General features: G+C 38.2%; 53 protein-coding genes and 2 other annotated features (1 of these 55 only partly in view). Of the genes, 8 read left to right on the top strand and 45 right to left on the bottom strand.

The annotated features are described in order from the left end of the window. The 3 genes from FGQ66_RS07570 to FGQ66_RS07560 all read right to left on the bottom strand — a co-directional run. Positions 1–37, bottom strand: the start of a protein-coding gene (locus tag FGQ66_RS07570; protein ID WP_081134202.1) for a DUF1700 domain-containing protein. The gene continues 578 nt to the left of window position 1, outside the view; 37 of the gene's 615 nt are visible here — the first part of the coding sequence; its start codon is at positions 35–37; the stop codon falls past the left edge of the window. Then, the gene (locus tag FGQ66_RS07565; protein ID WP_005877447.1) at positions 30–347 is read right to left on the bottom strand and encodes a PadR family transcriptional regulator; all 318 of its coding nucleotides are present in this window, start codon (positions 345–347) and stop codon (positions 30–32) included. Before FGQ66_RS07565 ends, FGQ66_RS07570 begins: the two co-directional genes overlap by 8 nt. A gap of 168 nt (positions 348–515) precedes the next feature. Beyond that, the gene (locus tag FGQ66_RS07560; RefSeq protein ID WP_138302100.1) at positions 516–1,244 is read right to left on the bottom strand and encodes a DUF554 domain-containing protein; all 729 of its coding nucleotides are present in this window, start codon (positions 1,242–1,244) and stop codon (positions 516–518) included. Positions 1,245–1,405: 161 nt separating this feature from the next. Here FGQ66_RS07560 and FGQ66_RS07555 point away from each other — a divergent pair, with 161 nt between their 5' ends. Beyond that, entirely contained in the window at positions 1,406–2,296 is an 891-nt protein-coding gene (locus FGQ66_RS07555; RefSeq protein WP_138302099.1) for a LysR family transcriptional regulator, read from the top strand. 472 nt (positions 2,297–2,768) lie between these two features. Here FGQ66_RS07555 and FGQ66_RS07545 read toward each other — a convergent pair whose 3' ends face one another. Further along, positions 2,769–3,797: a HAMP domain-containing sensor histidine kinase gene (locus FGQ66_RS07545; protein ID WP_138302098.1), complete on the bottom strand. Its 1,029-nt coding sequence runs from the start codon at positions 3,795–3,797 to the stop codon at positions 2,769–2,771. Continuing rightward, entirely contained in the window at positions 3,794–4,468 is a 675-nt protein-coding gene (locus FGQ66_RS07540; protein ID WP_138302097.1) for a response regulator transcription factor, read from the bottom strand. Before FGQ66_RS07540 ends, FGQ66_RS07545 begins: the two co-directional genes overlap by 4 nt. A gap of 139 nt (positions 4,469–4,607) precedes the next feature. On the opposite strand from FGQ66_RS07540, the gene FGQ66_RS07535 reads away from it, so the two are divergent. Further along, positions 4,608–6,944, top strand: a complete 2,337-nt coding sequence (locus FGQ66_RS07535) for an ABC transporter ATP-binding protein/permease (RefSeq protein ID WP_138302096.1) — start codon at positions 4,608–4,610, stop codon at positions 6,942–6,944. A 113-nt stretch (positions 6,945–7,057) separates the two neighbouring features. Here FGQ66_RS07535 and FGQ66_RS07530 read toward each other — a convergent pair whose 3' ends face one another. From FGQ66_RS07530 to FGQ66_RS07430, 21 genes are all read right to left on the bottom strand, one after another. Then, entirely contained in the window at positions 7,058–7,912 is an 855-nt protein-coding gene (locus tag FGQ66_RS07530; protein WP_113846449.1) for an aldo/keto reductase, read from the bottom strand. A 12-nt stretch (positions 7,913–7,924) separates the two neighbouring features. Further along, positions 7,925–8,605, bottom strand: a complete 681-nt coding sequence (locus FGQ66_RS07525) for a type 1 glutamine amidotransferase domain-containing protein (protein ID WP_115234776.1) — start codon at positions 8,603–8,605, stop codon at positions 7,925–7,927. A gap of 19 nt (positions 8,606–8,624) precedes the next feature. Next, positions 8,625–9,725, bottom strand: coding sequence for an NADH-dependent flavin oxidoreductase (locus FGQ66_RS07520; RefSeq protein WP_138302095.1), 1,101 nt, complete (start codon positions 9,723–9,725; stop codon positions 8,625–8,627). A gap of 81 nt (positions 9,726–9,806) precedes the next feature. Continuing rightward, positions 9,807–10,241, bottom strand: a complete 435-nt coding sequence (locus FGQ66_RS07515) for a MarR family winged helix-turn-helix transcriptional regulator (protein WP_005880476.1) — start codon at positions 10,239–10,241, stop codon at positions 9,807–9,809. Between the two features lie 598 nt (positions 10,242–10,839). Next, complete coding sequence (locus FGQ66_RS07505; RefSeq protein WP_138302094.1) at positions 10,840–12,468, bottom strand: glycoside hydrolase family 13 protein; 1,629 nt, start codon at positions 12,466–12,468, stop codon at positions 10,840–10,842. Next, positions 12,416–12,610 carry a hypothetical protein gene (locus FGQ66_RS15145; protein WP_171024581.1) on the bottom strand — a complete coding sequence of 65 codons (195 nt, stop codon included), beginning with the start codon at positions 12,608–12,610 and terminating at the stop codon, positions 12,416–12,418. Before FGQ66_RS15145 ends, FGQ66_RS07505 begins: the two co-directional genes overlap by 53 nt. Positions 12,611–12,939: 329 nt before the next feature. Next, positions 12,940–14,250, bottom strand: coding sequence for an NCS2 family permease (locus FGQ66_RS07500; RefSeq protein WP_005880480.1), 1,311 nt, complete (start codon positions 14,248–14,250; stop codon positions 12,940–12,942). A gap of 220 nt (positions 14,251–14,470) precedes the next feature. After that, on the bottom strand, positions 14,471–14,728 hold the full coding sequence (locus FGQ66_RS07495) for a hypothetical protein (protein WP_138302093.1): 258 nt from the start codon (positions 14,726–14,728) through the stop codon (positions 14,471–14,473). Next, positions 14,715–15,101, bottom strand: coding sequence for a VOC family protein (locus tag FGQ66_RS07490; RefSeq protein ID WP_138302092.1), 387 nt, complete (start codon positions 15,099–15,101; stop codon positions 14,715–14,717). Before FGQ66_RS07490 ends, FGQ66_RS07495 begins: the two co-directional genes overlap by 14 nt. 147 nt (positions 15,102–15,248) lie before the next feature. Continuing rightward, complete coding sequence (locus FGQ66_RS07485; RefSeq protein ID WP_138302091.1) at positions 15,249–15,962, bottom strand: B3/B4 domain-containing protein; 714 nt, start codon at positions 15,960–15,962, stop codon at positions 15,249–15,251. After that, entirely contained in the window at positions 15,955–16,494 is a 540-nt protein-coding gene (locus FGQ66_RS07480) for a GNAT family N-acetyltransferase (RefSeq protein ID WP_113846457.1), read from the bottom strand. The genes FGQ66_RS07485 and FGQ66_RS07480 overlap by 8 nt, the downstream gene beginning before the upstream one ends. A 13-nt stretch (positions 16,495–16,507) precedes the next feature. Continuing rightward, positions 16,508–16,960, bottom strand: coding sequence for a MarR family winged helix-turn-helix transcriptional regulator (locus FGQ66_RS07475; RefSeq protein WP_081134191.1), 453 nt, complete (start codon positions 16,958–16,960; stop codon positions 16,508–16,510). A 326-nt stretch (positions 16,961–17,286) separates the two neighbouring features. Further along, positions 17,287–18,039, bottom strand: coding sequence for a tryptophan synthase subunit alpha (gene trpA, locus FGQ66_RS07470; protein ID WP_138302090.1), 753 nt, complete (start codon positions 18,037–18,039; stop codon positions 17,287–17,289). Further along, positions 18,036–19,223, bottom strand: coding sequence for a tryptophan synthase subunit beta (gene trpB, locus FGQ66_RS07465; protein ID WP_081134189.1), 1,188 nt, complete (start codon positions 19,221–19,223; stop codon positions 18,036–18,038). Before trpB ends, trpA begins: the two co-directional genes overlap by 4 nt. Positions 19,224–19,298: 75 nt before the next feature. Continuing rightward, positions 19,299–19,901 carry a phosphoribosylanthranilate isomerase gene (locus FGQ66_RS07460; protein ID WP_138302089.1) on the bottom strand — a complete coding sequence of 201 codons (603 nt, stop codon included), beginning with the start codon at positions 19,899–19,901 and terminating at the stop codon, positions 19,299–19,301. Continuing rightward, positions 19,898–20,656: an indole-3-glycerol phosphate synthase TrpC gene (gene trpC / locus FGQ66_RS07455; protein ID WP_138302088.1), complete on the bottom strand. Its 759-nt coding sequence runs from the start codon at positions 20,654–20,656 to the stop codon at positions 19,898–19,900. Before trpC ends, FGQ66_RS07460 begins: the two co-directional genes overlap by 4 nt. Before the next feature lie 8 nt (positions 20,657–20,664). Further along, the gene (gene trpD, locus FGQ66_RS07450; protein WP_115234786.1) at positions 20,665–21,666 is read right to left on the bottom strand and encodes an anthranilate phosphoribosyltransferase; all 1,002 of its coding nucleotides are present in this window, start codon (positions 21,664–21,666) and stop codon (positions 20,665–20,667) included. Beyond that, positions 21,650–22,192: an anthranilate synthase component II gene (locus FGQ66_RS07445; protein WP_138302087.1), complete on the bottom strand. Its 543-nt coding sequence runs from the start codon at positions 22,190–22,192 to the stop codon at positions 21,650–21,652. Before FGQ66_RS07445 ends, trpD begins: the two co-directional genes overlap by 17 nt. Beyond that, entirely contained in the window at positions 22,189–23,553 is a 1,365-nt protein-coding gene (gene trpE, locus FGQ66_RS07440) for an anthranilate synthase component I (RefSeq protein ID WP_138302086.1), read from the bottom strand. The genes FGQ66_RS07445 and trpE overlap by 4 nt, the downstream gene beginning before the upstream one ends. Before the next feature lie 59 nt (positions 23,554–23,612). Beyond that, positions 23,613–23,843: a binding site (T-box leader), on the bottom strand. Between the two features lie 42 nt (positions 23,844–23,885). Then, positions 23,886–24,113: a binding site (T-box leader), on the bottom strand. Between the two features lie 45 nt (positions 24,114–24,158). Then, on the bottom strand, positions 24,159–24,758 hold the full coding sequence (locus FGQ66_RS07435) for an NUDIX hydrolase (protein ID WP_081134183.1): 600 nt from the start codon (positions 24,756–24,758) through the stop codon (positions 24,159–24,161). A 147-nt stretch (positions 24,759–24,905) separates the two neighbouring features. Beyond that, positions 24,906–25,661: a TIM44-like domain-containing protein gene (locus FGQ66_RS07430; protein WP_138302085.1), complete on the bottom strand. Its 756-nt coding sequence runs from the start codon at positions 25,659–25,661 to the stop codon at positions 24,906–24,908. Positions 25,662–25,810: 149 nt separating this feature from the next. Here FGQ66_RS07430 and FGQ66_RS07425 point away from each other — a divergent pair, with 149 nt between their 5' ends. Continuing rightward, positions 25,811–26,308 carry a cysteine hydrolase family protein gene (locus tag FGQ66_RS07425; protein WP_138302084.1) on the top strand — a complete coding sequence of 166 codons (498 nt, stop codon included), beginning with the start codon at positions 25,811–25,813 and terminating at the stop codon, positions 26,306–26,308. 391 nt (positions 26,309–26,699) lie between these two features. On the opposite strand, the gene FGQ66_RS15810 is transcribed toward FGQ66_RS07425, so the two are convergent. The 8 genes from FGQ66_RS15810 to FGQ66_RS07390 all read right to left on the bottom strand — a co-directional run bounded on the left by FGQ66_RS15810 (position 26,700) and on the right by FGQ66_RS07390 (position 34,405). After that, positions 26,700–26,783 carry a putative holin-like toxin gene (locus FGQ66_RS15810; RefSeq protein WP_227259831.1) on the bottom strand — a complete coding sequence of 28 codons (84 nt, stop codon included), beginning with the start codon at positions 26,781–26,783 and terminating at the stop codon, positions 26,700–26,702. A 280-nt stretch (positions 26,784–27,063) separates the two neighbouring features. Further along, positions 27,064–27,933: a triphosphoribosyl-dephospho-CoA synthase MdcB gene (locus tag FGQ66_RS07420; RefSeq protein WP_138302083.1), complete on the bottom strand. Its 870-nt coding sequence runs from the start codon at positions 27,931–27,933 to the stop codon at positions 27,064–27,066. 21 nt (positions 27,934–27,954) lie between these two features. Then, a complete protein-coding gene (locus FGQ66_RS07415) occupies positions 27,955–29,040 on the bottom strand; it encodes an acyltransferase family protein (protein WP_138302082.1) in 1,086 nt (361 codons plus the stop codon). Positions 29,041–29,063: 23 nt separating this feature from the next. Then, positions 29,064–29,657, bottom strand: coding sequence for a malonate decarboxylase holo-ACP synthase (locus FGQ66_RS07410; RefSeq protein WP_005880527.1), 594 nt, complete (start codon positions 29,655–29,657; stop codon positions 29,064–29,066). 3 nt (positions 29,658–29,660) lie between these two features. Further along, entirely contained in the window at positions 29,661–31,337 is a 1,677-nt protein-coding gene (gene mdcD, locus FGQ66_RS07405) for a biotin-independent malonate decarboxylase subunit beta (RefSeq protein WP_081134177.1), read from the bottom strand. After that, positions 31,327–31,626: a malonate decarboxylase subunit delta gene (locus FGQ66_RS07400; protein WP_005880530.1), complete on the bottom strand. Its 300-nt coding sequence runs from the start codon at positions 31,624–31,626 to the stop codon at positions 31,327–31,329. Before FGQ66_RS07400 ends, mdcD begins: the two co-directional genes overlap by 11 nt. 215 nt (positions 31,627–31,841) lie before the next feature. Continuing rightward, entirely contained in the window at positions 31,842–33,488 is a 1,647-nt protein-coding gene (gene mdcA / locus FGQ66_RS07395; protein WP_081134176.1) for a malonate decarboxylase subunit alpha, read from the bottom strand. A 5-nt stretch (positions 33,489–33,493) separates the two neighbouring features. Continuing rightward, positions 33,494–34,405, bottom strand: a complete 912-nt coding sequence (locus FGQ66_RS07390) for an ACP S-malonyltransferase (protein ID WP_138302081.1) — start codon at positions 34,403–34,405, stop codon at positions 33,494–33,496. A 118-nt stretch (positions 34,406–34,523) separates the two neighbouring features. On the opposite strand from FGQ66_RS07390, the gene FGQ66_RS07385 reads away from it, so the two are divergent. Further along, on the top strand, positions 34,524–35,378 hold the full coding sequence (locus tag FGQ66_RS07385) for a LysR family transcriptional regulator (protein ID WP_081134175.1): 855 nt from the start codon (positions 34,524–34,526) through the stop codon (positions 35,376–35,378). Between the two features lie 84 nt (positions 35,379–35,462). Here FGQ66_RS07385 and FGQ66_RS07380 read toward each other — a convergent pair whose 3' ends face one another. Beyond that, positions 35,463–35,900, bottom strand: coding sequence for a hypothetical protein (locus FGQ66_RS07380; protein WP_138302080.1), 438 nt, complete (start codon positions 35,898–35,900; stop codon positions 35,463–35,465). Between the two features lie 275 nt (positions 35,901–36,175). Between FGQ66_RS07380 and mafR the strand changes: the two genes are divergently transcribed. After that, positions 36,176–37,621: a global transcriptional activator MafR gene (gene mafR / locus FGQ66_RS07375; protein WP_138302079.1), complete on the top strand. Its 1,446-nt coding sequence runs from the start codon at positions 36,176–36,178 to the stop codon at positions 37,619–37,621. 500 nt (positions 37,622–38,121) lie between these two features. On the opposite strand, the gene FGQ66_RS07370 is transcribed toward mafR, so the two are convergent. The 4 genes from FGQ66_RS07370 to tdc form a co-directional block, all read right to left on the bottom strand. Then, positions 38,122–40,650 (bottom strand): HAD-IC family P-type ATPase, encoded by a 2,529-nt coding sequence (locus FGQ66_RS07370; RefSeq protein ID WP_138302078.1) that lies wholly within the window; start codon positions 40,648–40,650, stop codon positions 38,122–38,124. Between the two features lie 158 nt (positions 40,651–40,808). Further along, entirely contained in the window at positions 40,809–42,149 is a 1,341-nt protein-coding gene (locus tag FGQ66_RS07365; protein WP_138302077.1) for an amino acid permease, read from the bottom strand. A gap of 16 nt (positions 42,150–42,165) precedes the next feature. Continuing rightward, positions 42,166–43,596, bottom strand: coding sequence for an amino acid permease (locus FGQ66_RS07360; protein WP_113846474.1), 1,431 nt, complete (start codon positions 43,594–43,596; stop codon positions 42,166–42,168). Positions 43,597–43,828: 232 nt separating this feature from the next. Then, positions 43,829–45,661: a tyrosine decarboxylase gene (gene tdc, locus FGQ66_RS07355; RefSeq protein WP_138302076.1), complete on the bottom strand. Its 1,833-nt coding sequence runs from the start codon at positions 45,659–45,661 to the stop codon at positions 43,829–43,831. Between the two features lie 492 nt (positions 45,662–46,153). Between tdc and FGQ66_RS07350 the strand changes: the two genes are divergently transcribed. After that, complete coding sequence (locus tag FGQ66_RS07350; RefSeq protein WP_138302075.1) at positions 46,154–47,575, top strand: DNA-binding protein; 1,422 nt, start codon at positions 46,154–46,156, stop codon at positions 47,573–47,575. A gap of 331 nt (positions 47,576–47,906) precedes the next feature. Here FGQ66_RS07350 and FGQ66_RS07340 read toward each other — a convergent pair whose 3' ends face one another. The 6 genes from FGQ66_RS07340 to cas9 all read right to left on the bottom strand — a co-directional run bounded on the left by FGQ66_RS07340 (position 47,907) and on the right by cas9 (position 54,974). Continuing rightward, complete coding sequence (locus FGQ66_RS07340) at positions 47,907–48,266, bottom strand: DUF1622 domain-containing protein (RefSeq protein ID WP_081134167.1); 360 nt, start codon at positions 48,264–48,266, stop codon at positions 47,907–47,909. Beyond that, positions 48,256–48,627: a DUF1622 domain-containing protein gene (locus tag FGQ66_RS07335; RefSeq protein ID WP_113846477.1), complete on the bottom strand. Its 372-nt coding sequence runs from the start codon at positions 48,625–48,627 to the stop codon at positions 48,256–48,258. The genes FGQ66_RS07340 and FGQ66_RS07335 overlap by 11 nt, the downstream gene beginning before the upstream one ends. 519 nt (positions 48,628–49,146) lie before the next feature. Beyond that, positions 49,147–49,791, bottom strand: a complete 645-nt coding sequence (csn2, locus tag FGQ66_RS07330; protein ID WP_081134226.1) for a type II-A CRISPR-associated protein Csn2 — start codon at positions 49,789–49,791, stop codon at positions 49,147–49,149. After that, positions 49,781–50,125 carry a CRISPR-associated endonuclease Cas2 gene (cas2, locus tag FGQ66_RS07325; RefSeq protein WP_005877885.1) on the bottom strand — a complete coding sequence of 115 codons (345 nt, stop codon included), beginning with the start codon at positions 50,123–50,125 and terminating at the stop codon, positions 49,781–49,783. The genes csn2 and cas2 overlap by 11 nt, the downstream gene beginning before the upstream one ends. Beyond that, entirely contained in the window at positions 50,122–50,988 is an 867-nt protein-coding gene (gene cas1, locus FGQ66_RS07320; protein WP_005877887.1) for a type II CRISPR-associated endonuclease Cas1, read from the bottom strand. The genes cas2 and cas1 overlap by 4 nt, the downstream gene beginning before the upstream one ends. After that, positions 50,970–54,974 carry a type II CRISPR RNA-guided endonuclease Cas9 gene (gene cas9 / locus FGQ66_RS07315; RefSeq protein WP_138302073.1) on the bottom strand — a complete coding sequence of 1,335 codons (4,005 nt, stop codon included), beginning with the start codon at positions 54,972–54,974 and terminating at the stop codon, positions 50,970–50,972. Before cas9 ends, cas1 begins: the two co-directional genes overlap by 19 nt. Before the next feature lie 673 nt (positions 54,975–55,647). Here cas9 and FGQ66_RS07310 point away from each other — a divergent pair. Continuing rightward, positions 55,648–55,776 (top strand): hypothetical protein, encoded by a 129-nt coding sequence (locus FGQ66_RS07310; RefSeq protein WP_005877894.1) that lies wholly within the window; start codon positions 55,648–55,650, stop codon positions 55,774–55,776. Between the two features lie 54 nt (positions 55,777–55,830). Next, positions 55,831–57,525, top strand: coding sequence for an oleate hydratase (locus tag FGQ66_RS07305; protein WP_005877895.1), 1,695 nt, complete (start codon positions 55,831–55,833; stop codon positions 57,523–57,525). Positions 57,526–57,671: the final 146 nt, after the last annotated feature.

Below are 57,671 nucleotides of genomic sequence, written 5' to 3'. Positions count from 1 at the left end.
GAAGTTCATTAAATACTTCATCTAAATATTCATTCATGCTTATTATCCTCCAATAGTCGATTTAGAGAGTCTCGAAACACGATCCATTCATCAATTATATCCTCTAATTGATTATGCCCTAATGAAGTCAATCGATAATAACGGCGATTTCTTCCTTCAAACGGTTCATCATATGTTTCTAAAAAACCTTCTTTTTTCAATCTGCGTAATACTGGATACATAGTAGATTCACTTACAGATAAACTTTCTTGTACGATTTTGGTCAATGCATAACCATACATGTCTTCTTTGCTTAAAGCAGCTAATACTGTCCCATCAAGCAATATCGTCGGAACTTGGATGTGCATTCCTTCACCTTCTTCTATAGATTACAATAATATCTTCTCTCCAATACTATACCATATATAATATTAGTTGCAACAAAAAAAGTATAAAATATGTAAGCGTACTTACATATTTTATACTTTTTTAACTCAATCGTTCGTTCCATTAACCAAACATTCAAAAGTACCTTCTTATAGCATTGGCATAATCATGTTTGTCCAGAGCCAACTCAACGGCATGATCACGATCATCGCCGGTATCATATCTGCAACTGGGAACATCTTGACATTGATCATTCGGAAACCTGTTGCTACCATCAAGAATCCTCCACATGCTTTAAAATCTAAAATCATATCAGGTGTTGTCAACGGATAAATGAATTTAGCCAATAAGAATAAAATATAGAAAATAATAAATTGCGGAATCGCCACTACCGAAACAACATAACCGAGATTACATGCAAAAATAGCTGCTGTAAAAAAATCCAACACAGATTTTGAGATCAAAATCGTGCTATCCCCAGTCATCCCAGAATCTAAACTACCGTAAATACCTGTTCCACTAGCACAGAACAAAACAATAACTGTTACTAATGTAGTGATAAATTCTTCGTGGGACATCCCTAATCTTTCGCTAGGGAAAATCTTAGAAATTGGTTTTTGCATTAGGGCTGCCCCTTTATTGATTCCATGTCCTAAATGGATGATCAGTCCAATCGCTGTACCGATAACCAAGGCGAAAATAACTGCGGGCATATTTTTCATCGGTGCAATCGAATAGATCCCCATTCCCATTGAACAGACACCGAAAACCATCGTCAACTGTGCTTTGAAATTTTCACTTAACTTATTACCCGCCAGACCTCCGATCAATCCGCCAAATAATACAGAACCTGCATTAATCAACACTCCTGTTGGCATGCTAAAAAACTCCTCTCATCTTCTTGTATGAAATATTTTTTGAAAATTTTTAGTAAAGTATATTTCCCTTTGCAAAAAAGATTTTAACAGAGAGTCGTACTTACACCAATTCAAATTTCATGTTAAAGTATTCTCAATTGGAATAGATAGGGGACATAGTTATGGATATCCGCAAATTTGAAATTTTTCTCGATTTAGTAGAAACAATGAATTTCACTAAAACCGCTGAACGACAATTTACCACTCAAGGAAACATCTCAAAACAAATCCTTTCACTTGAAAAAGAATTAAACGTCAAATTATTTGAGCGTGTCCACCGAAAAATAGAATTAACAGAAGTAGGAAACTTACTGATTCCTTATGTAAAAAATGTAGTTGAACAATACCACGCAATGCAAGAAGTATTGGTAACGTATACGCAAGAAAAAAATCTCGCCCTCCATATCCTGACGATCCCTACAATGATCAACTATGAAGGTTTCTCTGAAATCACCGAATTTCTGAAACTGTATCCAGAATTTACGATCCAGTTGAAAGAAGTAGAAAGTATTGAAATGACCGATGAAGAGTTGAACGAACATAGTGATACCATCCATTTTGTGCGGATTTTTGATGAACCCTCAAAAAATATTGAATGGCTCCCTACTGAAAAAGATTCCTTTGTTGCTGTGTTACCAAGAAGTCATCCATTCGCCAACAGAGAAAAACTTGATTTAAGAGAATTGAAAGATGAAGATTTTCTCGTTCTTGGCCCAAGCACAAATCTTTATCAACCCGTTTTAGACCTTTGCGAAGAAGCAGGATTTGAACCTAAGATCTCCTACAAAGGTTCCCGAATTGATTTGATCATCAATATGGTTGCCAACGATATGGGTATCTCAATCGTCATGGGAAAAACCGTTCAAAACCTCCTGAAAGAAAATACAGTGATCGTCCCCATCACGCCAACTAAAGAAAGTCATCTAGCCTTCACCCGTAAAACCGGCGAGCACACATTAGCTTCAGATAAATTCTGGGAATATGTAAAAGAGGTTGTGAAAAGAGCGCTTTGACCTGAGCAATAAGGAGGAAAAGCTCGAAATAGTTCCTCATATTTTGAGATTTTTTGACTTATTGCCGAAGGTCAGCTCTTTGAACACCGTGAATAGAGGTTGTAAAAAGGCTGGTCTGCATCAAGCAATAAGAACAAACAGAGAAAAACAGCTTCTCATGTTTTTCATCTGGTTGAGCTTATTGTTGAAGATGTAAGCCTTTGAACACCGTGAATAAAGGTTGTGAAAAAGCCGGTCAGCTCCGCTGATAATAAGAATGAATTTTTCGAAACAGCTCTCCATGTTTTGAAAAATCCAGACTTATTTCAAGGAGTTGGCTTTTGAACACCGTGAATAAGGTTGTGAAAAGCCCACTTTGACCTGAGCAATAAGGAAAAAAGCGCTACTCCAAACAAAAAAAAAAAGCCTCAAACAAAAAACACCACCTTGTGTTCCTTGTTTGAAAGCTTATTCTGTGAGATCGATAAATGGTCTATTCTTTTTTCAACTGGATCACTACCGTCGTGCCCACTTCTGGAATACTACTGTAGCGAATCGTTCCATGATGCAATTCCAAGATTTTCTTTACTAGAGATAATCCTAATCCATTACCAGCCATTTGCCGACTTGTATCTCCTTGATAAAATTTTTCAAACATCCGCTTTTGTGTTTCTTCGGTCATTCCAATTCCAGAGTCCGTCACTTCAAAATACACATCTGTCGCATTTTGAGTCAGTTTGATATCAATTTGACCATTGGTTTGATTATATTTGATTGCGTTGTCCATAATATTCAACCAAACTTGATATAAAAACTCTTCATTTCCAAAATAGTGAATGGAATCAAGTTCGATATTCAATCTTAAGTTTTCCCATTTTGGCTGTAAGAATACAATGACTTCTCGTATTTGTTCATCTAGTCGAAATGTTTTTTTCTCTAATTGTATCCGCTGATTTTCTAATTTATTCAACTTCAACACATTTTCAGTAAGCTGCGAGAGCTGATTGATGCTTTCGATGATCCGCTGTAAAAAAACTTGTTTATCTTCTTCTGAAATATTCGTTGCCTGTAACAATTGGACATAGCCTTGGATCGTTGCCAGTGGTGTCTTGAACTCATGGGAAACACTAGAAACAAAATCATTTCTCAAAGTCTCGATACTACTTAATTCTTGAACCATCACATTAAAATCTTTATACAGTTGTTGCACTTCTTCGACTTTCGGCTGTTCGTTCATCTGGATCGAAAAATCGCCAGTAGCGACTTTGCTCATGTTTGTTCGCAGTTCACTGATTGGCATCAAGATCCTTCGTCCAACAAAAATCGAGATCCCTGTACCCACGATCATACTGAATCCAGCAAAGACAACTAACGGATATAACGTCGGGCGTTCAGATGGAGAAATCGATTGATGGGATAACAGAAAAATAAAGCAGAGGAAACAGAGCAAGGTCACCAATATCGATACAAAGACGATGCTAGCAAAATAGATCCATAACTGCGAATAAAGTTTCTTTTTCACCTTCCGATCACCGCCTTATATCCTAGACCACGAACAGTTAGGATCCGAAAATCGTCTACATGATCAAATCGCGATCGTAGACGCTTGATATGTACATCGATCGTCCGTTCTTCTGTGTTTGTATCTAGCCCCCAAATATCATCCATCAATTGTTGGCGGGTAAAAATTTTATTAGGATAAGCCAATAACTTATAAAGAAGCAGAAATTCTTTTTGCGGTAATACTGTTGCTTGTTCTGCTATCCTCACTTCATAGGTCTCTTGATCTAGTGTTGTTTTTCCAATAACGAGTTGACTACTGTGATTGATTTTTGCTCTTCTCAACAGTGCTTCTACGCGTAGGACCATCTCATTGACATCTACAGGTTTCGTCATATAATCATCGGTGCCTAAATGAAAGCCGCGTTTTTTATCTTCAAAGTCAGCTTTCGCAGTAATCATCAAGACTGGCACTTCGATCCTGCTTTCTCTTAGATGTTCTAGTAATTCATACCCATCCATTCCAGGCATCATGATGTCGGTGATGATCAACTCGATCTGGTAATTTTCCAATCGTTGAAGCGCTTCTTCTCCATTTGCTGCCGTAATCACTGAAAATCCAGCTCGTTCTAACACTGAGCGATAAAGCAATTGCAAATTTACATCATCTTCTACTACTAGTATTCGGTTCATATTTTTCCCTCTATTTTGAAAAATTTCTTGTTTTTTTCTGATTGTTCACATTCAGTTAATATTCATTGAGTATACTACGTTCGTTATTCTGATATACTTGTTAGTATACCGAATATTTCAAAAGGAAAGAAGGGCGAATATGCTACAACTAAAAGATATAAAAAAATATTATAAAGTCGGCGAAACAACTACTAAAGCATTAGATGGCGTATCTGTTGCCTTTAGAAAAAAAGAATTTGTTGCTATCTTGGGACCAAGTGGCTCAGGTAAAACGACGATGCTGAATGTCATTGGTGGACTAGATAATTACGATTCAGGTGATATGGTCATCAATGGAAAATCAACAAAAGACTTCAAAGATAGTGACTGGGATGCTTACCGCAATAATTCGATCGGTTTCGTGTTCCAAAGCTATAATTTGATCGGTCACTTAGGGATCATCGAAAATGTCGAACTTGGTATGACTCTTAGTGGTGTATCAAAAGAAGAAAAACGAAAGAAAGCAGAAAATGCATTGCAGCGGGTTGGTTTGAGTGCCCACATGCATAAAAAACCAAACCAACTATCTGGTGGTCAAATGCAACGGGTCGCTATCGCACGCGCACTTGCCAATGATCCAGATATCTTGCTTTGTGATGAACCAACTGGAGCTTTAGATACTGAAACAAGTATCCAGATCATGGAATTGATCGAAGAACTATCGAATGAAAAATTAGTTATCATGGTTACCCATAACCCTGAATTAGCCCATCAATATGCTGACCGTATCATCGAATTTTCTGACGGGAAGATCTTATCCGATTCAAACCCACATATTGAACGACCAAAAGATGATCAATTCAATCTACGTCGCACAAAAATGAGCTTTTGGACAGCGTTGAAACTTTCTTTCAACAATATTCGGACCAAAAAAGGACGGACATTTTTAACTTCATTCGCATCAAGTATCGGGATCATCGGAATTGCTATCGTTCTTGCTTTATCCTCAGGTTTCCAAAAACAAATCGATAAAACACAATCTGAGACAATGGCTAAATTCCCGATCACGATCTCTAAAGTGACAACTAGCCAGACAAATGATTCCACTGGCTTAGGCGCAAGCAAAGCAAGTTATCCAAAAACAGACACGATCACTGCCAAAATCAGTGATGAAGACAAAGCACAACATACGAATAAAATCGATCAAACTTACGTGGACTATGTAACAAATATCGATTCTGATCTAAGTAATAACATTGGTTTTACACGAGCAACTGGCATCAACATGCTTCGTCAAGTGGATGGTAAAGTCCAACCAGTCAACTTCTCAAACCAAAACCCTGATTCTGAATCATTATCACTGACAAGCACGATGTCTGCAATGACAGGTGTCGGTGTTTCGACCTTCCCTACACAACTGGATAATCAAAAAGAAAACTTTTTACAAGCAAACTATTCTCTACTGGATGGAAGCTATCCTTCTTCTGCCACAGATGTTGTTTTGATCGTTGATGGGAACAACAATACGAATATCAATGCCTTGAAAAATCTTGGGTTTGATGTCAAGGATGGTCAAAAATTAGATTTTGATAAAATCGTTGGTACGACATTTAAAATTGTAAATAACAACAATTACTATACAAAACTACCAACTGGTAATTTCATTCCAAATACTGACTATGATGCGATGTATGCTAATTCAACCGATGAAGTAAAAATTTCTGGTATTTTACGTGTCAAATCTTCTTCTACAATGAATTTGCTTTCTCCAGGGATTGCTTATAGTGATCAATTAACGACACAAATCGTAAATGAAAACAAAGATTCTGATATCGTCAAAGCGCAAAAAGAAAGTGACACCAATGTATTGACTACTGAAAAAGTAGACGAAACAACGAAACAATCATTGATTAGCTATTTAGGTGGCGACAGTATTCCATCAAGTATCATGATCTATCCAAATAATTTTGGTGACAAAGAACAGATCCTTGATTATTTAAATGATTACAACAAAGGAAAATCAGAAGAAGATAAAATCATTTATTCTGATCTAGCTGGCACAATGACTGAATTGACTGGTGGCTTAATGGATGCGATCACCTATGTATTAGTTGCCTTTGCTGGTATTTCCTTAGTCACAAGTATGATCATGATCAGTATCATTACTTACACTTCTGTTATTGAACGTACAAAAGAAATCGGTGTGCTAAAAGCATTAGGTGCTCGCAAAAAAGATATCACACGTGTCTTCGACGCCGAAACATGTATCTTGGGTATCTCATCAGGAATATTAGGTGTTTTGATTGCTTGGTTGGCAACATTCCCAATCAACAGCATCCTATACAACATGACTGACTTAAAAAATGTTGCACAACTTAACCCTGTTCACGCAATCATCTTAATCGTAGTTTCGACTATCTTGACGATGTTAGGCGGACATGTTCCAGCACGAATGGCTGCTAAGAAAGATGCTGCGATTGCTTTACGAGCAGAATAAGAAACTAGCTTATCAAGAATAATCGTAAAAAAACAAACAAAATCAAGCGAGTGTATGGCAAAATTTTTGCCATACACTCGCTTTAATTTCGTTTATTTTTATTGGTGGATATTTTACTGCTTGTTTGGATCGATTTGATGCAGATTTTCAACTAATTCACGATGTTCTCGTGGTCCAGTTGACTGTGGTGCCTTATCTAGCCGAGTAATCGCTGCAATTTCCTCTTCCGTCAATCGAAAATCAAAAATCGTAAAATTCTCTTCCATCCGTTCTGGATGAACTGATTTTGGAATCGTGATCACACCAATTTGTGTTTGCCATCTCAAAATGATTTGAGGCACACTTTTTTGATATTTATGTGCGAATTGCAGCAACAATTCGTCTTCAAAGATTCCTTCTTTTCCTTGATTGAACGGACTCCAAGCTTCCACTGCAACATCAAAATGCTGTGCTGTTTCTCTTTGCAATTGTCTTTGTTTATACGGATGCTGTTCGATTTGATCGATGACGGGTTTCACCTGATTGTTTAAAATCAAGTCAGTCAATCGTCCTGTAGAAAAATTGGAGACTCCGATTGCTTTGACTTTCTTCGCTTCATACAGTTCTTCCATCGCACGCCAAGCACTATAATAATCGTTATACGGTTGATGGATCAAAAAAATGTCTAGATAGTCGACATCTAATTTTTCCAAGGAACGCTCATATGCTTTGTATGCTCCCTCATAAGTTGCGTCCGTCACCCACAACTTAGAAGTCAAGATGATTTCTTCTCGAGGAATCCCACTTTTCTTGATTGCCCGACCAACTGCTTCTTCATTATAGTAAACAGCAGCTGTATCAATTAACCGATAGCCTATTTTCAGTGCTTCAAGAACTGCTTTTTCACATTCCTCTTCATCCCAGATTTGATAGACGCCAAATCCTAAGATTGGAATGGTCAAGCCATTGTTTAATGTTTTATATTCCATCAATAAACCTCTCTATCTACTTGTCAGTGCTTCAACGACTTTAAGCCCTAAACTATGAGCAGATTGCGGATTTTGACCTGTCAATAAGCGACCATCCACATGCACAACATCTGTAAAAGCTGCTCCAGCTTGGTAGTTTGCACCTTTTTCTTTTAAGGCATCTTCAGTTAAAAATGGAACTTCCGTTGTTGTACCATTTGCCGCTTCTTCTTCATTACTAAACCCTGTCACAGTCCGTCCTGCTAAGATAGTTTGACCTTCAGCATCTGTGATCGGTAATAAGCCAACTACACCATGGCAAACTGCAGAAACGATCCCGTTATTTTGATAAATAGCCGAACCAATCTTCCCTAAATCAACTGAACCTGGGAAATCCCACATTGTACCGTGTCCACCTGCATAATAAATTGCAGAATAATCATCCACATTTATTTCAGTTGGACGAAGTGTTTTTCCCAAAGCACGATTACGAAAATCTTCATCTTGATAATAAGTCCAATCGATTGCATCCATATTTGAGATACTTTGTGGTTCAACGGGGACATAGCCACCATTAGGACTAACAAAATCAGCTGAGATATTATTTTTGACTAACACATCATAGAAATGAGTCAATTCGCTTAACCACAAACCAGTTGGACGATCGATTCCTGAATATTTTTCAGTATTCGTTAAAACAATCAGTACTTTCATTGTTATTCCTTCTTCCTATCTATTTAGATGGTTGATAACGCATATTCAAGAAATTATACAATGGACTGGGTAGATAAAGCTCTTGATATGCTTCTTCAAACGGCTTCGTCACAAACTCAGCATCCCGATCTTCCACCATTTTTACAGCCCAATCTGGGTCAACGATCATCTGTTGGCCAATTGCGACCAATTCAGCATTTGCTAGAACCGTTTCCACATCTTGACGATTACGGACATTACCCACCCCAACTAATGGGATCTTTCCTTGTAGTGCTTCATGGACGTATTCAAGAATCGTTTTATCTGCATACTTTTCAGAATGAGCGACTCGATCATAGGTATTTAATGAAACATGGAGATAATCTAGTTTTGTTTCACGTAAACGTTCCAACAACCAGATCGTATCTTCCAAACGGATACCAGGTGTTTCAAATTCTTCTGGTGAAAAACGGTAACCCACGATGAATGGTTTCTTCGCATATTTTTCGACTGCTTGGAATACACTTTTAAGTAATTCATCAATAAAACGATAGCGATTCTCTATACTTCCGCCCCATTGATCTTCACGACGGTTAGAATGTGGAGAAAAAAATTGTTGGATCAAATAAGTATTCGCTCCGTGCAATTCAACTCCATCAAAACCTGCTTCAATCGCTCTTCTAGTTGCTTCACCGAAAGCAATGATTGTTTCCTTGATTTCATCTTCACTCAAGGCACGTGGGGTTTCCGCATCAGGTCGTTCTGCAGGAATCGCACTTGCTGAAACGATTTGTTCACCAGACAAAGTCGCACGCTTCGTCATCCGACCGCCATGGAAAATTTGGATGATTGCTTTAGCACCCTTCGCTTGGATTGCTTGCGCTAACTCACTCAAACGAGGAATCATTTCATCATGGGCAATACTTAATTCTCCAGGCCAGCCTTTTCCTAGATCTTGGACATTCGCTGCACCAGTGATCACTGCTCCTAATCCATTTGAACGTTCCGCATAATACTTGATTTCATCTTCTGTGATCACACCATTGTAAAAGCTTAGTTGTGTAGTCATTGGTGCCATCATCAAACGATTTTTAAGTGTCGCACCAGAAGGGAATGTCATTGTTTCATTAAAATTTGTCATATTGATTCCTCCATTATAATGTCTCTATTTATTAAAGCACATAATTAGTTGTGCATACAATTATTATGCGTAAAAAATTTTTTATTTTTTTTGTAGTTTATCTGTAGCAGCATTTAAATCTTGTGATAACTGACCACTTACTTCTGTACCTAACACAGCATTGTATGCCTGATGAAGTTCTTCCCAGCTACTGTCGATTTCTTTGATGAATTCCCGACCTTCATCCGTCAAATAAACAAGAGACAAGCGTCCGTCGCTCACTGTTTTGATATACCCTTTATATTCTAATTTTTCAACAAAGCGAGCAATCGTAGACGGCGCAGAATAGAGCATTTGTGCAATATCCTTTTGTGGCAGTCCATCTTTTTCTTTCAAAATCAACAAGATGAATCCATATGTCGGTGCTAGACCAGTCTTTTTGAACGCCTCATCCGCCATTTTGTTCAACATGCGATCTAATTTTTTCACACTAAAAAACAGACATTCATTTAATGCTTGTTCAATTGGTTTTCCCATTCTTTCTCCCCCTAATATCAGCGTACATATCATAGTATGATTTAAGTTATTTGTCAAAAGGTTGTGAAAAGGCTGGTCTGCATCAAGCAATAAGAATGAACAGAGAAAAACAGCTTCTCATGTTTTTCATCTGTTTAGGCTTATTGTTGAAGATGCAAGCCTTTGAACACCATGAATAAAGGTTGTGAAAAGAGCGCTTTGACCTGAGCAATAAGGAAGAAAATCTCGAAATAGCTTCCCATATTTTGAGATTTTTTGACTTATTGTTGAAGGTCAGCTCTTTGAACACCGTGGATAAAGGTTGTAAAAAGAGCGCTTTGACCTGAGCAATAAGGAGGAAACTCTCGAAACAGCTCTCCATGTTTTGAGAGTTTTTGATTTATTGTTGAAGGTCAGCTCATTGAACACCGTGGATAAGGTTGTGAAAGCTTCATTTTGCTCTAAGCATTAGACCAAAAAAACTGGAACACACCTAATACATAGGTAAATCCCAGCTTTTTATTGATTTTCAGTTCGCTAGTTATCATTAGAAATACCAGTAAACAGATGCAAAATACCCAGCTACTACTTGTTCTCTCCAAAAATTGAACAATCAAGCTTATTTATTATCCGCATGTAAGACAAAAGCTTCATAAGGACGTAATACTATTTCGCCTTTAGGAACAGTTTCTTGCGGGTAATTTGTGACTACTAACGAGAAATCACCGTTCGGCACTGTAAATTTTTGTGTTTTGTCTGATATATTGCCTACGACTAGCCACTTCTCGTTAGCAGACAAACGAAGATAGGCAAATACTTCTTCTGGCGTATCGTGTACTAATTGGTACTCACCCCAGACGATACTGTCATTCGTCTTGCGTAGATCAATCAATTTTTTATACGTATAGAAAATAGACTCTTTATTTTTCAACGCATTTTCTACATTGATTTCTTGATGATTCGGGTTGACGTGCAACCAAGGTGTCCCAGTTGTAAAACCAGCATTTTCGCTATTGTCCCACTGCATTGGTGTGCGTGCATTATCACGGCCTTTTGCATTGATAGAACGCAGGATCTCTTCTTTTGAATAACCTGCTGCTAGGCGTTCATGATACATATTGATACTTTCGATATCTTCTACTTCACTGATATCACTGATGGGATAATTCGTCATCCCGATTTCTTCCCCCTGATAAATATACGGGGTCCCCTTCATCATATGCAGTAGAATGGCAAACATTTTTCCGCTTTCTTCACGGTATTCTTGATCATTCCCCCACCGAGAAATGATTCGTGGCAGATCGTGGTTGTTCCAAAACAGACTATTCCAACCTTCTTCTCCTAAAGAGGTTTGCCATTTAGAGAGTACGTTTTTTAATTCAGAGATACTTAACGGTTGAAGATCCCATTTATCTTTTCCTTTTTGCTGGTCCAACCCGACATGTTCAAATTGGAAGATCATCGACAGTTCATTGCGCTTAGGGTCAGAGTATAACTTTGCAATCTCCGTTGTTGCTCCCCACGTTTCGCCTACTGTCATCAAATCTTTGTCGCCAAACGTTGCCTGATTCATTTCTTGCAGATACTCATGTAGCTTAGGTCCATTATTGGTTATCCCCTGATCAGGTAGTTTACCGATCGTATCGATTACGTCCATGCGAAAACCACCAATGCCTTTGCCGATCCAAAAATTCATCATTTGATGGATCTCTTGCCGTACTTTTTCATTCTCCCAATTTAGATCAGGTTGTTTTTTACTATAAAGGTGTAAATAATACTGACCAGTTGCTTCATCCAACTGCCAAGCAGACCCACTGAATATCGAACGCAATTGGTTAGGAACATCACCGTTTAATGGATCTCTCCAAATGTAATAGTCTCTATAAGGATTGTCTTTATTTTTCCGTGCTTCGACAAACCAGATATGCTCATCTGAAGTATGGTTAACAACTAGATCCATAATGATCTTGATTCCCCGTTTTTTTGCCTCACTGATTAATTGTTCCATATCAGCCATTGTTCCGAACTCTGCCATGATTGCTTGGTAATCACTAATATCATATCCGTTATCATCATTAGGTGATTCGTAAACCGGGGAAAGCCAGATCGTATCGATGCCCAAATAACTCAAATAATCTAATCTTGAAATCACACCTTGTAAATCACCGATCCCATCACCATTCGTATCCTGGAAACTACGCGGATAGACCTGATAAACAACTGATTGATGCCACCATTTTTTCTCCATATTTTCCTCCACTATCAAAAAAATGTCCTTCTTTCAAGAATTGTAACGCTTTCATAAAAAGGAGTAAATACCGATTTTCTTCACTTTTTTTGCTAAACTCAATTAAATGTTGCTGGTACGCGATTTCTTTTTGAATGGACATTGCTTGTTACCGATAACAAGTTTTTTCGATCAACCTCTCTTATAGAAAAAGACAAGAAGTTTTTTACTGATCCATAGTTACCACGAAAGAATAGCTATCGATTAGTTGACGAACTGTAAAAAAAGCGTGGGACAAATCTAAAAATCAGGCTTGCTACAGACTCGCGAATAAACGGCGTCCAAAAGTCAGTTTTTTCGGAAATTAAAAAAAAAGCGTGAGACAAAAGTAAGAAACACTTTTGTCTCAGCCTTTTCAAACATGAATGGTTCAGAAAGCAACGTCTTCGTAATACCTCTGTCCCAATTTTTTTCTATACTCTTTATTATATATTACACGTTCAATATCCACATAAAACCGATGAAGACGAAGAATAATAGGTACATGATTGGTGAAACTTCTTTTCCGCGTTTTGCAGCAAGCATTGTGATTGGATAAAAAATGAATCCTAATGCGATCCCGTCTGAGATACTATAAGTCAACGGCATACCAATCAAAATCAGGAATGAAGGAATAGCGATCTCTAATTTGCCCCATTCGATTTGTCGTAATGATTGTGCCATCAAGACACCAACCATGATCAACGCTGGTGCTGTCACTTGAGAAGTAACGACAGATAATAGTGGTGAGAAGAACAATCCTAACAAGAAGAAGATCCCTGTTGTCACAGCTGTGATCCCTGAGCGACCACCGACTGCGATTCCTGCTGATGATTCAACAAATGCCCCAACTGGTGACGTTCCTAATAAAGAACCAGCAAGCATTGCTGTTGAGTCAGAAGCTAATGCTTTTCCAACACGTGGCATTTTATTGTCTTTCATGAAACCAGCTTGATTGGCGAGGCCAACTAATGTACCTGCCGTATCAAAGAAAGTGACCAATAAGAAAGTTAACACAACCACCCACATTTGTAGAGAATTGATATCCCCTACATGTTTTAGGGCAACCAAGAATGTTGGTTTCAAACTTGGTGCAGCTGAAACGATTTGAGACGGCATTGGAATCAATCCAGTGATCAAGCCTAAAATTGTCGTTGCTGCCATCCCGATAAAAATACCTCCAGGAACACGACGAACAAGTAAAATCGCTGTGATCGCTAGTCCAAAGATAGTAAGCCATGTCGTTCCTACACTTAAGGAACCTAATCCAACTAAAGTCGATTTATTCGAAACGATGATGCCACCTTCACTTAAACCAAGAAAAGCAATAAACAAACCAATCCCACCTGAAATAGCATATTTCAAGTCTGCAGGTATTGCATCGATGATCATTTCACGCAATTTAAAGATCGTGATCAAAATAAAGATCAATGAAGCAACGAAAACTCCTGCTAACGCTGTTTCCCAAGGAATTCCCATTCCTAAACAAACAGAATAAGCAAAAAAGGCATTGATACCTAAAGCTGGCGCCGTTCCAATTGGGTAACGTGCTAAAACACCCATCAAAATACAGCCGATTGCACTTGCCAAAGCAGTAGCAGTAAATACTGCTCCCTCATCCATACCAGAGGCACCTAAAACAGTTGGATTCACAAACAAAATATACGCCATTGAAATAAACGTCGTGAAACCAGCAAGTACCTCTCTTTTAACTGTTGTACCTAGTTTTTCAATCTCGAAGTAGGAAAGTATTTTTTCCTTCATCTTCCATCCCCCTAAAAGCCGAACATTTATAAAAAAGTCCTTTAAAAATTAGTTTTATTAATAAAACAACGAGGTTAATCATATACTAAATAATAACATAAGTAAATAAAAAATTCGGATTTTAAGCAAAATCCGAACATTAATTCTTTATTTTTACCATTAAGACTTTTAGCGTGAACATTAGCTTTTTATTCAAAACTTAAATTCTTGTCGTATGCTCTTATTTTTTCGTGTTTTCGCGAGCAATTCGTCGCTGTTCTTCTGCAATAAACGCCTTATTGTCAATTTCATGTTGCCAACTTGTTACCGTATCATGTGCATGGTTCATTGAATTCAATCCACCAAAGCCAGTATCGACCATCTTGCCCCAGCCTTTTGTACGATCTTTGCCAGATTCACTATTTTTCTTTCTTAACTTTTCACTTTTTTCTCCCCGTCGCTCTTTTAAGTACACTTCCATTTTTTCAGTTAGACTCATTTTCTTCTTCCTTTCTTTCCATCTGGCCAATCACAAAATAGTTTCCTTCCGGATCAGAAAAATTAAATGTCAAAACTCCGTTGTTGTCCGCGATTTCACCAGGATTTTCCATTTGTTCATAGATTTCCTCAAATCGATCGGTAAAAAATAGTATTGATGGAGGCGTACCTAATACTTCTGGTGAAAAGCGTTGCACAAAAACTTTAGGGAAAATACCTAGTTCAAATTCAGAAGAGATGGCTACTATCACACTGTGGAACTCTTCTGGTAATTCAACTGTTTCGCTGACTGTCGCTCCTAGTTTTTCGACAAAAAACTGACTGATTTTTTCAACATCTTCTGCATAGAGCATCACACGAGTTTTACCGATCATTTTATATCCTCCTTTTATTTCCTTTTGTATAGGGAAACTAATTACTTCTATTATATCACGAAAACGGATTCTACCAAAAAAACCTCTACCAATGCAAGAACGCTTTCAAGCACATGGTAGAGAGTTCTTATCGGTGAGGCTTATTTTTTAATTTATTGTTACTTCTGTTTGATTTTTTGTTAAAGTGTAATGATTGCTTGTCACATGGAATGTTTGATCGATCATTTTCTTTAATTCAAGGATTGCTTCGTTCCCACGTTTTGCTTGTTCTGGATTGATTGATTCGATAACCAAGACAGCATGCGCAGTTTCTTCGGTAAGCATTGTCCGCTGTGCTTCTCGCCAATTGAAACAACGGCAAATAGCACCTTCTTTATCATAGTAGATGATTTCTTCTGGCAACGCTGGCGCATCTTTGTCTGCTCCTAGAGGTAAGAAGTTTTCTCCACCTTTTGCCTTTCCTAAATGCAGATCTCCTTGGATTTTCGCAATATCTTCCCCACCACATGGCACACCATATTTTAGTGAGATGCTATTGTAAATATCTACCAAAGGATTGATTGGGTAAAATTCACGTTCTTGATTGGCCCTTTTCAATAACGCTTCAATAGAAGAGCGTGCCCCTTTTTTTGTTTTGAATTGCGAAAAAGCTTGGCGCCACTGTGCAATCACTTCATTTTGACTAAAGGGTTCTTCTGTTAGATATGTTCTTGCTTCTTTCGCTGCCTGATTCAATAAATGATGATAGGTTTCTTCTTGGTCTTCTTGGACATGATTATCGATACCTTCAACAGTTAAGATTTCGATCGTTGCTTCCGGGAAAACTTCCCAAAAAGTTGAGTCTACAATTACTTTATTCATTCATTTCTCCTCCATTGATTTTTTTGACAAAAATATAATCTGTTTGAGCGTCATCACCCATATAAAAAATATGTTCGCTATGATGCGAAAAACCATGTTTCTTGTAAAAGCGCAGTGCTGGGTGATTGTGTTCCCATACGCCTAACCAAATTGCTTCTTTTTGTTGTTCTTGCGCTCGTTGGATAGCAAGTGCCATAAGTGTTGAGCCGATTCCATTTGCTTTAAATGCACTGCGTACATAGATCCGCTCAATTTCTAAAAAATGATCCCCCATTTTTTCTGATTGTGCTTGGTCAACATTCAGTTTCAAATAACCTGCGATCTCGCCATCGACCATTGCCCAGTAAAATTCTGATTGTTCATTTTGCAGTTCTTTCATCAATTTATTGATCTCATATGCTTCATCTAAATAAATCCGCATCAGTTCCTCACTGTTATATGCGCCAAACGTATCTCGATAGGTTTCAATACTGATTGTTTGAAGAAGTTCCGCATCTGAAACGGTCATTTTCTTGATTTCGATTTTTTCCACTTGCCTGTTCCTTTCAATAAATTCTTTTGTTGCCCTTTTTTACAAAATTCCAATCCTCACTCACATTTTGTCGAACTTTTTTTAACATCCTTTGCAATTGTTCAACTTCTTCTGATGTCAATCCTTTGAGTGCTACCTGATTGGAATAATGGTGTTCCCGGATGATAAATGGATAGATTTTTTTACCTTTGTCTGTCGGATAGAGTTTCTTGATTTTTTTATTTGTCTGATCCGCCGCACTTTGGACCATCCCTTTTTCTTCTAACCGTTTGATTGCTCGTGCCGTCGTTGTGCGATCGACTTTGATCATTTCTGCTAGTTTTTCTTGGATGATTCCAGGATGTTCACAAATACGTACCAAATAAAGATATTGACCTCTTGTTAATTCGATTTCTTTAAATTCAATATTGCTGATCGAATCTAAGGCTCGAGAAATCATCCCGATTTCTCTAATGATGTCGTCCATCTTGTCCTCCTTTGGTTAAATGTTAGTCTTATTTTACACTATTTAGTTGCAAATGCAACAATTTTTAACCAAAAAAGAAAGTTCAGTCGTGATTATGTGAAAAGAGCATGTGGGGCAAATCTAAAAATCAGGTTTGCTAAAGACTCTCGAGTAAACGGCATCCAAAAGTCAGGTCTTTCGGAAATTTCAAAAAAAGAGGCGGGAACAAAAGTAAGAAACACTTTTGTCTCGACCTCTTTCCTTCACTTTCATTATGCCTGGACGTCTTTTTGATTATTTACCGAGTTGCTTCCTCAATAGCCCCAACTATTGTGAATATTACTCTTTTAACGCAAGAGTTCCCCAATCAATTCTTGTGTTTTGGTCAATCCATCTACTTGTAAGGAATGGACAATCTTAGATCCTACTACTACTCCATCGCAACACTGCGCAAATCGCCGGACATGTTCTGCTTTTGAAATGCCAAAACCTGCTAAAACAGGAATCGCACTTTTTTCTTTGATTTCTTTTAGATGCTCTGTCAGATTTTGCTGATAGGTTTTATTGACTCCAGTTGTTCCGTTGATCGTTACCGCATAGATAAAGCCTTCTGCTTCTTTTACTAAGGTGTCGATTCGTTCACTCGGACTAGTCAAAGAAACCAATTGGATCAGTGCAATGTCGCCTAGCTCAGGCAAGACCAAGTCACGGTGCTCATAAGGGAGATCCGGGATAATGACCCCTTGGACATGACAATCTTTTAAATCATCTACAAGTTGCTTCACACCGTAATGAAAGAATGAATTACTATATCCCATTAAAATCAATGGGACTGGTGAGCGATAATCTTGTAATACTGCAATGATTTTCTTTAGTGTCACCTGATGTTTGAAGGCATTCAAACCAGCTTCTTGAATAATGGGACCATCTGCTACTGGATCGGAAAAAGGGATCCCTAACTCAATTGCAGTTGCTCCGCTTTTTGCTAACATCTCGATTTCTTCTGGTAAATGTTCTAGGCCCTGTGCACCAGCCATGATGTAAGGAATGAATAAAGGTTTTGTTGTTTGATTTTCCAAATAAAGGGTTAAAGGTTTCATGCTTGTTCCTCCATTTCTTTGATTTGTTGCACATCTTTGTCCCCACGACCCGATAAGCAAACGACGATCAATTCATCTTTAGCCATAGTTGGTGCTAATTTCATGACATGAGCTAACGCATGGGAACTTTCTAATGCTGGAATGATTCCCTCTTTTTCAGACAAAAGATGGAATGCTTCGACAGCTTCACGATCGGTGATTGCTGCATATTCTGCACGGCCACTAGTATATAAATAGGAATGTTCTGGTCCGATCCCCGGGTAATCCAGACCTGCCGAAATAGAAAATGCTTCAATGACTTGTCCATCATCATCTTGAAGCAAGTGCATCTTCGCTCCATGCAGCACGCCAACACTTCCTTTATTGATCGATGCAGCATGTTCATTGGTATCCAAGCCATGCCCTGAAGCTTCAACACCAATCAATCGCACTGGATCATTGAGGAAAGGATAAAACAATCCCATTGAATTACTTCCCCCACCAACACATGCGATCGCCACATCTGGTAATCGGCCTTCTGCTTCTAGAATCTGGCGACGTGCTTCAGTTCCAATCACGCTTTGGTAATCCCGCACAATTTCAGGGAACGGGTGCGGGCCTAAGACTGATCCCATGACGTAATGTGTATCTTCTACATGTTCGACCCAATAGCGTAATGCCTCGTTGACTGCATCTTTGAGTGTCTTGCTGCCAGAAGTCACACTGACTACCTTCGCACCTAATAACTCCATCCGAAAGACATTCAGCTCTTGGCGTTTGACATCTATTTCTCCCATAAAGATCGTACATTCCATCCCGAACAAAGCAGCCGCAGTAGCCGTAGCGACTCCATGTTGCCCTGCTCCTGTTTCTGCCACAACTTTCTTTTTACCCATTCGTTTAGCTAACAGTACTTGTCCTAATGCATTGTTGATTTTATGGGCTCCTGTATGATTCAAGTCTTCCCGTTTCAAATAGATCTTCGCACCACCAAGATGTTCTGTTAATCGTTGTGCAAAATAAAGTGGATTCTCACGTCCTACATATTGCTTTAAATAGTAGGCAAATTCTTTCTGGAATTCCTCATCTGTTTTTGTTTCTTCATAAGTTTCTGTCAATTCTTTGACTGCGTACATCAAGGTTTCTGGGACGAATTGTCCACCAAATTCCCCATAAAATCCTTGTTCATTCGGTTGTTGGTACATGTTGTTTCCTCCTTTTTTACTGATAGACTGTGTCATGCCTTTTTATCGCGTTGCTTTCAACGGATCCTTTACGTTTCAGCTGTTATCAGCAATTCTCACCGCTTCACAAAATGCGCTGATTTTTGCTAGATCCTTTTTCCCATCTGTCTCGACACCACTTGATACATCCACTACTTTCGGTTGGAAATAAACAATGGCTTCTCCCACATTTTCAGCTGTCAAACCGCCAGCTAACCACAACTTTTCTTTTTCTAACTGCTGTACTGCGACAGCTGACCAATCAAAACGCTGACCATTCCCGCCCATATATTTAGTAGGTGGGGCATCCAATAAAAGAAAATCTTCACCAGTCGCTACTGTCAATGACACATTTTTAATCACACTTTTTGCTCGAATAATCGGAACATCCAACTGCTGAAACTTTTTTTCTCCATGGATCTGGACGAAATCAAGTTGAGCGATCTTAACAATCTCTTCGACGAATTCTTTTGTAGGTGAAACAAATACCCCGACTTTTTTTACTTTTTCAGGAAGATCTTGTGTAAGTGTACGAACGTTTTCGGGGGTGATTTTTCTTGGACTCTCTGCGAAAACAAATCCGAGATAAGAAGCCCCAGATTGAATTGCTGCATCGATCGCTGCTTTTGTCGTCAATCCACAAATCTTGATCTCAGTCATCTTCTCGACACCTGCAATTCCTTTACTTTTTCTTCCACGTTTCCTGCTCTCATCAGCGTTTCACCTACCAAGATTCCTTGATAATTTTGACTGATTTTCTCAACATCCTGTGCTGTTTTAAAGCCAGACTCACTGATATAAATACATCGACCTTCTGGCTGACTCAAATCAATACTGGTCTGTATGCTGACTTGGAAGGTCTTTAAGTTGCGATTATTGACCCCAATGATCGTAGCGCCGATTTCTTTCGCAGTTGCTAATTCCTGGGCGTCGTGGGTTTCCACTAAGACTTCTAAGCCTAACTCAGTCGCATACTCATGCAATTCCTTCAATCTTACCTTTGGCAAAGCCGCAACAATCAGTAAAATCAGACTTGCACCTGCTTGTTTTGCTCGTACGATCTGCTGTTCATCAATAATGAAATCCTTACATAACACCGGTACATCAACTACTTGAGCAACTGCCGTCAAATCATGGATCGTTCCATTGAAAAAGACAGGATCGGTCAATACAGAGATGGCACTGACACCAGATTTTTCATATGTTTTCGCCTGCTGCAAAATATCAACCGTTCCATTGATCAGGCCTTTAGAAGGAGAAGCTCGTTTGATTTCGCCAATGATATGGACTTTTTTAGGATTTCCTTTTACCGTTTGATAAAAGGAAGGCCGCTGCTTCTCTACTCGTTTTTCGACCGGCGTTAAGTTGTTCACTTCATTTGCTTTTTCTTTTAAGATTTTCTCTAAAAAATCCATCCGCTCACCTACTGTTCTTTTAATAAATTTTGTAATGTATCAAATGCTGCACCTGATTGAATCACTTGTTCTGCTTCCTTGATGCCTTCTCTAATTGACTGAACTTTAGCACCTGCTAGAAAACCTAATCCCGCATTTAGGAGAACCGTTTCGTAATACGGTGTTTTCTCACCTTTTAATACCGATAATAGAATCTCTTTATTTTTTTGAACATCTCCTCCGGTAATGGCAGTCAATGGCAGTGACTTCAAGCCCACTTCTTCTGGTGAAAATGAAAACTCGCTGACTTTTCCTGACTGATAAAAAGCACAATGGGTCTTGCCTCCCAAATTAGCTTCGTCCATTCCCTGATAGCCATGAAGAACTAGTGCTTGTTTTCTCCCTAACTTTCCTAATGTTTCAGCAGTTGATGCTAGTGAATCTCCTGCATAGGTCCCCATCAGTTGATACTCTAATGGATAAGGATTGATCAATGGACCAATCAAGTTAAAGATCGTGGGTGTAGCTAATTCTTTACGCACACTCATGACTGCTCTCATTGCAGGATGCATTGCAGGGGCAAAGAGAAAAGCAATCCCAACGTTTTTTAAAAGATGATCGATTTGTTCTTTGCTGTTGGTGATGGTAACGCCTAATGCTTCCAACACATCTGCACTTCCAGAGCGGCTCGAGATACTGCGATTGCCATGTTTTGCCATAGGGATTCCCCCACCTGCAAGAACAAATGCCGCTGTCGTACTGATATTGAAACTTTGTGAATGATCGCCACCAGTACCACAATTATCCATTACCCCAGTTGGTGCTTTTTCCATTGGAATCGCCCGCTTTTGCATCACATGAGCCAAGCCTGTCAATTCTTCTGTACTTGCCCCTTTTACCTTCAATCCGATCAACACACCGCTGATCTGGTTTGCGGTCACTTCTTGATCAAACATCGCAGTCGCTAACTGTTCCATTTCTGCTTGTGATAAATCTTTTTGCTGATAGATACGTTCAAATAGTTGTTGCATCAGTAATCCCTGCTTTCTGTAAAAATTCTGTTAAATATTCTTTCCCATTTTCAGTACCGATAGATTCTGGATGGAATTGCAGTCCATATATCGGGTATTCCCGATGTTTCATTGCCATGATGTAGTCATCCACTTCTGCGGTGATACACAGTTCTTCCGGAAAATGTTCTTTTGACACAATCAATGAATGATAACGCATGATTTTCTTGTGGTTGATCACCGATTGCTTCCCATGCATGATTGTGGGTGCAGATACGATCTTTGCACCAAATACTTCACCAATGGCTTGATGCCCCAGACATATTCCTAAAATTGGTTTCGTTTGATAGAACAATCGGATCAATTTTTCTAGATCACCTGCTTCTGCTGGTTTTCCAGGCCCCGGTGAAAGAATGATGCCATCAGCTTTGCGAGCGACTTCCAACAGTCGTTGGTCGTCATTTCGTAAGACGATGATCTCTGTATCTGGAAGTAAATGAACCAAGTTATACGTAAAAGAATCATAATTATCGACTAATAAAATCATTTTCTTACCTCCAATAGCCCTTTCGCTTTTTGTAATGTTTCAAAATACTCGCTTGTCGGATCAGAATCATAAACAATTCCCGCACCTGCTTGCACGTACGCTTTTTTGCCTTTCACTACCATCGTGCGAATAGCAATGGCAAAATCAGCTTGGTTGTCTTGCGAAAAGTAGCCAACTGCGCCGGCATAAATCGAGCGTTTCACTGGCTCCCACTCGTAAATGCGTGTCATTGCACGAATCTTAGGTGCCCCACTGACCGTTCCTGCTGGTAAAGTTGCTTTCAACGCATCCATCGCAGAAAAACCAGTTTTCAATCGGGCTTGCACAAGTGAAACGATATGCATGACAAAGCGGTAACGTTCAACTGTCATGAAAAGAGGAACAGTTACCGAACCATGTTGTGCGACTTTCCCCAGATCATTGCGCCCTAGATCGACTAACATCTGGTGTTCTGCAATTTCTTTCGGATCACTTATCAGTTCTTTTGCTAACTGATCATCCAACTCTTTACTTGCCCCACGTTTTCGAGTACCGGCAATCGGGTTCGTTGTCACGATCTCCCCTTTGACTCGAACTAAACTTTCAGGGGAACTCCCAATAATCGTTGCTTGAGGGAATGGTAAAAAATAAAGATAAGAAGAAGGGCTGGTCACTCGTAATTGACGATAGTAATCAAAAGGATCAATCGTAAAATCTACGCTTAATCGTTGTGAAGGAACCACTTGGAATAAATCACCCTCTCTGATTTTTTGTTTTGCTTCTGCAACGATCTGTTCAAATTTTTCTTGTGAAAAATTACTCTTGAATTGTAAGGACAACGAAGGTAGTTCACTTCCTTCTGCTTCATTCATTGTTCTGATTTTTTGCTCGATAGTTTCTAATCGTTGTGCTAACACTTCTTCCGTTTCATGGCTGTAGCTATTGCTCACAACGACAGTTATTTCTTGCTGTTGATGATCATAGATCACGAATGATTCGTAGAGATAAAATTGCATGTCTGGTAAGCCCAATTCATCTTCTGGAATCGTTCCGATCTCCTCGTAACACGCCGCAATGTCATAGCCTACATAGCCAATCGCCCCACCTTGAAATGGGAGCTCTTCATGTAGTTCTTCTTCAACCAACACGTATTTTTCAAGTTCTTTCAGCGGGTCCTTACAGCGGTATGTTGTTTCATCAAACGAAAACTCTCCTTCTGCATATTTGACGTGATGCGCTGGCTCAAATGCAATGACTGAATATCTGCCATTTTCTTTTTCTCTGGGGATGCTTTCCAATAAACAACTTTTTTCATCTCGCAGGCGATAATACAAATTGATTGGCGTTAAACAATCGCCATTGATTTTCTTCGTTTTTCTCATTTTTTTCTCTTCCTTCCTTTTATGTAAACAAAAAAGCCCCCAAGTCAGACGAAGTCCAACTTGAGGGCGGATGTACCACGGTGCCACCTCAATCATATGCTAAAAAAGCATGTCTCGATCGACCATCTAACAATGGTCTTTCTCTGTAACGGGAGTTCCCGTCATCCCCTACTTTGGTTCAAGGATGCTCGGACAAGTCCATTCACTAAGCAAAAAATACTTCCTTCTCATCATCGGAAATTTTCTGTGACTTTTCTTTTCTCAGCTACTTCTCTTGTCATTGATTTTTTTATCTAAAATACAAAAAAGCCCCCAAGTCAGACAAAGTCCAACTTGAGGGCGGATAATCCACGGTGCCACCTCAATCATATGCTAAAAAAACATATCTCTATCGACCGTCTAACAACGGTCTTTCTCTATAACGGGAGTACCCGGAAGTCCCTACTTGATTCAACACTTCAGTCCAAAAGTCCATTTCACATGATCCACTTACTGATTCGCAGCCCCATCAGCTCTCTGAAAAGATTGATCCTGTTACTTCTCTTTTGTAAGACACTTATTTTCGATAATAATACGCTCTCTTATTTTACTTGTCAATACTTTTTTTAGTCAAAATAAGGTAACGGTCCGTTGGCTAAAATTGCCAATTGTTCCTTCGTCGTTCGCTTGATCGATAATGGTGGCAACTCATCTAAAGCAAAAAAAGCACTATTTGATGTTTCACTATTTTCCACAAATGAGCCGGCTAGGATAGTACATGAAAAAACAAGCTTATAATATTGAAAAAGTTGCGGAACATCTTTTCTTACATTCGTATCGAATAAAGCAAGTAGTTTATCTGCTGTCACGATGAGCCCCGTCTCTTCTTCAACTTCTTTTTCGATATTTTCTTTAGGCGAAAGCCCAACTTCTGCAAATCCCCCCGGCAGTGCCCATTCCTTTGTCCGCTTATCTTCAATCAAGAGAACTTTATCCTCCTGCTTGATGTAGGCTCGAACATCGATTTTCGGTGTGGGATATCCTTCGTTTTGCTCTGTTAAACGAAATAGTTCAGCTGAAGTTTCTGTACCGATTCCACTCAATAATTCAAGAGCTATCGTCCGCAGCTCTTCATATCTTTCTTTATCAAATACGTCTTTTCCGTAAAGTAAGCCTGCTTCTGCAATCGTCAATAGTCTTCTGTACTGATCAAATCTGGTCTGCATCTCGTTTCTCCTTTATCAACATCCTTTTCTCAAGTATAAGGATGTTTGGACCAACTGACAAATCCGTCCACTTGAACGTAGCACAATTTTAACTTTTCCATTACTTCACTTATCCACATGATTTATAAGCTATTGTCTATGGATCGTTTAATCTGTGTAAATTGGTTGAATAAAATCTGCTCTCCAGAGATTTTCTTCCTGATCATAGTCAAAGTACCATATTTGAGAAAATTGCTGTCGTCTTCTACGGCTGCCTGAAATAACCCGTCTATCTTGCCGATTGATCGTGTAATCGAAACAACTGAAATCGATTCGGATCGAGAAGCTTTCTTCATGGATTTTCCGATAATTTTCTAAGGATTGGATACTTACCTTTTTAGTATGATTCTTGACCCCATCCGCTTCATTTTCCTGCAGCACCCGTTGATGTTCCTCAAATAGTCGTTGTGTATAGCAGTTTCTCACTTTCTCGAGAGTTTCATGATCCCAAGCATTTTGAATGGTCAGAAAGATATTTTCTACTGTTTCACATAATTCTTTTTTTTGTTGTTTCGTTCCTGGCATAGCAGCAAATAGAACATCTTTACGCTTGCGTTCGACTTTATTCCGTTTATAGCGCCTGAAACCATAAGAACCGATGATTGCAAGCGGTGCGATCCACATTCCACGACCCACAGGATAGTTACTTGTTTCATAATCGCTGTAATACCTACCTCCTGTGTTCATATAGCCACGAGAACTCGATCTGTTACCAGTCGAAACTCCTCCAGAATTAAACCCGCCACCGCTACTACCAAAACTACCACCGCCATGTCCACCAGCAACTGCAAAGCAAGCAGTTGGCATAGTAAATAAAGCGAACAAACATCCTAAACTCACAACTAGACCGATTATCTTTTTCATCATTATCCTCTTTTAACTAAAATAGTATAAAAATCATATCCTTTGTTTCTTTGCACGTCAATATGTATTACAATGTATCTAATTTATTGTTCTGTGATCCAATTCTCTTCACAGAACAACAGTGTTCAACAATTTAGGGGGAAGTACACATGCTTGCTGATGCATTACTGATCATCGATCTTCAAAATGGCGTCTGTCACCAAAAAGACCAATCAATCGATCATCTCGAACAATTAGTTCTAACTGTTAATTCTTTGATACACAACTATTCCGGGCGACCAATCATTTTCATTCAACATTGCGATGAAGAATTGGTGGAAGGAACATTTGCTTGGGAGGTCATTCCTGAGATCCACACTGAAAAAGGAACTCATTTTGTCAATAAGATCCATGCCAACTCTTTCTATCAAACAAATCTTCAGGAACTGCTCACGCAATTAACTATCACTTCTTTAGAAGTCTGTGGTGCTCAAACACAATATTGTGTAGATACCACCGTTAAATTTGCCCATGGATTAGGGTATCAGCTACAAATGCGTAAATCTGCTTCTACTACGTATGATACTCCTGTCATGTCTGCAGAAACGCTGATTCGTTTTTATGAAGATATCTGGGATGGCCGTTTTTTGAAACTCTACGAAGAGTAGTTTTAGGACTTTCTTATCTCTGACAATGCGTATTGAACAAAAAAAGAATTAAGTTGTATTTACGTAGAAATAACCTCGAAAGTTAGTTGATGTTGCACCCCATAACTTGGATATTAGGCCAGGTTATGGCGCTCTTCAATGAAAGTCTAACTTTTTGGGGGTACTACATTTTTCCGATCACCTACCATGTATTTAGTTCAACAATCTAAACTTCCAAAATAATTTGAATCCTATGTGTACATTGTACTTGTAAGAATCAACAATCTAAGCTAATATAAAGAAAAGGAGCTATGTGCGAACATAGCCCCCATGTAGAACCGTTAAAAAGACGGTGACAGTTATTAATTGTTTTTTTCAAACCATCTAACGACCTGTCAAAGTGTTTAGATGGTTATTTTTTGTCCTTATGGTCACTAATCAGCAAAACCAATGTCGCAAAAGCGATCATCAGTTGAATTGCTTCAAAAGTTGACACTTGCTTACTCCCTTCTAGGGATAAAGCGATGAACCATAGGCATCACCCCTTTTTCAAGAGATTAGCCACCATCTTTTCACTTTTCTACTTTAACTTCAGAAGTGATAGCCAAGTTCTCTGTTGCTAGAACAGTAGTCCAAAAAAAAGCTAAGCAATCCTGCTTAGCTCCCAATGATCCAGTTTTATGGGTGCGCTACATTGTTGGTCTAACTTTTGGGGCGCACTTCATTCCCCTAACTTTTTGGGGTTATTTTTATAACAAACTGGATGCTTGTATGTTTTACCAATGTTGAACGAGAACACGATCGTTTCCTTGGCTTTTTTTTTCCCAACTTTTCACTTCTACCAAAAATATACCAGCTGCCAGCAGATCTGCACTGCCCCCAGGTGAAATTTGTTTCTTTTGGCAAAAACGAAGAAGTTCAGAAAAACTAGGATTCGGTAGCAGACGTTTACTAGCATCATAAGCCAGTTTTTGCATCTTGAACAATGTCGTTTCATCGCTACGATGCAACACACAGGTATCTTCAATCGTACTCATCAAGACTAATAACATATGCAACTGCTTTTGCTCTTTTGAATCTGTCGAAAAAGACTCATATGAGGTCAATGCATGTGCCAAATTAGGATAGCCTAAGACAGCTTCTTCGTATGCACCATTGACACCATATTTTTTCTTAACGACAAGTCCATGACTTTTTTGTTTCGTTTGAAATTTAGAGTCTGGAAAAGCAGCTAATTTTCCCACAGTTTCAAATAATTGGGGATAGTCTAAAGATTCATTACCACTGATTTTCTGAGAAATGACACTGCTTAAGAGCCCCATGACCCAAATAGCCCCTTTATGTGTATTCACACCATTGGTTGCTTTAAGCATCGCTTTTTCCGCCTGTCGACCAATTTCTGCAATTTTTTCACGTAATTCTTGGTCGATTGGATGGTTCCACGATACAATAGCCATTTGTTTAAAAAAAGGAGTCAATGACTTAGCTGAGCGAAGAAACAAAGACAGATCCATATCATGATGGGCACCTGTACTGTGGGCATCCACTAAACCAGGCTTGGGGCTCAATTCCACTTCTGCTATCAATGCTTTCTCCACAGAATAAGCAATCTGCGCTGCCACCATTTCCCTTTGTTTTTCTCTCATGACAAAAACTCCTTTCATTTTTTACTTACTAAATACTTTCTTCACGTTAGACCAGATAAGGTGTAAGATCCAACTTAAAGCAAATGCACAGCTAGCTGTAGCTAAATATGCCACAAGGATCATTATTCCAGAAGGTAATCGTAAGAAACTATCTTTAAAGAATAGTAACAATACTTGGAATACAAAGACATTCGCTAAATACGTACGATATGCGTACACAGATAACCATTTGAAAAGTGGTAATTTAGGTGAATCATTGATGATCATTTTTGAAGCGCCCATGAAGACGGCAAAAATAATAACTAAGCTATACAAACTTTGAATCGTATTCAAGTAAGGAGCGTTAGCAAAACTCAAATCTCCTGGATGTTCTAATAATGAACGAACAGAAAATAGCGCAATGACTAAGCCTACAGGCAAGAACAAGTAACGAACTCGATTCAATACATTGAATACTTCCTTGTGATACATGAAAGCAGCTACGCCATAGATACCATAGATAATAAAACTTAGTACAAATCGATCAAGTAGGTATAAACTTTGATGGTATGGTCCATTCAATACTTGTGATTGATAGAATAAATACCAAACAACGTAGATGGCTGTTGAAACGATCATTGTTGGCCAAACATGCTTTTTATTCGCAAAGAATTTATAGCCTAACCAAACAAAAAACGGCATAAACAATTGGATCTGTAACATCATCACGGTATACCATAAATGTGGCGCTCCGTCACCAGTCACATATTTCAATAAGAAGCTACCTACATTTGTATAAGGTGTTTGTTGTTGTACAGCTGGGAATAACCATAGATACGCAGTTGCCCATAATACGTACGGAACAAATAATTCAAAGAATTTTTCTTTTAAAAATTCCCCGTAAGATATATGTTGACTAGTTTTTACCATATTATAAACAATTGCAAAAATAAACATCGGAGCAGTATATTTAACCATCACGTAAAATGTTCCAATAAAAGCAGCTGTCGTTTCATTGTGTGCATTCGCTAATGCAAATGATAAAATAGTTTGCATCATTACGGCAGTTACAGCAGACACTTTTTGGAAATCGCTTACATTGATTTTGATTTTCTTATTTTCAAACATCTCTTTCTCTCACTTCAAATTTATTACCAAATTTCTTTGGTTAATTTTGGACCTTCTGTTGTTTTCAAAAGAATTTTTTTCTCTGGATTTCTCAAATATTCTTTTAAGGAAAAACCACCTTGAGTTGTGATCACTTGGGTATCGAATTGCTCAAAAAAATCAGGGTGTGACTGGATCGCCTTCAATGGCAATCCAGCTGGAGTATCCACATAAAGTAAAAGATCAAAGTCACTTGTTTCTTTTACTGCCGGTATATCCGTTGTCAGTTCAAAACCTAAACTTCCTCCGACTCCCCACTTTGTTCCTGATAAAATTTCTCTTGCAGCATGAAATTGCTGATAAACAGGGAATTGGGCAATGTCTGTTTGACGAAATGATTCACGGTCTGTGATTTCCCACGGATGTATTACTTTTTGAACCATTCGAGTAGGTATTTCTAGTGCAAACCGCTGATTTCTGGCAGTTCCACGCAAGCCGATCGGTAAGGTTTCAGAATAGTCGGTCATTGCTCGGCGGACTGTCGCAAAAACATGATCTGAAAGAGTTACCCAGTCAGGCAAATCATTATTTTCAATTACTTGTTTATCAAAACAAACAATATCATGTGCGTTGATCATTTTTTAAGCATCCCATTCTTCAGCCATTTTGGCACGTACTTTGTTTGTTTCAACACGTCCCATTTTTTTAGCTGTTTCATTTGTATAACGAGCTGTTAGCATCGTATCATTTTTTTCACGTACGTCACTGATAGCAGCATTGATTGCTTTGATGACTTCATTGACATTTTTTTCTGAAGCTTTTTGATCAGTGATATCTTCTAGGAAGCAATGGATCGCTCCTAATTTTGTATAATTGTTGATATCGTAAGCAATAGCAGGAACTTTATCTGCTGCAGCTTCGATTTCTGCAATCGTCCGTTTTGTTACACGGGCAGCACTTGCTTTAGACATTGCTTGAACAGTGATTTCTTTACTGTTTAAAGCAATCAAGCGACTTGATTGTAATCCGTGTGCTAAGAATGCACCAGAAATTGCGTTACCAGCAATCAAACCGATAACTGGATGACCAGCTTGACGTAATTTTGCATATGCAGCAGCGCTGTTTGCAAGAGCGACATGGATTCCGATCAATTCTTCATTATAACCATATGCTTGACTAGGAACATCAATAACGATGACGATTGGACGTTTGATGACTTTATCTTTATCTTCTTCATAAACATGGTTCAAGATTTGTCCCATGCGGAAGCCTTCAACCAATCCAACTTCACCATTACGGACACGGTACATTGGATTTTTTGGATCAGGAACGATTGATGTAACAATTGCATCTTCTGCAAATTTATCTGATTCACCATAGTAAACTGTACCAACAGATGAAGTAGGATTTTTCATATCAGTCAATGCTTCAAACCATTCGTAACCAACACTTGTAGCTGCTGGTTTGTCGCCTTCTGAAACAGTTGGTAATTCAACTGGTGTTGCTTGATGTTTCGCAATTGCTTCGTTGTATTCAGCGATAGTCATTGGTTTTGAAAGATCAAGTGAATCCAATAAAGAAAGATAGAATTCTGAGCTTTCACTGCGATGTGTATCTTTACGTTCATTGATTGCAGCTACTACTGCTTCTTTGATCGATTCAACACTATCTGTAACCAATTCATCGATGATTTTTGATTCAACACGTTGGCGTGAACCTAATGTGTTCCAAATCAAATCTTTATCACTTGAATCGAATTCACGTACGCCAGCTTCTTGTTCAATAACTTCTGGTCCATTCAAACCAACTCTTGCTTTTTTCGTTGCAATCAAGTAGCTCATTAGTGCAGAAGTGATTGACATCCCACCAAATGAACCAACGCGGCCAGGAACAAGTCCAATAACTGGAACATATTCTTTTAATGCAATAATCATATTTCCGATTTCAGAAATAGATAATAAACCGTAGTTTGCTTCTTGTAAACGAACACCACCGGTATCTAAAACGATGATTGGAAAGATTTCATTTCCTTTTTTGTTTTCTTCTAAAGCATGTTCCAATGCAGAAACGATTTTCGCACCAGAAACTTCACCGATACCACCACCTTGGAATTTACCTTCCATTGCAATGACTAATGCTTGTTTTCCAGCAATAGTTCCTCGGCTTACGACGATTCCGTCATCACTTTCAGGGACGATACCTTGTGCTAATAAACTTGGTGCGATCAATTGATCAAAAGGATCGATCAATTCATGACCATTGTCTAACAATGCGTTGACACGGTCTCTAGCATTTAATTCTACAAAACTATTTTTCATCAGACAGTTCCTCCATTGCTTGCGTCAATCGTAAATAGACAACACCTGGCGTTGCGCCAAAGTCATTGATGACGATATCTGCTGAAATTGGATAACGATCAAAAAATCGAGTTAGGACATTTGCCCAAACTTCACCAAAACCGTCACTACCTGTACAGATTTTGATTGTTGATTCTTGTTTTGTTGTTGGGAACATCAAGATTTCTAAGTCTCCTGATCCAACTACACCTACATGGATTTTTTTATTAATTGGTTGATTCGTTGGGTACGTATAGGATAATTGTTCCATGAATCTCTCCCCTTTTCATCCGTATTTTATTTGATTCTTTCTATTGCTTCTATAGAAGAAAGTACAAAAATCAAACATTTCTTTTTGCACTTTCTTTCGGAAGCGAAATGCGTAGCAATGCTCTTTTATACATGCACTAGCATATTTTTTTCAACTATAAGACAAGTCAAAAAGTTGTTGAAACACTGTCACCAAAATAGTACGACTCGTACTTTCTATGACCAAGTTCTGAATTTCATTGGAGGTTCATACAATCCATCTGACCATTCGATCAAATCATCGACTGTTTGAGCAGCTAACAATGAACGTTTTGCATCACTACGTTTGATTCCTAGATCTTCTGGTAATTTAACGATTCCAGCTGCACGTAATTGATCCAATGATTCTTTTGTGCTTGTCATACCTAATGGAGTAACGCCGCCGACAGCTGCAATGGCTGCTTGACGTTCTTCTTTTGTTTTTGCTTTATAAAGGTAAGCAATACCTTCTTCAGTAACGATATGTGTTGTATCTTCGCTATAGATCATGACTGGTGCATTTGCTAATCCTGCTTGTTTTTGAACAGCTAAAGCATCTAATTCTTCTACAAAGACAGGTTTTTTATTTGAGCCAAATGTTTCAACCATTTGAACAACCAATTTTTGACCTTTGCCTAGTGGATCGCTGTTGTCGCGTAATGATTGCCATGCTGGTGTAGAGTGACGACGTCCGCCAGGGTTATGTCCCATGTTTGGCGCACCACCGAAACCAGATAAACGACCTTTCGTAACAGTAGATGAATTTCCATCATAGTCTAATTGAAGAGTTGATCCAATGAACATATCGATCGCGTATTGACCAGCTGCTTGAGACAGCGTACGGTTACTACGCATTGAGCCATCTTTACCAACGAAGAACACGTCTGGACGAGCAGCGATATATTTTTCCATCCCTACTTCGCCACCGAAACTGTGGATACTTTCGACCCAACCAGATTCGATTGCTGGAATAATTGTTGGATGTGGATTCAATACCCAGTTTTTAGCAATTTTTCCTTTTAATCCAAGAGATTCGCCGTAAGTTGGCAACAATAGTTCAATTGCTGCTGTATTGAAACCAATCCCATGGTTCAATGATTGTACGCCATGTTCAGCATAGATACCTTTGATTGCCATCATTGCCATCAAAATTTGTAATTCAGTGATGTTTTGAGGGTCACGAGTGAATAATGCTTCTAATTGATAAGGTTGATCTGCTTTAACAACAACATCGATCCAATCACCAGGAATATCAACGCGTGGTAATTCGTCAACGACTTCATTTACTTGAACGATAACGATTCCGTCTTTAAAAGCCGCAGCTTCAACGATTGTTGGTGTTTCTTCTGTATTGAAACCTGTATATAGATTACCGTCTTTATCTGCTTTGTCGGCAGCAACTAATACGACATTTGGAATCAAATCAATGAACAAACGTCCATAAAGTTCCAAGTACGTATGGATATCTCCTAATTTCATCGTGCCGTCTTCGATCATTTGTGCAACGCGTAGACTTTGTGCGCCTGCATAAGAAAAATCAATTTTACTTGCGATTCCTTTTTCAAAAACATTCAAATGTTCCGGTCTTGAAATACTAGACATGATCAAGTGAAGGTCATTCACTTTTTCTGCATCTACTTTTTCTAAACTTTCTGATAGGAAACTTGCTTGTTTTTGGTTGTCTCCTTCTAAGACAACTTTATCACCAGGTGTGATCAATGATTCTAGTACTTCAACGATCTTATCAGTTTCAACATATTTACCTTTTAGTAAATGACTGATGCTAGCTAATCGTTGCGCTTTTTTTTCACGCTTTGAAGCCCAATTACGTGTTGGTTTTTCCATAATATTCATCTCCATTTTTGATATAGAAACGTGGTGTCATCAACGCCATGTTGATCTAAATTAAGAGTTCGTATCCCTTGATCTACACCAAATCTTGCGTGAATCAACTTTGTTAAAGTATTGCCGGGTGGAAATTCAATCGTCAAATCCATTCCTAGCTCATGTGCAATCCCCATCATTTGGTTCCATTGAACAGGAAAAGCCAGGTTTTCAAGTAAATCTTTCCGGATCTCTTCTGCATCTTTCGTTGCTCGGCCATCGATATTTTTCAAATACAAACAGTCGGCATCTTTAACAGAAACGGTATCCATGTAAGGCTTGAATTTTTCAACGGTATCATTCATCAATACACAATGGGAAGGAACTGGGACCTTCAATAACTTCGCTGTTCGCGCTTGCTGTGTTTTCGCTGCGGCCAATGTTTTTTCTAAGCCAGTGATACTGCCAGAAATCGTATGTTGCAATGGGCAATTCTCATTTGAAAGATAAACTGGTTCATTTGGATCAAATGTTTCTGCAACGACTTTTTCCGCTTCACTTCTTGTTAGACCGACGATAACGCCCATCGCATAACCGCTTGGGTATGAAGTTTTCATCAAATTTGCTCGGTGATAAACAAGTTCGGCAGCATTTTCAAAGCTTAATGCTCCGCAAGCTACTGCTGCACTGAATGCTCCAATTGAATGTCCTGCTACAAGATCTGGCTTGATTCCTCGTTCTTTCATTTCATCAAGGTAATAAGCCGCTTTTGTTAGCAAAGCTAACTGGATAAAAATCGTATCCTGATAAGATGCTTCTTCATCTAGCAGTCGAAATCCAGTCACATTTTCAATACTGTCAATGTATTCAGTTGGCACATCTTTTAACATCCCAAGTGTTTGACTTCCCTGTCCCGGAAATAAAAATCCTGTACTCATGAATGTTCCTCCTTTGGCACTTACTTTTTCCTCTGTTATCATAGTAAAATTCTGCTATAATGAAAAATACCAAAAAAAGAAAAATCCATAACAAAAAGGTATGAATCGGGTGTAGGACATGAAATTACTTCATTTACAGTATTTTAAAAAGGTTTTTGAAACACAGAATGTCACACAAGCAGCAAAAGATTTATTTATTTCCCAACCAGCTTTAAGTAGGGCAATCAAACACCTTGAAAGTGAGTTAGGCGTTCCTTTGTTTTATCACAGCGGGCGTAATATCGAACCAACGATTTACGCAGAAGAGTTTTACCCTTACGCTGTCAAGACATTAGCCACTTTAGACGAAGGGATCAAATTGATTTCTTCTGTGAATGAAAAGATCATCACCTCCGTTATTCTCTACTTAGAAGTCGCTTCGGTCTCGATTCCGAATCTAGTAAAAATTTTTCAAGAAAAACATCCTACGATCCAATTAACGATCATGCAGCATCAGTTACCAGAAGATATCACTGATCCAGTTTTATATATCACTTCGGAAATAAAACCAGGTATGACAAACGTGCCGATCATGGAAGAGCCTGTTTATGTAGCGATCCCTAAAACACATCCATTAGCTAAAAAAGAAACTTTGCAGTTAGATGATATCCGCCGCACACCGATGCTGATGCTGTCTAAAAATAATGCCTTTCGCCATACATTAGACGTCGCTCTCGAAGCAAAAAATATTGAATTAACGATCAGTTCATCGACTGATGATCCCGCTACCCTTCGCTCCATTCTTAGACAAGGATTAGCGATTAGTTTCTTTCCCAAAATTTCTTGGTCTTATGATGAGAACGATCCATTTGTTTTGAGAGAGATCGAAGACTTACCACTCAGTAGAACGATTTACCTTTCCACGACATTCACAAAAGATCATCCTTTGACTAAAATGATTTCGAAAACATTGAAGGAATTCTATTTAAATTAATTAAAAAAACGAAGCAGCAAGAAAAAATTCTTTGCTACTTCGTTTTTATGGTTTATTTTGTCGATCGTACTCGTAGATTTCCGACTATCGCTCATTGATGAAAAAACAGACACCTTTTCTCTGAGTAATCATCTTTCTAGCATGTCTCGCTTTTCTTTTATTTTCTATTTCTTCTAATTCTTGGGATTTTGTTGACCACTCCAACTGATAGCAACGAGAAAAATAAAGAGCATTCCACATCCTTGTTATCTCTATAGTAGCTTGAGCTGACAGTAATTCGCGTTCCTGCGCCTGATTCACTGCTACTGCCAAACTAGCCACCGCATCAGATGTACATTCACTTAAACTAGACATGTGATTCCACACGTCATTCTCTTTTTCATCAGCCACTTTGACTTTTTTTCGATCATAAATGACCCCTTCGATATGGCTGGAACTCTTTTGTCTTTCTTTTATTAGACTGTTTGCTTTTATGTAATTGAAAGATTGTTGCAAATCTGGCGTAATAGGTATATTTTTCATTTTCTCCCCCCTGAACATAGAATAAATCATTTACCAGAATCCATGAAAACTATTTTTCCCAAATAATAGAAACTTTATTTTTATTAAAATAACAAAGATCCTAATCAAAAAAGCAAGCGATGAAATTTTCTTTCTTCTTTATTGTTAAAGGATATCACTAGTTTTTTACTTTCCTTTCTTTTTTCCTTATACTTAAGAAAAGCTATTTTTTATAAAGTAAAGAAACAAAACAATAATTAATCCATGTCTTGTTTATAGGCAAAAAGGAGAGCCTTATGTATTCTTTGATGAAAAAAATTATTACTGAAAAAGACATCCAGCGTCAGGTCACCCTACTCGAACTGCTGTTGAACCACCCAAAAATCACAGTCAATGAACTAGCCAATGAAGCAGATACGACAGAAAGAACCGTATTTTCCGATCTGCAAATGATCCGAACTCAACTTCCAGAAGGTTGGGTGATCGATAGTGATCAAGCCGGTATCCACTTAAACCATCAACCAAATTTATTGGCCAACGATCTATGGGAAATCTTTTTGCGGCAATCCATCAGTGTCCAACTTTTAAAAGAACTATTGGTGAATAAACAAGTAAGAATCCCTTCTTTTCTAAATAACAATGGTCTGTCCTATGAAACGCTAAAAAGGCATGTGAAAAAATTGAACCTCTCGTTAAGCCCTTACCATTTGCAGATCAAGTTGACACGTCACACGGCGGAAATCACCGGCAAGGAACAAACCATTCGCCTTTTTTATCATCGGTTACTTTTGCCATTCACCCATAATGGTTATTTTTTCGAAGATTTTTCTGTACATGAATCGCATTATTTTCGTTTTTTAAAGCAGATCGACCAGACTGATTTAGCAGTAGAAACAGAAGAGATCTTTGGTGTCTGTTGGTTTTTCATTAATACGATTCGTATAAAAGCAAATAGTCGAATGGCAACATATAGCCTATCACCGACTGATCCGTTGTTTCTCCTTTATCTCTCTGATCTACAGACATTATACGAAAATGAAGGAGTTTATTTAAAAAATGAAGAAGCCGTTTTTGCCTTTTCTTGTTTTTTGGATAGTTGGAATTACAATAACAACTATACAACTAAAATTACTAACACTTTATCAAGTTATCCTTTTTCAACAAGTATCCAAGCGTTTGTTCAGGAACTTTCAGATCATTTATCACTGTCTTCTTTACGGGATACAAAATTAAGTCATAATTTGATTTTGATGTTATTGAAATATCATGAATCACCGTTACTTATGGAACAACTCCAGTCACAATATCATTATTTCGTGGAAGAATATGAAACTAACTATACCGACTTGTATCCTTACAAAGTACGTTTGCTTGAAAAAATAAAAACACCCGCTCTTCCAATCAATGATGAAACCTATTTTTTCTATCTATTATCCTTACTAACACAGCAAGCACTCCTAGCCGTCAAACCGAATCAGGTAATCGTCTATTTTCTATTTCAAGGAGAACCCTCATGGAAAGCATTCTTGCAACAGGAATTAAATGCCTCCTTTGGAAAAAGAGTACAAGTAAAACCAATAGAATACAGTCAACTCGCAGAAATAAAATTCAATAAAAATGATTTATTCGTCTCAAATATCCCAATAGAAGCACCACCAATAGAAGTAATCTACCTCTCAACCATCCCAACAAAAAACGAACTAGACCGCCTCTACAAGAAGACAAAAAGAAGTTATGTATAAAGGTTGTGAAAGAAGCGCCCAGCTCCGAGCAAATAAGAACTAGATTTTTAAAATAGCTTCCCATATTTTGAAAATCTAGGCCTTATTGTTGAGGAGTTGCTTCTTGAACACCGTGAATAAGGTTGTGAAAAGACCGTTCAGCTCCGCTGACAATAAGAATGGATTTTTCGAAACAGCTCTCCATGTTTTGAAAAATCCAGACTTATTTCAAGAAGTTGGTCTTTGAACACCGTGTATAAAGGTTGTGAAAAGAGCGCTTTGACCTGAGCAATAAGGAAGAAAATCTCGAAATAGCTTCCCATATTTTGAGATTTTTTGACTTATTGTTGAAGGTCAGCTCTTTGAACACCGTAGATAAGGTTGTGAAAAGGCTGGTCTGCATCAAGCAATAAGAATGGATTTTTTGAAACAGTTTCTCATGTTTTGAAAAATCCAGACTTATTTCAAGGAGTTGGTCTTCGATAAGTTAGATGTTCCACAAAATCTTTTCCATGGATAATTTATTCTCTCATTTTGATCATTTTCTTACTAACTATCTTCTCTACCTCAACGATTATAAATAACATGATGATATTTAATAAGATTGGTAGTTGCTGTTGTAGTGAAAGACTGGTTGTACCAATCAAGTGTTGCATGAAGGGAAGATAAACGACCGCTGCCTGTAGGATGAAAAGGATTCCTAAAGAAATGAACAATGCTTTGTTTTTCAGCATTCTTTTATTCAAGGAAGCATCTACTAATTCTCGGCAATTGATCATATATACTGCTTGCGCGCCGACGATATTTTGTAAAAGCATGGTTTGCTGTAACGCTTGTCCCTCAAAGCGCATTGCCAGAAAGTAAGCTGGGATCATGATCAGCAAGGAGACATAAAAGATTCGAAAAACATTGTACCTCGTGAGAATTCCTTGCTTTGGATCTCTAGGTGGTCTTGTCATCGTATCTTTCCCTGCCTGTTCGAATCCTAATGCGTAGGATAACGTGATCGTCGTGACCATATTTACCCAGAGAATTTGTACAGGCGTCAACGGTAGTGGTTGGTTAGCCAACAGTGCCCAGATAATGATCAATCCTTGTGCTAAAGCTGTTGGTAAGAAGAAGTTGATCGTCTTTTGCAGATTGTCTAAAATTCTCCGTCCTTCTTTGACTGCTTTGGCAATCGTATGGAAATTATCATCTCCCAAAACCATATCTGCTGCTTGTTTACTGACTTCACTACCCTTGATTCCCATAGCGATCCCGACATCTGCTCTCTTCAACGCTGGAGCGTCATTGACTCCATCACCTGTCATCCCAACGATTTCCTCATTCTTTTGTAGCGCCTCAACGATCCGAAGTTTATGCTCTGGTGTCGTTCTGGCAAAGACATCCACTGTTTGGACTTTCTCTGCTAATCCTTCCGCCGATAACTGATCCAAGTCGATTCCTTCTAATACAGTAGTGGTATGTTTCAACCCAATCTGCTCTGCAATAGCTTTTGCCGTGTCTTTGTGATCACCTGTGATCATTTTGACCGAAATTCCTGCAGTTTGACATTCCTTGACAGCCTTGATTGCACTTTCTTTAGGCGGATCAATGATGCCAGCGATCCCGACAAACGTTAATTGCTCTAACGCTCCATGTGTTAATGGCTGCTCATTCGGTACCACCTTATAAGCAAACCCAAGTACACGTTGCCCTTTCTGTGCTAAAGCTTTTGCTTTTTCTTGCCATTCTTTTAACTTTTCAGTCGTTAAGTCTGCTTTAGCCAGTAATACTTCCGGTGCTCCTTTGACATAAATGACTTTCCCATCTTGGTGTTCGTGCATCGTAGCCATGTACTTGTAACTGGAGCTAAAAGGCAGTTTTCCGTGTAACTTTTCCAAAGAAACTTCTGCATTTTCAGCATAGCGCAACAGCGCTAACTCTGTCGGATTCCCGTTTAACTCTGCTACACGTTGATCTGCTTTTGTTTGTGCTTCCTGACAATTTTTCATGATCGCAAGCATTTTTTCTTTCTCATCTGTTAAAGTCTCTACAACACTCATCTCGTTCTTTGTTAAGGTTCCTGTTTTATCCGAACAAATCACGGTCATTGAGCCGAGAGTTTCAACTGATGGTAACCCTTTGATGATTGCTTGCTCCTTCGCCATTTCATTCACACCCAATGAAAGGATCATCGTCAACACCGCTGGCAAACCTTCTGGGATCATTGACACGATCAAAGCAATGATCGTAGAAAAGAGAAAATTCAATTCCAATCCGTAGCGGAATGTTGTGAAGAAAATCAGGAATAGGCTCAAGAAAATGATTCCGCGAAAAATCTGCTTATTCAACTGATGGATTTTCCTGACAAGCGGCGTGGTCTGTTGTTCTACCGTTTGTAGTGCTTGGTTGATCTTACCGATTTCTGTTGAGTTGGCTGTTTCAACCACTACGCCAATTGCTGACCCCGTTTGTACTAACGTTCCTGAAAACGCCATGTTCACTTGGTCACCAGTAGCAACCGTCTTTTTGATCGTTGCACTCGTTTTTTCGATAGCTTCCGATTCCCCTGTCAAAGCAGCTTCTTCTACCATGAAGTCATGGACCTCAATCAGTCGAATATCTGCAGGAACGACATCGCCAGCTTTTAAAGCGATAATGTCTCCGATGATCAGTTCTTTGGCCTCAACCAGTTCTTTGATGCCTTCCGTAAAGATCACAGCTTCTTGCCCCATCATCTCTTTTAATCCATTTAGTGATTCTTCTGCTTTACGTTCCTGCCAGTAGCCCACAAAACTATTCACGACGACTACAGATAAAATGATGCTTCCTTCGATCACATCGCCTGTGAAAAATTTCAAAAGAGCCGCAATCAATAGTATGATCATCAGCAAATCGGTAAAGTGCTTGAAAAATTTCCTTAAAGGATGAACTTTCTTTTTGACTTCGATTTGATTGTACCCATATTTCGCTAAGCGTTTCGTCCGTTCTTCTTGTCCTAATCCATCTTGGGTTGTCTGAAGTGTCTGCATCACCTGGTCAACTGTTTCTTTATACCACATCATGGCAATCCCTCCTGTTTCGATTTGATACTTTTATTATACGTAGGAGAGCCATGGATGAACGGCGATTATTTCAGAGACCCCTGAAATAAATAATTTTAGAGGAGTTGCTTCTGCTCCCACCGTTTATTCGTTTTTAAAGAATGAGACAAAAGTATTTCTTACTTTTGTCCCACGCTCATTTCTTTTTTATGGCTGACGTGGATTCTTCTATACATCAGATTCAAGCCAATAAACCAACCAAGAGAAATCAATGGAATCATTCGGGTAGCTGATTCAAAAAACAGACTCAATCCCACCATAAGGAAGAAAAGAAACGTTATTTTATCTCGATTTTTTTGTAGCAGATTGATTGGCAATTTAAGATGGGCACAAAGAATCGAAGACCAAACAAATAAAAAGCAAACTGTAGTCATCCCAGCTAATAATTGAAATAACATGCGACTATCTGCAACAAAAAAGTGTAGACACAACCCTAGCAAGAACATACCACCTGTAAATAAAATGCCATGTAGCGGTACACTGCGGGAAGAAATAAATAAAAACCATTTGGATAGATTTTTTTCTTTTGCCGTATTATATAAGATACGACTTGTACTGTAGATTGCACTATTCGTGGAGGATAAGGAAGCCACCAAGATGATAAAATTGATCATTCCCGCACCTTTGCTCCAATGGACCATTTGAAGCATTGTGACCAATGGACTTTCTTTTAAATCAAGATTTTGCCAAGGGACAACCAATAAAATCGCTACGATCGTTCCAATATAGAAAAAGAGAATGCGTGCAGGTAAACATTTGATTGCTTTTTTCAAATTTTCTTGTGGGTCGCTTGTTTCCCCTACTGTCAATCCAATCATCTCCACACCGGCAAAGCTAAATAATACCATTGGAAAAGAAGTAGCGATTCCTGTCAGCCCAAATGGGAAAAAGGAATGAATCGTCCCGAAATTCTCTTTGACTCCAATATGAGGTGTCTGAAAATGCCAGATGCTGATGCCGATACCCAACAAAATAAATAGGAAGATCCCAAAAATCTTTATCGTAGAAAAAAATGATTCTAATTCGCCAAACCAGCGAACAGCAACAATATTGACTACGACCAACGCACTAAGAACAAGGATTCCGCTAAGTAATGGTGAACTGTCAGGAAACCAAAAGCGAATATACAATCCTATCGCCGTTAATTCCGTCAACCCTGCTGCCATCCAACATAACCAATACGTCCAATTGACAAAAAAAGCCCAACGGTCACCCAGATAGTAATGAATGAAATCACCGATTGATTGAAAGTCGCTATTTGTTAAAAATAGATCACCCATTGCGTGCATCAAACTATAAATAGCAATTCCACAAATAAAATAAGTGAGTAAGACAGCCGGTCCAGCCAATCGGATTGCTTTAGCAGAACCTAAAAATAATCCTGTACCGATCGCACCTCCTAGCGCAATCATTTGGATATTTCGATTCGTTAAAGCTTTCTTCATTGTTGTTCGTTCCATCTTACTCACCTTTTCTTTATTCTTTGTTCAATTTGTCAGTTACTTCTTGCTCCCATGATGGTTTTCTGATTTTTTCGATACCTAAAGGTGCAAAAAATAAGACAAGGCTGATCACAGTCACTGCAATCAAGTTGATCAATGTGCCTGCTTTCATCGTCAATCCCACAGAAAATACAATCGCTGCAAACAAGATAAGGACAACGATCCAAGCACCTAGATTGCTATTGCTTCCTTTCTTGCCAATTCTAAATGGTCGTTTGTATTCAGGATGAGCCTGTCTTAATTTCAAGATAGCGATCCCCATGATCACATAGACGATACAATAGATAACTGTGGTTGAATTGACTAACATCAAGAAAGCTTGATTGACTCCAGGAATCAATAGATAAAACAATGCAAAAATCGAAATAATTGTTGATTGAGTTAAAATCACTGATTTTGAAACATCAAATTGATTCGTTTTCCAAAAGTTGAATTTTGGTGGGTAAGCTCCTTTTCTGGCACTTGCGGTAACTGTTTTCGCAGGTCCCGAAGCCCAAGCAGACAACTGTACAGCAACTCCGACAAAAACAAGCAGACTGAAAATATTCACGATGATATGTGGTAACCCCAAGATTTGACAATAGATGGAGATAGATTGAGCAATATTGTTTAATTCCATTTGTCCTTTTGGTACCACATTCGCTACAACTAGCGCATTTAGCGTATTCACCAAAAACAAGAAAATCAAAGCAGCAAAAATCCCGCGAATATAAGTTTTCACTGGATTTTTAAGACGAGTAATATAAACAGAAGACATTTCTATCCCAGTAAAAATAAACATGATTGGTGCAAAATAAACAAATGAGCTAGCTGTTTTCGCATCAGGAATCAATTTTTCCCATGAGAAACTTCCTAATGTGCCATGTGGTAAAATACCCACCTTGATCCAAGTAATGATGCCTAATAGAAGCATCATCGCTAAAGGAATATATAGTCCTAGCCAGACACCAATCTTTCCGCCGATCTTTGCCATATCGAATTTCAAATTCAATAAGGTAACGATCCAATAAACAACTAAGATCACAACTAACGTAAACTTGCTATTCAACCCAAGTGGCACGTTGTCAATGATATTTCCAAATAATGGCGCAAGAGCAGAAGCAACCATCACCATTCCAGGAAACATTTGGACCCATAGAAGCCAAGAAACAACAAAGCCCCATTTTCTTCCTAAAGAATTAGATACCCACAACTCTGGCCCACCATTTTGTGGAAACATCCCAGCAAACTCTCCAGAGATCAATGAAATCGGAAACGCATAGAATAATACCGCCACAAGCATGTAAAACAACATCGTCCAGCCAGTCGCAGCCACATCTGGTATATTTCGGACACTAGCAACAAGCGCACAAGTCATCCCAATAAAGGTCAGCGTGGTAATTTGTTTGGATTTTGAATCCGCCATTTTATTTTTCCTTCTTTCTATCACAGACAAATAAACCGTCTAGCTTTCTGAATGCCACAGGGGGAATGAGATCATAGCAACAAGTACGCTTTTTATATCAGTCAAAATACACGTGCAATTTTGAAAAATAAATATTGACGTTTTTCTTATGGATACTTACTTTTATGAACTCCTGTGGACAAGCTGGGGAAGTGTCTTTCATTCATTGCTAGACGGTTCACGATTCATTTTCTTATAGTAATTTGTTCAATTTCTTTTCAATGGCTTTTGTGATCGCATCTGTATAAAATTTAAAAATCTTATCATCATTCAAATACGGCGTCATGATTGCGGCTCTCAACAAAGTCACTTGTTGTTCTTTTTGCCATTCCTCTTTTGAGAGTCCTAGGCTTTCAATAAATTTCACTGGCGAATCACCATAATCCGCTTTTGTAAAGGTCGTATGTGAAGTAATAAAGCGTTCATCATACACATCTCCATCCATATAAGAAGAGACATCAAACATTTTTTCATTCAAGTCGTTGATCTTCTTCAAATCTGTGCAATCTTGGACTTTGAATACCCAGTCGACCATGTTGAAATCAGGATGATTCAATGGATGAACTTCGATTGTTTTCCCTTTGACTGTAAAGCTTAATTGACCTAAGAATTCTCTGAAACGTTGCGCTGCTTCAATCGATGCACCAATCAATTGCCCATATCCAGTCACATTCAACGGTAAGACCCGATGAGCTGTCCAGACTGCGGCGGCTGTTGCTCCAGCTTTTGATCCTTCTAGAATATATGCACCTAACATATCGGGCGCTTTGACTGATTTTTCAAAAACATAAGGAGCAAAATAAGAAATGATGTTCCGCATGTTTTTATGTTTGATGACGATACCGCCAGCTGCATAAGGAACATACCCCATCTTATGAGGATCGATCGTCACAGAGTCCGCTTCAGTGATTGCCTTAAAGCCATCATAAACACTTTTATCGATTTTCACTTGATGATGAAATACTTGATGTTCCTCGAAGAACTCAGTCAATGATTCATAAGGAACAAATTCACCTGCTTCATTCAAGAATAAGGAACGAGCATAACCACCATACGCTGCATCGACATGGAGATAGAAATAGATTCCTTCTCCTCGTAATTTTTCACGTAATTCTACGATTTTATCAACGCTGTCAACTTGCCCTTCTTCTGTCGTTCCAACAACAGCTACGACACCAAGAATAGGGATTTTTTGTTCTGCTAACTCGCGGATCGTTTTTTCTAATACCGCCACATCCATGCGATAATCTTCTTGTACTGGGATAGCGATCATTTGATCTAGTCCTACTCCACAAATATCTAGAGCCTTCATCCATGAATAATGTTTGGTTTGTGGCACTAGCCATTTACCTAATTCTTGGATATGTTTTCCGCTACGAGAAGACGCAGCCTTCACTGCATCCAACTCTTCATCTGTAAATGTTTCGATCATTTCGAGTATTTCTTCAACAGAAAGATTCAATAATTCCCATTCTGTCTTATTCTCAACTTTTTCTGGGAAGACTTCTTTCACGGCTAATGGAATTGATTTGATGCAACGTGCGTACCACAGACCTTCTAAATTGGCAATCGATCCATCCGCTGTAATATGGCCCCAACCATCTGTCATATTGAATAATTCGGCAAAGTCTTGACCAACCTCTGCTTCCATTTGTGAGGTAGCCATTGAAGATTCTAAGGCAACGTTATTAGGATTCCAAAGCATGGCATAATTATAAGCTAGTAAGGAAGGCATCAACGTTTCTGCATTCATTTGCCCCCAATAACGACCGGCAGAATGCCAAGGAATCGAACCAGCACGCATCCGTTCACTGACTTCATCTAACACTGTCATCATTCGTTCTCGGGTGGCGATGTATCGTGGAGCCAATTTATCTTCCTCGCTGATTGCAGGAAGATCACCAGGAAGGTAGTTTTCTCTCCATCCAAGATGTTCATCAACCATCTTGTTCAATAACATTTTGTAAACTGCACCATTTTCTGCTTTGTCGCCAATAAAGACGGCTTTGATATCCATATCTTTCATGTTTCATTACCTCCATTTTTTTCGTTGGCCAACGTGTTGCAACTGCAGATGTTTCGTGCATCTGTATCACACAACTGACTATAGACCCAAAAAATGAGATAATTTTTTTTATAACAAGTTAAAAAACAGGCTGATTTCTAAAAAAAAGAAATAAAGTTAGATTTTTCTGAATTTTCTTTGCGCAAAACCGAACATTTCAATCCTATAAATGTCACCAATTACTTCTACAATAAAAGCAAATCATTTTAAAAATGAACAATAAAAGTCATTCTTATCATTTCATTCGCATCTCCATCTATTCTATTATGCATTTGTTTAATTTTCACATTCATTTTTTCTCTATATTTTTTTATTATTTCATTTTTTATAACAAAAAAAGCCTTAAAAAAGCGAATAAAAAGACATTTCAGAAAAATATTCATGTTTTCACTTTCGAAACATGGCATAATTAATATGCATTTGCTCAATTATTTACAATGTGGAGGAGTCTTAATGATTGAAGCCTATTTAGAAAAAAACATTTTACGTCAATTGTTTCTTTGCGGCCAATTCTACACAACGAAAGAAATCGACTTGGATACGACCTCAAAATTATTACGAGTCTGCAAAACAACTTTATTGAACGATATCAAAGCATTGAAAAAAGAATTAGCACCAGATGTGATCTATGCAACAAGAGATAAAGATCATTATTCTTTATATTTCACGCCAGATGTTCCACGATTCCATTTGATGCAGCAACTAGCTCGCCCTTCTTTATTTCTAAAAACAGTCCAGTTGTATTTAGAAGAAGAGCCAGACTATATCCAATTAACAGAAGTAGAATTTGTTTCTGTCAGCAAAGCCTATTCATTAAAAAAGCAAGTTCTTGACTATTTTTCCGATTGCGGAATCAAGATCGAACATTGTTCGCCAAAATTTACAGAAATCGAACGCAGATTGTTGCTCCTGAATGTCGCTTATCGAACAGGCATCCTAAAAGTACCTGCTTTACCGCCAGATTATTGGGACGAAGTCGAAACTTTTATTAACTCTTTAACAACGAAATGCGGTCGGATCTATGATAAAGAAAATCGGGAAATTCTACGTATGGGGCTTGTAGTTAGTTATATCAGTCAGCGTACTTGGCCTCTATCGACGAATGCTCATTTCATCGAAGAAATCCAAAAGCGCCCGATCTATGCTTATGTAAAAGAGATATGGGAAAAAACGAATCTCAAAAATCATTATGTACCCGATGAATTCTATTTTGTCTTAGTGCTATTCAACTTATGTGATTACGGTTTTGATTCTTATGAAGCAATCGAAGAAGATTTCTGCCAATTACATCAAGTCTTTATTGAAGATAGTCAGGAAATCAAAGAGTTGATCCACCGATTTGAAACTCATTTCGATTACCCCTTTCTTGGAAATAAAGCATTCGAGCGTGCATTGATCCGCTTGATGCGCTCTACTTGGGACAACTATCAATTATTTATGCCAGAAAAATTTTATCTTTTATCAGAGGACCAACAACGATTATTGGCAGAGGTACTTCCTTTATTTCAACAATGGCAAGCACGATTACCTTATGATCTAAGAATCAATAATAATAGTTTGGATGCATTTATTATTGAACTAAGTGGCATTTTACGTCTCGACAAATCTCGCTTTCATATCTATATTGTCACTAACTCAGATGTTCGCTATTTGATTTATCGCGAGGCTTTGGAAAAAGTAACTACCTGTATCCTTCATGTAGAACCCACTATCTATAATCAACTTACCGAAGAGTTGAAAACACTCGCAACAAAAGAAAATACCAAGATTTTGTGTGAACGTACACTTTATACACCAGATGCTATCCCTTTTTCCGGTATCATTCCTGTTTCTGTCGATACCATTGAAAAAGCGATCGTCTTAGCTGTAAAGTGATATTTCAAGCCTTGGTTTAAGATGTCCACTATTGCCTATTTATTTCAGTAACAAGTCTCGCCCAATATCTCAAGGCATAAAAAGAGAGGTTGGGACAGAAGTGTTTAACTCCGAGAAATAAGCCGAAATTAACGAAAATTGCTTTTCAAATTTTTGTTAATTTCGGCTTATTTAAGAAGGAGTTGCTTCTGCTCCCAACGTTTATTCGTTTTTAAAGAGTGGGATAAAAGTGTTTCTTACTTTTGTCCCACTCTCTTCGGTCTATTTTTCGAAGTATTTACTTCAACTGCTCCATTGGATTTAGAGGAAATGAGAACAATTTTCCCCTTACTTATTGTGTTTCTACTGAACCAATTTCTTTATTCAAGAAATACGAAATGACTGTTCGGATAACCACCAATGCCGCCAATTGAAAGATATCCTGCAATGTCGGTTTGATGATCGACTCAATGATCCCAGCTGAAATCAGGATTTCCAGGCTTAAGAGAATGTAGCCACCCAGCATCTTCTTGATCGCATTATTTTGAAAGATTCGTTCTTCTTTCGCCATTTTTTTATCTAATGAGAAAAAGATAAAATCTTTCAATGCCAACCACGCCCCCCATAAAAGAAGCCCGATCGCAAATAGATCGATCAGTAGTACTAACCACTCCAAATAAGGAGCCAATCCATCGATCATCTCAGCTTTCATCTGTCATCCCCGCCTTCGCTCGTTGTTGTTCTTCAATCTCTAAATTCAAGAAATACGAAATGATCGTACGGATCAAAATAATCAAAGCAAGTTTTAAAATATCTGTCCAAGTTGGTTTGATGACAGATTCAATGATATCTGCCACCACTAAAACTTCTAAACTTAATAAAATATAACTAGCCAACAATTTGCGAATCTCTGCATTGCGACTATTTCGCTGTCCATAATCTTTCTTCAAAGTCCGCCAATCAAACAACGTTTTTAATACTAAAAAAACACCGACCACTAAAATAATGATCGAAGCAAGATTTAAAATCGTCATCAGCCAATCCAAGCAAACCATCAACGTTGAATCAAACATATCCCCAACCACCCTTCTCCTTTATGTTACTAACAGAAAGCATCGCCGTCCAATTATATGAAAAAAAGAATAAACAACCCCTCGGTCATCTATTCTTCATCCTCTAGACATTCAAATAACATAGCTCTAAAACACACCCACTGTAGCAATCAATCCTAGCTCTGTTTTGGAAGCATTCAAAACAACATAGCTCTAAAACTTATAATCGTCTATAGCAACGTCTAAACGAGTTTTGGAAGCATTCAAAACAACATAGCTCTAAAACGCTTAACTGCGTGCTTGTTTCAAGTCTAGGGTTTTGGAAGCATTCAAAACAACATAGCTCTAAAACAATAATATTTTTAAATTAGGTAATACATTTGTTTTGGAAGCATTCAAAACAACATAGCTCTAAAACCTCGCAGAAAATTTTTTCTACGTGATTTATCACCGAACTACTCGTCCATAGCAAAACTTTCGTCTTGAATGCTGAATGACTGCTTCAAGTCATTCGTTCTTAAGTTCATTTTAGCATAGTTTTTATGTCAAAAAATAGTCTTTATCTAAAACCTTTTGAGGGACTCCCTCAATTTTACGTGGTTCAAGAAATAAAACATCCATGTTGTACAAAGAGATGTAATTTTGTATCTCCAATAGCTCCTTTAACGTAAAATAAGCGCATGTATTGACGAAAACTAGTAATTTCTTTTTAGATAGATATTTGTATACTTGCAATATCTCCAATATTTTCTCAAAGATGGTATCACTGTGCGTTTCAATTTTTACACCAAGTGCTTTAAACAGCTCTAATACCGTGATTTCATCACTTTCCAAATCCAATTCATGATCCAATAGCTCGTAGTCGATCAATTCGCTGATCGTAGTGGTCAATTTGTCGATCATGGATTTTACTTCAACTTTTTCATTCAACTGTTGCTCCAGATCCGCATAGATCAATTTTAAAACTGGTGCTGAATTTACATCGAATCCTAAAATATCCGTCACGACCATTATTTCTGTTGCTTTCAATTTTTGATACTGGTCGTTGAATAATTTCAACTCTCCTTCTTCATATCTATAAAGACATTTAGTGAGATTGGCAAATACTGCTACATCTTCAATAACGAAGAATGTGCCTTTTTCAATTTTTACTGGTTGATCCAGTATTGGAAAATTAAGATTCATCATCTGCATCCTCCCCAAGAAACACCACACGCTGATCAGAATTAGCTGTACTAACATCCCTCACGCCATTCAAATAAACCATTCGTGCAAATTGTTTTTCCGTAACCGTCAATAACGTGATCAATCCCTTTTTAGGATTATTGGTTCTTAATCGTCCCAACATTGCTTTGTTCGCAGTATCATTCAGCAACAACTTACTGTATACAGAGAACTGGTGCATAATAAACCCTTCACTTAACAAAAATTTTCTAAACCTTCGATAAGCTTTACGGTCGTCACTGGTATCAGTGGGCATGTCAAACATCAATATCATTCTCATATAGCGATAGCTCATATCCTAAATTGAGGAACTCCTTTCAGATCATTGTTTAACACCTTGACTACCTTGTTAGTATAATCAGCCACGATGTTGGTCAAAAACATTTCCTTCTTACCATACAGATACTTTTCCGAGAACAAATCAAACAATCTTCTTTTGATAATCGGAAATTCTTTTTCTCGATACGCAAATACGATTTGATCCACTAAAGGGCGAAACGGTTCCATCAAATCACTTGCGAGATTAAAATCATTGAACTGATTGGCATGCTTCAAGCCAAATTGTGTCATACAACCATTCTTAACGATTTCCCTTGCAAATAGGCTCATTAGTAGAGTATAGCCGTAGTTTAAGCTAGCATTTAATTCTGTAGCGGACTCCCGCGAAAACTTAGTACCAAACAATGTTTGAAAATAGATTCTCGCTGAATGTCCTTCCCGATTTGTGGGATCGAATATTTCTAACCCATTTTTTAAAGTTGATAAAGCTTCCGCTTTTTCATGAAAGCCATTTGCTTGCAAAAGGTTATACTGGTTTTGAATCTTTTGCGCAATGATGTCTGTCCAAACAGTTCCTTTTAACTCTGGCGTCCATTGAATTTGCTTTGGCAGTTGCAAACTGCTGTCATGTCTTCCATAAAATGGCAGCAGTTTCGCCGTTGGTAGTCGTTTATCATCACAGAAGATCACTAAGATTTTTTCATCCATCAGGCGTTTCACCAACATCGTCGTCAATGTGATATCGGTTGTTTCTAACACTAAAATGTCGATTTCCGAAAGATGGATCTTCTCGATTTTTTGTGCATTTTTAAAAATCAAATGATTGTTCGTATAGGTCAACTTCGAATGCGTATTGATGATTACTGTTCGCCATCCCATAGAGTCGCCATCCTTGTCCTAGTTTCTCGTAGTCCAGTAATTGATTGATAGATAATCGTTGATTCCCATATTTCTGTTAAACTTGGATATCGTTTTCTCGGAATGATCACATCAAAAAACTTGAAATCTGCAGGAGCCCCCATCGCATTTAACTGCATGAGATTGATAAAGGATTGCGATAGACTTTGAACAGTTGATTCTTGGTTTTGCTCAAATAATTCAGCGATTTTTTCTGTATTTTTAGCAGCTATCGTATATCTGTTCGAAAAATCGATTACCTGATCTAGGATCTCACGAAATTCAGAGAGATGATCGTTTACATAGTCAAAACTTTCTTTATGGGCGATTTCATCATAGTGTTGGGCATGGTAAAGCAATGTCACCAATTTTTCCGGTAAAATAAATGAATTGGCTTTTTGTGCTTCCTTGTGGCTAGCAACCATTCTTCGCCGTCCATTTTCTAATTCATATAATGTATACTTGGGCAATTTGATAAATTTGGTAACATTTGAGTATCCTTTGTTACTTAAAAAGCCAATTGGGTCTTGTTCAAATAAGGACTGCTCCATGATAGTGATTCCTTCGATTGCTTTTGCTTTTTTGCGTGCCTTTCCTTTTTCGTAAATAAACGCAACTGCATAAGCCACCACTGGACTGCCAAATCCACCATATTTCGAAACATCCCAGCCATTTTTCCTTTGGATCAGTTTATCTGGTTTTCCTTTCGGGTTTACCGTTTCTTTATAAAAACCACCTGTTTGTACTTCGACTTTTTTGACGATATTGACTTGATGTGAGCTGATAACCTTTTTGATCTGGGGAATATGTCTTGCTTTATCCCAGAAAATCTCGCCATTTTCATCATAAGAGTATTCTTCTTTTTCAAAAAATCTTAGAATATTCGAGTAAAATTCTTTTTTCGCTGTTGCTTTATTTTCTGTTGCCAAATTGAATTTAGAATAATTTCCATACACAAATTCAGGTTCAAGTTTTGGATATTTTTTGAGTAACGCAATTGCTACTACCCCATTCAAATATGCATCGTGTGCATGGTGATGGTTGTTGATTTCTCGCACTTTATGGATGCCAAAAGTTTTTCGAAACTGACTGACTAAGGATGATTTTAGGGTGATGATCCGAATACCTTTATCCTTGCTTTCTTCTGGTTGATTGAAGTATTGATCCAAAATAGCAGCAACATGCTTAGTGATCTGTCTCGTTTCCACTAATTGCCGTTGAATAAATCGCGCCTTGTCTTCAGGTGTCAACTCCAGTTTAGTCAAATAAGCGAATTTTCTTTCACTGATCAAATTGGCTCTCAATAATTTTTCCCAGTACCTTCTCATGCGAATAACGACTTTTTCACCTGGAACATCATCCATTTTCAAGCGATTTTCTTTAGAGGATACCAATACTTTATTATCGATCGAGTTATCCACGATAAAGCTTCTTGGAACGATGTGATCGATATCGTATTCCGAAAGTCGATCAATATCTAAGGCTTCTCCTGTATACATATCTTTACCGTTTTGCAAATAGTAAAGATATAAACGGTCTTTTTGAAGTGCCTGATTGTCTACGGGTTGCTCTTTTAATAGAGGGCTATCAAAGTTTTTTAATGCTTCTTCCAATGCTTTCAAGCGTGGTTTTGAACGATTCGTTCGTTGGTTCTCCCGAGCCATCTCAACTACGATATTTTTTGGGTTGTATCCAATGATTTCAATCAATTCTTCAACGATCTTAAGTGTTTGCCAGATACCTTTTTTGATTGCTGGGCTGCCTGGAAGCGCCTCGACCACTTCTAGTAATGACTGATTACCTGCCAAAGCCAGTTCGTTTGCTAATTCTTCTTTGAACGATAGACTGTCATCATTGATCAATTGCATAAAGTTGCGATTACGATTGTAAGGAAAATCATCATCATCGATCAGATAATCAAGGATCGTTTTATTCGTTTTTTTGTCTCTGATCCCATTGATCAATCGTTCAGACAAACGTCCCCAACCAGTGTAATGTTTCTTTACTAATTTTTTAAAGAATCCATCCCCCAAGACACTCTGATATTTTTCCAGTTGTGTTCGGATCATTTCACGATCTTCAAAAATAGTGAGTATCTTCACGATATCTTCGAACATTGCGTTCATTTCAGGCTGTTCTAGCAACTCTGCTACTCTTTCTGTATTGGGTTTTGCTAGATCCAAAAAATCATGGTATGTCGCATAGGAGGAATTGAATGCTTTATCAACCCCTAAAATTTCTGCATCTTCGATATTGTAGTTAGCAGAAAGAAACTGTTGTAGTTTCTTCACCGTTACTTTTCGTTGTTTTTGAAAAAGTTCTTTGAATATTTCACGTTTTTCTTTACTTGAAAATTGGTGTTTTATCCCTCGTTCATCCTTATAGGCTACCTTGGTTAGCTCATTGAATATAGTGTATTTTTGGTAAAGTATACTATGTTTAGGCAACACTTTTTCTGTTGGAAGGTACGTATCATAATTGATCATTCGTTGGATGAATTTCATTGCTGAAGCACTGTAATCAATCACTTCTGTTGCGTTCCATGGCGTTACTTTCTCAGGTGTTTTTCTTTCCAACCACGCAAATGAACTGGTTTCTTCACCTTGTGCCAAAGGACCTACATAGTAAGGAATGCGGAAAGTCAGCAAATGGATCATTTTATCACGTGCTTCTTCTAAAAACGGGTAGTATGGCTTTTGGCGTTCAATGATTGCCTTGAGTTCGGTTAAGTGTACTTGATGAGGAATGACACCATTCGCAGTCGTTCGTTGTTTCAATAAAAAATTTTCCTGATCGACTTTTTCCATGAAACGCTCGCTACCTACGATACCATTCAATTCTTTTTTGAGAAATTTATAAAAGTCCTCTTGCGTTGTTTTTCCATCAATATAGCCAGCGTAACCGTTTTTTGAACTGTCTTTGAAAAAAATTGCTGTTTTTTCAGGAAGGTTGGTCTTCACGAACTGTTTTAGTTCTTCTAAGTCTTTTTTATGGCTGTCATACCGCTCGATCATTCCCAATGATAATTTTGCTTTTGAGTTCTGTTTTTTCGTTGAGAGGATGTCTGAAAGTAAAATAGCGTCATATACCTTTTTTGCCTGAAGAAATACATCACGAAATTCTTCGCCACTTTTTTCTAAGAGACTTTCAAGCTCTTCTTCATAACTTTCTTTCGATAGTTGGATTTTAGCCTCTTCATCCAAGTCAAAAACTTGTTTGAAACTTCCTTGATTCCCCACGATCAATTTTAAGAATTGAGCAAGGCATCCATTCGTCTTTTCCGTAGGATAGTACTGAAGTATTTTCTCTACTTTTTTAGTTTTAGAAAGTTTTTCCGTCAGAATCACAGCAATACCTTCGTAGAAAGCACTGGCTTGTTCAAATTGTTCATTATAGATCTCAAGAAAGTCTTTAAATGTTTCTTCCACAGAAGTATTTTCTGTATCCAATTCTCCTTCAAATAAAAAATGTCCACGGTATTTGATGATATGTGCTAAAGCAAGATACACCAATCGGATGTCTGCTTTTTCCGTTGAATCAGCTAATTTCTGACGCAAGTGATAAATTGTTGGGTATGTTTGATAATACGATTTTTCTTCTGCCATTGTGGGGAAGATTGGAAAGCGAGTATACTGTTTGTCCTCTGGATTCAAAAAGCTTTCGTCCAATCGTACAAAAAAATTGGTATCTATTTTCAAGATTTCTTCTGCAAAGATTTTTTGCAATTCCAATATACGGTATCTTCTGCGCATCAATCTTCGGCGTGTTGTCCGTTTACTTCTTCTAGCCTCAGCTGTTTGTCCTTCGTCAAACAAACGTGCACCCCAAAAATTCTTTTTCACCTTTTTCTTCTCGGTATTTCCATGGATAGACATTTTCTTTGCCATCAAGCGATACTCATCTGTGATGACCGCCCAACCTACTGAATTCGTTCCAATGTCTAATCCTATCGTATAATCCTTTGCCATTCACTCTTCACCCTCTCATTTCTGATCAAAACTGCAAAAATTCTGATTACCCACTCTTGGAAGAATCCGCTCCTATATTTTTATTTCTATGTAAACTTTTGTGTTCTACCACTTGTAACCGCTCTAAATTTTGGTATAATGAAATTGTTGGTAGCATTCAAATCAACATAGCAAGTTAAAATAAGGCATTGTCCGTATCCAGCTTTGAAAGCAAGCACTGTTCTCGGTGCTTTTTTATTTTGTTCACCAATCATGACTTTTCAGATAATTTTATATTTATACTATAACACAAACAAATTTTATAATATTTGTTTTTTTTGCATTCAATAGATGAAATATCAAAGACCACGTACCTTTACTGGAATTAAACAACTTATGTTTTTTAACCTCTTTTCCCTCCTTCTTTTTATTTTAAAAAACACCTGAGATAAATAACGAATTGATCCTTTCGATGTACCTCTTCTTTTTTACTGATCCTATCTCCTATCCTGCTAGATTTTCTTCCCATTAAAAATGATTTTCCTTCCACACACTTTTTTTATTAAATTCAGACACAATGAACAATCTGTCAAAATCACCTAATTTCTCTTACCCTATCATTTGGCAATTTCTCCAAAAGAAACTATCCTTTTAGTTAGATAGACGTGACAAAAATTCAAAGGAGGATTTTCTTATGAGCAAAAAATTGATCAAAATCGGTGTTGGATTAGGTTTATTGGCATTAGGTGCTGTATATCTAGGAAAGAAAACTGGATTGCTCGAAGACGACAGCCATCTATACGATGAATACGAATCAATCTAACAAATCGAAGAAAGTCGTTAGTCCGTTCACTTGTAAAATACTGGAGGAATCACAATGAGAAAAAGTAAAGCAATTATGATTGGCGCAGGCATCGCCAATATGGCAGCTGCGGTTTATTTGATTCAAGAAGGAAAATGGAATGGTGATCAGATTACGTTTTATTCTTTAGATGATCATGGTTCAAATGATGGCGCTCCAACCGACACTGTCACAGATGAATACTGGAATAAAAATCATCCCTTAGAAAATCAAAAAGGTTATGTCGCTCGTGGTGGACGAATGTTGAACTATCGAACTTATGTGGATCTGATGGATCTATTAAGTCGCATTCCTTCTGCAACGGAACCAGGCATGACTGCGGCAGAAGATACTAGAGATTTTGATGCAAAACATCGGACATTTGACAAAGCACGTTTGATGGAAGGTGGAAAAGGAATCATTGATGGCGGAAAACTTGGTTTCAATAACAAAGACCGTTTGTTATTAACAAAATTGATCGCTATGCCTGATTCAGAAGAAGAAAAATTGGACAATGTGACAATCGAAGAATATTTCAAAGATGACCCCCATTTCTTTGAAACTAACTTCTGGTTCATGTGGGAAACAACATTTGCTTTCCGTACTCGTAGCTCTGCTCAAGAACTCCGTCGCTACATGCACCAAATGATCTATGAATTTACTCAAATCGAGCATCTGGTCGGCGTAAACCGGACTCGCTATAACCAATATGAAAGCATCATGTTACCACTCATCAATTATTTAAAAGCTCAAGGATGTCAAATCATTTTAAATCGTCGTGTGACGGATTGGGAGTTCAAAGAAACACCTATGCAAGATGAAATTACCGTTACAGGATTGAAAATGATCAATACCCTTACCGATGAAGAAGAATATGTAGCAGTCGATAGCGATACAGCTGTTCTTTTCACAAACGGTTCAATCACTGACTCCGCAACACTGGGTGACTATGAAACCCCCGCTGTTGAAAATATGGATTACGGTGCAGCTTCTAGCTTATGGAAAAAAGCAAGCGAACGTTTCTATAATGTAGGAAACCCCGATAAATTTTTCGCAGATCGTGATGCAAGTGAATGGGTCAGCTTCACTTTGACAACAAAGGATCATTTATTATTGAATGAAATCACTCGAATCACTACGCAAGTTCCAGGTAATGCCTTGAATTCCTTTATCTCTACCACACCGATCACACCATTAGGTCAAAAAGACGTCAATATGTCGATCGTTGTGCATCATCAACCACACTTCACTTCACAAAAACCAAATGAAACTGTCATTTGGGGATACTTCTTATACCCAAGACGCCGTGGAGAATTTGTGGATAAACAATATATCAAGATGAATGGGAAAGAAATGTTGGAAGAATTGATCGGCCAACTATCCAAAGTCGATCCTGGTCCAGAAAATATTCGCACAAAAGAAAAAGAAATCTTTGCTAGTGTCGTCAACAATATCCCAGTATATATGCCATACGCGTCTGCTTTATTCAACAATCGAGCAAAAAGCGACCGTCCAAAAGTCATTCCACAACATTCAACAAACTTAGCATTCACTGGTGAATTCGTTGAACAACCTTATCAAATGATCTTTACGGAACAAAGCGCTGTCCGTTCCGGAGAAATAGCAGCCTTCCACTTTGCCGGAATCCCAATGTCCCGTTTAGTCAAAACCCCACGTTACGACAAAGACATTCCAACGCTTATGCGTGCGGCAAAGAAAATGTTTGACTAAGGTTGTGAAAAGAGCGTTTTGCCCCGAGCCCTAGTAAGAAAAAATGGAAAATTGCTCCTCATATTTTGCATTTTTTTGAACTAGGGCCGAGGGGGTGCTCTTTGAACACCGTCTATTCGGGTTATGAAAACATGTTTCACTAAATC

The sequence above is a fragment of the Enterococcus sp. BSD2780061688st2 D3 genome, assembly GCF_005844145.1.
Lineage (GTDB): Bacteria > Bacillota > Bacilli > Lactobacillales > Enterococcaceae > Enterococcus_B > Enterococcus_B durans.
The sequence above is the reverse complement of the archived record's forward strand: the minus strand, read 5'-3'. Positions and strand labels throughout refer to the sequence as shown.

What these genes read in the sequence shown, in the direction of transcription:
- FGQ66_RS07425 (WP_138302084.1), top strand. Translation starts at nt 25,811, where the DNA reads ATGCTTGCTGATGCATTACTGATCATCGATCTTCAAAATGGCGTCTGT.
- trpE (WP_138302086.1), bottom strand. Translation starts at nt 23,553, where the DNA reads ATGAGAAAAACGAAGAAAATCAATGGCGATTGTTTAACGCCAATCAAT.
- cas1 (WP_005877887.1), bottom strand. Translation starts at nt 50,988, where the DNA reads ATGGGATGGCGAACAGTAATCATCAATACGCATTCGAAGTTGACCTAT.
- mafR (WP_138302079.1), top strand. Translation starts at nt 36,176, where the DNA reads ATGTATTCTTTGATGAAAAAAATTATTACTGAAAAAGACATCCAGCGT.
- FGQ66_RS07520 (WP_138302095.1), bottom strand. Translation starts at nt 9,725, where the DNA reads ATGACAAATTTTAATGAAACAATGACATTCCCTTCTGGTGCGACACTT.
- cas9 (WP_138302073.1), bottom strand. Translation starts at nt 54,974, where the DNA reads ATGGCAAAGGATTATACGATAGGATTAGACATTGGAACGAATTCAGTA.
- FGQ66_RS07525 (WP_115234776.1), bottom strand. Translation starts at nt 8,605, where the DNA reads ATGAAAGTACTGATTGTTTTAACGAATACTGAAAAATATTCAGGAATC.
- FGQ66_RS07515 (WP_005880476.1), bottom strand. Translation starts at nt 10,241, where the DNA reads ATGGGAAAACCAATTGAACAAGCATTAAATGAATGTCTGTTTTTTAGT.
- cas2 (WP_005877885.1), bottom strand. Translation starts at nt 50,125, where the DNA reads ATGAGCTATCGCTATATGAGAATGATATTGATGTTTGACATGCCCACT.
- FGQ66_RS07390 (WP_138302081.1), bottom strand. Translation starts at nt 34,405, where the DNA reads ATGAGTACAGGATTTTTATTTCCGGGACAGGGAAGTCAAACACTTGGG.
- FGQ66_RS07350 (WP_138302075.1), top strand. Translation starts at nt 46,154, where the DNA reads ATGATTGAAGCCTATTTAGAAAAAAACATTTTACGTCAATTGTTTCTT.
- FGQ66_RS07495 (WP_138302093.1), bottom strand. Translation starts at nt 14,728, where the DNA reads ATGAGTCTAACTGAAAAAATGGAAGTGTACTTAAAAGAGCGACGGGGA.
- FGQ66_RS07360 (WP_113846474.1), bottom strand. Translation starts at nt 43,596, where the DNA reads ATGGCGGATTCAAAATCCAAACAAATTACCACGCTGACCTTTATTGGG.
- FGQ66_RS07365 (WP_138302077.1), bottom strand. Translation starts at nt 42,149, where the DNA reads ATGGAACGAACAACAATGAAGAAAGCTTTAACGAATCGAAATATCCAA.
- mdcD (WP_081134177.1), bottom strand. Translation starts at nt 31,337, where the DNA reads ATGAAAAATAGTTTTGTAGAATTAAATGCTAGAGACCGTGTCAACGCA.
- FGQ66_RS15145 (WP_171024581.1), bottom strand. Translation starts at nt 12,610, where the DNA reads ATGTCCATTCAAAAAGAAATCGCGTACCAGCAACATTTAATTGAGTTT.
- FGQ66_RS07445 (WP_138302087.1), bottom strand. Translation starts at nt 22,192, where the DNA reads ATGATTTTATTAGTCGATAATTATGATTCTTTTACGTATAACTTGGTT.
- FGQ66_RS07370 (WP_138302078.1), bottom strand. Translation starts at nt 40,650, where the DNA reads ATGATGTGGTATAAAGAAACAGTTGACCAGGTGATGCAGACACTTCAG.
- trpB (WP_081134189.1), bottom strand. Translation starts at nt 19,223, where the DNA reads ATGTACCAACAACCGAATGAACAAGGATTTTATGGGGAATTTGGTGGA.
- FGQ66_RS07310 (WP_005877894.1), top strand. Translation starts at nt 55,648, where the DNA reads ATGAGCAAAAAATTGATCAAAATCGGTGTTGGATTAGGTTTATTGGCA.
- FGQ66_RS07400 (WP_005880530.1), bottom strand. Translation starts at nt 31,626, where the DNA reads ATGGAACAATTATCCTATACGTACCCAACGAATCAACCAATTAATAAA.
- FGQ66_RS07460 (WP_138302089.1), bottom strand. Translation starts at nt 19,901, where the DNA reads ATGACTGAGATCAAGATTTGTGGATTGACGACAAAAGCAGCGATCGAT.
- FGQ66_RS07565 (WP_005877447.1), bottom strand. Translation starts at nt 347, where the DNA reads ATGCACATCCAAGTTCCGACGATATTGCTTGATGGGACAGTATTAGCT.
- FGQ66_RS07540 (WP_138302097.1), bottom strand. Translation starts at nt 4,468, where the DNA reads ATGAACCGAATACTAGTAGTAGAAGATGATGTAAATTTGCAATTGCTT.
- FGQ66_RS07435 (WP_081134183.1), bottom strand. Translation starts at nt 24,758, where the DNA reads ATGCAGACCAGATTTGATCAGTACAGAAGACTATTGACGATTGCAGAA.
- trpC (WP_138302088.1), bottom strand. Translation starts at nt 20,656, where the DNA reads ATGGATTTTTTAGAGAAAATCTTAAAAGAAAAAGCAAATGAAGTGAAC.
- trpD (WP_115234786.1), bottom strand. Translation starts at nt 21,666, where the DNA reads ATGCAACAACTATTTGAACGTATCTATCAGCAAAAAGATTTATCACAA.
- FGQ66_RS07420 (WP_138302083.1), bottom strand. Translation starts at nt 27,933, where the DNA reads ATGAGAGAAAAACAAAGGGAAATGGTGGCAGCGCAGATTGCTTATTCT.
- tdc (WP_138302076.1), bottom strand. Translation starts at nt 45,661, where the DNA reads ATGAAAGATATGGATATCAAAGCCGTCTTTATTGGCGACAAAGCAGAA.
- mdcA (WP_081134176.1), bottom strand. Translation starts at nt 33,488, where the DNA reads ATGGAAAAACCAACACGTAATTGGGCTTCAAAGCGTGAAAAAAAAGCG.
- FGQ66_RS07305 (WP_005877895.1), top strand. Translation starts at nt 55,831, where the DNA reads ATGAGAAAAAGTAAAGCAATTATGATTGGCGCAGGCATCGCCAATATG.
- FGQ66_RS07485 (WP_138302091.1), bottom strand. Translation starts at nt 15,962, where the DNA reads ATGAATAAAGTAATTGTAGACTCAACTTTTTGGGAAGTTTTCCCGGAA.
- FGQ66_RS07475 (WP_081134191.1), bottom strand. Translation starts at nt 16,960, where the DNA reads ATGGACGACATCATTAGAGAAATCGGGATGATTTCTCGAGCCTTAGAT.
- FGQ66_RS07505 (WP_138302094.1), bottom strand. Translation starts at nt 12,468, where the DNA reads ATGGAGAAAAAATGGTGGCATCAATCAGTTGTTTATCAGGTCTATCCG.
- FGQ66_RS07560 (WP_138302100.1), bottom strand. Translation starts at nt 1,244, where the DNA reads ATGCCAACAGGAGTGTTGATTAATGCAGGTTCTGTATTATTTGGCGGA.
- FGQ66_RS07385 (WP_081134175.1), top strand. Translation starts at nt 34,524, where the DNA reads ATGAAATTACTTCATTTACAGTATTTTAAAAAGGTTTTTGAAACACAG.
- FGQ66_RS07490 (WP_138302092.1), bottom strand. Translation starts at nt 15,101, where the DNA reads ATGATCGGTAAAACTCGTGTGATGCTCTATGCAGAAGATGTTGAAAAA.
- FGQ66_RS07430 (WP_138302085.1), bottom strand. Translation starts at nt 25,661, where the DNA reads ATGAAAAAGATAATCGGTCTAGTTGTGAGTTTAGGATGTTTGTTCGCT.
- FGQ66_RS07415 (WP_138302082.1), bottom strand. Translation starts at nt 29,040, where the DNA reads ATGTTTGAAAATAAGAAAATCAAAATCAATGTAAGCGATTTCCAAAAA.
- FGQ66_RS07500 (WP_005880480.1), bottom strand. Translation starts at nt 14,250, where the DNA reads ATGAAGGAAAAAATACTTTCCTACTTCGAGATTGAAAAACTAGGTACA.
- FGQ66_RS07535 (WP_138302096.1), top strand. Translation starts at nt 4,608, where the DNA reads ATGCTACAACTAAAAGATATAAAAAAATATTATAAAGTCGGCGAAACA.
- FGQ66_RS07530 (WP_113846449.1), bottom strand. Translation starts at nt 7,912, where the DNA reads ATGGAATATAAAACATTAAACAATGGCTTGACCATTCCAATCTTAGGA.
- FGQ66_RS07340 (WP_081134167.1), bottom strand. Translation starts at nt 48,266, where the DNA reads ATGAAAGCTGAGATGATCGATGGATTGGCTCCTTATTTGGAGTGGTTA.
- csn2 (WP_081134226.1), bottom strand. Translation starts at nt 49,791, where the DNA reads ATGAATCTTAATTTTCCAATACTGGATCAACCAGTAAAAATTGAAAAA.
- trpA (WP_138302090.1), bottom strand. Translation starts at nt 18,039, where the DNA reads ATGAAACCTTTAACCCTTTATTTGGAAAATCAAACAACAAAACCTTTA.
- FGQ66_RS07335 (WP_113846477.1), bottom strand. Translation starts at nt 48,627, where the DNA reads ATGTTTGATTCAACGTTGATGGTTTGCTTGGATTGGCTGATGACGATT.
- FGQ66_RS07380 (WP_138302080.1), bottom strand. Translation starts at nt 35,900, where the DNA reads ATGAAAAATATACCTATTACGCCAGATTTGCAACAATCTTTCAATTAC.
- FGQ66_RS07410 (WP_005880527.1), bottom strand. Translation starts at nt 29,657, where the DNA reads ATGATCAACGCACATGATATTGTTTGTTTTGATAAACAAGTAATTGAA.
- FGQ66_RS07555 (WP_138302099.1), top strand. Translation starts at nt 1,406, where the DNA reads ATGGATATCCGCAAATTTGAAATTTTTCTCGATTTAGTAGAAACAATG.